We start from the raw sequence: 56,568 nt of genomic DNA on the forward strand, positions 1-56,568 counted from the left end.
GACGGGAGTTGAACGACGGCAGCAACGGAGCGGCCAGTCCCCACAGACCATCAGGAACCAGCCGCTGCGAAAGATCGACACCCACAAGCAGCAATGATGCCCCAGTTCACCACGTGAGACATCCTCTTAACCCCGGAAAATATTCCACCCCCTTCCGTTTTCGCATTGAGGGCCATCAGGGCCAAGGGTAATTCGGACTGGGATGGCTGCGGGAAGGGGTGGCCTCAAGATATATTTGACCTACCGTCATGCGTGACGGCGGGTTGGCCCGTAGTCTCGCCTCGATGTCATCCACCTGTTTGGTGTCTGTGCTATCGGGTCCCTTTTGTTGGCACATAATTCGATAGTAGGCTTGGGAGAAATCACTGCACCGCTTCTGCCAGAAGATTTCAATCAGGTCCGCCCTGTTTGCAGTCAGCATCTTGTCGTTGAACTTCGGAAGCACTCTTCCTGGCATTCCCGCGAGACTCGCCTGGAGCGCTCCACTTACCAGCTCAACGAACTTTCCCCTCGCTTCGAATCCCAGGTGACTAAAGGTGTTACCCGCTTGGTTTATGGCATTCATGTAAGCTGTGACCTGTTCCGTGTTGTTAGGCAGCGTTGATGCTTTCCTGCTAATCGCTTCAAGCGTTAGCTGGCGCCCATACGCCAGTTCGGATTCCAGCCTCTTCCACGCTTCGGTGAGAAGCAGCGATACATCCTTCTTCAGGCTGTCTCTGACGTCGTCCAAGAGCTTGGACCAAGCATTGCCTCGTGCTGCGTAAAGCTCCTCATAGACTCTACTTCTGAGTTGGTTGTTGCTGATTATGATCGCGGCTATCGACACCAAGCTCTTGGCGATCGAGGCGCCGATGTTGACTAGAGGAGCAACCATGACTGGCAGCGAAGAACCAACAAGTCCGATCGCGAACTTCGCTATTCCGACGGCAAGATCGACCCCATACAATATGATGTTAGCGGTATTGCCAGCGTAAATCGCTTCCTTCAGGTTGATCGCGCTGCCCACCTCTGAGGAGATGGCTGACCCCATAGTGCCGGCGGCGGCCTTCACGTCTCCCTTCAAGGCGGCTTCCACGCCTCCCTTTATGGAATCGAAGAAAAGCCCTGAGTGCTGATAGGACCGTGCGAACTTGGCAAGGAATCCCGCTTCGCCGAAAACTTCCTTCAGGAAGGGCGTGTAGGCCTGGCTGGGATTACCCAGAGCTTCTTTGAGATCGTCGGTGACTTCTGCACCGTTGAGGATTTTATCGAACTCCTGGCGCGCGAGATTCGCTATCTCCCGGTCGGACATCCCCACGAGTCCATCTGACGGTTTCGGCTGATCCTGAGGCCCTCCGGCCAACTGATTGACGACCTGTCGCGCCACCTGGAGCTGTTCGTTGTTCAGGCCCTTCTGGTCGAGCCTGGATAGCATCTGCTGTCGCTGCTCTTCGGTGATGACAGCCTCATCGGCACGCACCAAACCGCCGTTGGAAACCAACAAAGCGCCGCCTGCCCTCGGGCTGGCACCCGCAGATGAGGACCCGTCGAGGGCGTTAGCTGCCGGGAGTCCGGATACTCCCAGCATCGCGAGACACATTGTGATGGTTGCGGTAGGCTTCGCCGCCTTGCAGACGTACTTCATGAGAACTCATCTCGCTGAGTGGGAAGCGTGGGTGGTTCGGCTCCCTGCTCACGGAACCGAGGCTCCGAGACCATCCCGCCGCCGACGCGAGAAATGGAATATGCAGGACCGGAGTTATGACCCACAGGTGGATCCTGGCAAGTGGGCACGCATTCCGGAAGCTCTCCTCCTGAGACGTCGAACGACATCTCATGAGGAGAGGCAGGGTGTTGTTTGGTCGCAAGGCTCCTGGTGAGCCTCTTTGGTCCTGGTACTGGCAGGTCATCAGGGTGTGTACGGCTTTGATGGTCAGGCCGATGCGACTGGTTGGGCGGTGGGCTCGTCGTGGCCATGAGCGGGCTTCGAGGAGGGTGCAGGGCGCATTCGCCGGGGGCTCGGGGGCAGGCGTGATCGCGGTTGTACCGCTGGCAGTGGGTGGGGTGTTCGTGGTGTCCGTAGTAGAGGTGCGGGCGGTGGTGCCGGCACCCTGGTGGGCGCGGTTCGCGAGGGCGAGGATCTGGCAGGTGGGGAAGGCGTTGGGTGATGCCGTGGGCGCGGGCCGCGGTCAGATCGTGCGTGCGCCCGGAAGTGGCTGGCGAGAAGCGCAGGGGGTACCGTCCGGGGCGGCGATGACGAAGTCCCCTTCTCTCATGCCTGCTAGAACCTCACGCAGATCTGACACTGACGAGGCCAGGACCTCGACAGTCTCGTCCACGTCGCAGGCAGGCAGGTCTACGTGGAACAGGCTGCTGGGTTGCGGGAGTTGACGAACAGTCGGGATGTGCCTGCCGACGTGGCCACCCTGGCCCGGTACGCGGCTGTGTATACACGGCAGAGCCGTTGTGACGTGAAGTGTGTAGACGGTGGAGCTTGGCGTACTGGCTCATTCGCCGCGGTGCTGCTGTGCAGCGGCATCCCCATAGGGGTCTCCGGCAGGAGGCGTGTTCAAAGGATGCGTACAGGCACAGGTCAGAGCGCGCTGCACGTCGAGGCGATGCGGTGGAGGTCCGTGCAACTCGGACAGTGGTCCATGGATAACCGCCTCCTCCCGGCCGGGTGCATGCTTACAGTCGCGGGGATCTCGGAAATCGAACCACCGAGTCCGCCTGGCTTCGCGACACGTCAAAGTTAACAAGGTCATCAGCGAACGCCAGGGGTATAAAGTCCCGTCATCTGGGACCAAAGCCCCCAAGGAGGAAACACCGTTGGGGACGCACCGGGTGTCGTACGCGGAGTCCAGGACGGAGGTGAGGAAGCGGCCGGCGGCGCTGACGGAGGCCGGCGCGATCGGCTCGGTGTCGCCGTGGACCGTCACGCCGTTGATGGCCGGCCGAGCTCGCCCCGTACGCGATGACCGGCGTCGGCCGGATCTTCGAGGACCTGCGCGCAGGCGTCCTGGACGCCGACGACGAAGTGGCCGTCCTCCACACCCCCGACGGCCGGCCGCTGTCCGAGGCGCTGGTGAATCTGCGGACCGCCTACCAGCGCTGTGCCGCCGCCGGGCGGATCGGCGACGCCGACGCGCTCACCCTCGAAGGGCTCGCCCGCGCGCTGCCGTACACCCGCAGGTCGCGGGCCGCGCTCGGCCGCGCGGCCTACGCAGCCGGCGAGGACACCGCGGCGGCCTTCGACCGGGTGGACGGCTGGCGCCGCACCAACGCCTACGACCTCAAACGAGAGTACGCCGAGGACGCCCTGGTCCTGGTCGCCGCCGGCCTGCCGACCGCCCCGGACGCTGGGCCGTGGATCGAGGAGCCGTGCATACGAGCTTCGTCCGGTTCTGGCAGGCGACGTTCCGCCCGGACAAGCAGGGCCTGGACGGGGGTTCCGTTCCTCGCCGTCCTCCAGCACCAGCAGCTCTACGACCCCGCCTTCCCGGACCGCTGGCGCGCGCGGGTGCTGGCCGGTGTCGCCGGCCGGGCGGGCACTGCGGCGGATCCGGAGCGGGCCGCGCTTCGCATCGCCGCCGCCGAAGGCGTGGGCGTCGCCGGCATGTCCCGCCGTCAGCTGGCGTTCTGGCCCACCCCGCAGGAGATCCGGGAGTTGGCGCCGGACGAGATGCTGGTGCGGCTCATGGTCCGCTCGGCCCGCCTGGACGGAGGCTGGTCGCTGTGGCCGGCCAGCCGCGCCGAGGCCGCCGACCTACTGGACGAGCGGCGGCCACCGCCGAGGCGGTGGCCGCCGCGTTCGCCCTCAACACTGCCGCCGAGGCCGCCGATCCCCGGCACAGCACCGCGCACCTGGTGGCCGAGTGCATCGGCCGCCACTTCGCCACCGCCTGGGGGCTGGCGCCGGACGCCGGCCGGCAGGTGCTGGAGGCGACGGCCCGCGACCGGGCGTTTCGCGACTTCGCCGGTGCCGTCGAAGTCGCCCGCACCTTCTACCTCGGCACCCGCGCCGCCGCGACGGGCTCGCCGCCCGCAACCGGCTCCTGCTCGGCGGCCAGCGAGAGCCAGCGGACCTGACGGATCACCAGCGGGACGACGGCGGCCAGGGCAATCAGCAGAGCGCCGAAGGCCAGGGTGGAGCGGACCCCGAAGGTGTGGGAGGCCAGGCCCGCGAGGAGGTAGCCGAACGGGACCGGCAGGATCTGGCCGAGCGTCGAGTAGGACATGGTCCGGCTCAGCCAGTCCGACGGCACGCGCTCCTGGAGCAGCCCGGACCACACGGTCATGCTGATCGCCAGCCCGGTGCCGGCCGCCGCGGTCGCGGCGACCAGCAGCGGCAGCGGGGCGGCCAGCGCCATCGCGGCCAGCGGCAGCGCCATCGCCCCGGTGCCCAGGTACACCACCCGCCCGACCAGGCGGGGCTTCCACAGCAGCGCGACGCCGGCACCGGCCACCAGCCCGGCGGTGAATCCGGAGACGACCACGCCCCACGGGCCCGCGCCGCCCAGGAACTGGGCCCCGTAGACCGGGCCGAGCAACTGGTAGCCGGCCAGCCACACCGGCACGACAGCGCGGACTGGCAGACCATCACCCACAGCCAACGCCGTGAGCGGAAGTCCTCCCAGCCCTCGCGCAGGTCCGCGGTGAACCGGGCCCTCACCTTCACCGTGCCGGGCGCCAGCTCGATCCGTGCGAAGAGCACCGTGGACGCGGCGAAGGTCGGCGCGTCCCAGCGGATCACCCAGGTCGAACCGATTGCCGCGACCAGGACGCCGCCGAGCGCGGGACCGGCGACCTTCACCGTGTTCTGCCCGATCTTCAGCAGTGAGTTCGCCGCGTGCCGCATCTCGGCCGGGACCACTTCCACCACGATGCCGCCGGCCGCCGGGGGGAAGAACGCCGACGCAGCCCCGCAGGCCGCCGACATCGCGACCAGGTGCCAGACCCGGGCGGTGCCGGTCTACAGCAGCACCACCGCCAAGCCCTCGGCGACACGGTCGAGTGGGGCGTTCCGCCGCGCCGGAGACCCGCCAGGGTCCAGGGCGACCAGGAAACTCTTCGTCTCACCTCGTCTCACACAGCTCTCACAAACGAGAGCGCACGGGAGCACGCGAGAGCCTCTGACCTGGATATTCGCTGTCGCCACGTACCACAGCGGACCAGGTGGACATTACATAGGCTAGGAGCATGACCTACGAAATTCCGGTGACGCAAGCGCGGGCAGAGCTCGCGGATCTGATCAACCGCGTCGTCTACGGCGGTGAACGGGTCGTCGTCACGCGCCACGGCAAGCCCCTGGCCGCGCTGGTGTCCGCCGCTGACCTGCAACGACTCGAAGAACTCGGGCAGCGTGCGGCGGGCGCGGAGGAGCCGCAGGTAATCCGTACGGTCTCCGCGCTGCGGCCGCTGTCGTCCGCTGAAGGCGAACGGCAGCGGTTCGGTATCGCGGCGGAACACCGCGACCCGGCCGCCGGGGATCGGCGGCCGGGTCGCGAGAGCTGACCGTGCGGTGGTGCGGGAGGGTCAGGAGGTGAGCTGCCAGAGCGCGTTGGCGATGGCGTCGGTGTTGTTGTCCAGCGCAGTGTCGTCGATGTTCTGGGACGTGTCGCAGGCGGCGTGGTAGCAGGCGTCGAACGCCTGGCCCGCGGTGCCGCCCCACTTCTGCGCCTGGTCGGGGGTCTTGATGTAGTCGGCTCCGGAGAAGAGCCCGCCGACCGGGACGCCGGCGTCCTTGAAGGGGGCGTGGTCGGAGCGGCCGTCGCCCTCGGTCTCGATCTCGGTGGGGATGTTCTTGGTCGCGAACCAGTCCTTGAAGACCTTCTCCAGGCGGGCGTCGTCGTCATAGACGAAGTAGCCGGGGTTCGGTGAACCGATCATGTCGAAGTTCAGGTACGAGTCGACCTTCGACGTGTCGGTGCCGAGGGTGTCGAGGTAGTGCTGGGAGCCGACCATGCCGTACTCCTCGGCGCCCCACCAGGCGAACCGCAGATGCTTGGCGGGCTTGAGGCCCTCCCGGGAGACGGCGAGCGCGACCTCCAGGATGCCCGCGGAGCCGGAGCCGTTGTCGTTGATGCCGGGGCCGCGGCCGACCGAGTCGAGGTGGGCGCCGGCCATGACCGTCTGGTCCTCGCTGCCGCCCGGCCAGTCGGCGAGGAGGTTGTAGCCCTTGGCGCCGCCGTAGCTGAACTCCTGGAGCTCGGTGGTGAAGCCGGCCGCGTCCAGCTTGCCCTTGATGTAGTCGACGGACGCCTTGTAGCCGGGCTTGCCGTGGGCGCGGTTGCCGCCGTTGGCGTCGGCTATGGACTGGAGCTGGGCGAGGTCCGCCTTGACGGCGGAGACCGGGATGTCCGGGGCGGCGAGCGGTGTGCGGGCCGTCGCCTGGGTGGCTGCCGCGGTGCTCAGCAGGGCGGCGACGGCGGTGCAGGCGCCGGCGGCCAGGAGGGTGCGGCGAGCGCGGGGTGAGCGGGTCACGGTAGGGCTCCGATACTGGTGTGGGGGGTGGTGCGGAGCTGACTTTGTGCTGTCTTGACGCGTGCATGAGAATTGCGAGGGCTCTGCGTCACGTCAAGAGCGCATATCGGACAGGCGTGTTCGTGGAGCGGGCGCTGTCGCTTTTGGGGTGTTGCTGCGGGTTTGCCGGGGTCGTGATGCCGTGGCGTGGTCATCTGTCACGTGTGGAATGCGCCACTGCTCTCCGTGTGCGGCCGGGAGGTTCGCGCCCCGCCCGCACAGTGCCGGATGGCCGCCGCGCCGTCGCGGGTGGTGCGGGATGACTCGTTGCGTCAGGTGCGACAAGGGTGGCGCGGGATTTCCGTCGCGGTAACGCCGACGAAATTTCGCCGAACTAGCCTCCCGTCGCGGAGCTGTTGGCGGTCAGGCGCTGGAGGTTGGTTTGCCCCCTCTTTAAATACTGTGTGGTACATCTATCGATGCAGGTGTGTCAACGCCTGTGACCTGGGCGAATGAGTCCAGGCGGGAAGACTGTGAGGTGGAACGTATGCAACTGACCCCGCATGAACAGGAACGCCTGATGATTCATGTGGCGGCAGACGTGGCCGAGAAGCGTCGGTCCCGCGGGTTGAAGCTGAACCATCCCGAATCCATCGCCCTGCTGACGGCCCACATCCTCGAAGGCGCACGGGACGGCCGTACGGTCGCCGAGCTCATGTCCTCCGGACGCACGGTGCTCAGCCGTGACGACGTCATGGAAGGCGTCCCCGAGATGATCCACGACGTGCAGGTCGAGGCCACGTTCCCCGACGGCACCAAGCTCGTCACCGTTCACGAACCCATCAACTGACCACGGGAGAGCAGAAGATGATCCCGGGACAGATCCTCTACGCCGACGAGCCGGTGCGCCTCAACGAAGGCAGCCCGGTCACGCGCATGACAGTCCTCAACGCCGCCGACCGCCCCGTCCAGGTCGGCTCGCACTACCACTTCGCCGAGGCCAATCCCGGTCTCGAATTCGACCGCGCGGCCGCGCACGGCAAGCGTCTCAACGTCGCCGCCGGCTCCGCCGTGCGCTTCGAGCCGGGCATCCCCACCGAGGTCGAACTTGTCCCCATCAGCGGCAAGCGCATCGTCGTGGGGCTGCGTGGCGAGACCGGAGGTCCCCTCGATGGCTGATCTGACGCGCCAGGAGTACGCCGACCTCTTCGGCCCGACCGCCGGCGACCGCATCCGGCTCGCCGACACCGATGTCGTCATCGAGATCACCGAGGACCGCTCGGGCGGGCCCGGCCGGGCCGGCGACGAAGCCGTCTTCGGCGGCGGCAAGGTGATCCGCGAATCGATGGGCCAATCGCGCACCACCCGTGCCGAGGGCGCCCCCGACACCGTGATCACCGGCGCCGTCGTGCTCGACCACTGGGGCATCGTCAAGGCCGACGTGGGGATCCGCGACGGCCGGATCACCGCCCTGGGCAAGGCCGGCAACCCCGAGACGATGGACGGTGTCCACCCCGACCTCGTCATCGGCCCCGAGACCGAGGTCATCGCCGGCAACGGCAAGATCCTCACCGCCGGTGCCATCGACACCCACGTCCACTTCATCTGCCCCCAGCAGGTGGACGAGGCCCTCGCCTCGGGCGTCACCACACTCGTCGGCGGCGGCACCGGACCGGCCGAGGGCAGCAAGGCCACCACCATCACCCCCGGCGCCTGGCACATCGCCCGGCTCTTCGAGTCGATGGACTCGCTGCCGGTCAACGTGGGCCTGCTCGGCAAGGGCAACACCATGTCGACCGCGTCGATGCGCGACCAGCTGCGGGCCGGCATCCTCGGCTTCAAGATCCACGAGGACTGGGGCGCGACCCCCGCCGTACTCGACGCCTGCCTGGGCATCTGCGAGGAGAGCGGCGCCCAGCTCGCGATCCACACCGACACCCTGAACGAGGCCGGATTCCTCGGCGACACCCTCGCCGCCATAGCCGGCCGCTCCATCCACGCGTTCCACGTCGAGGGCGCCGGCGGCGGCCACGCCCCCGACATGATCGCGATGGTCTCCGAGCCGAACGTGCTGCCCGCGTCGACCAACCCCACGCGGCCGCACACCGTCAACACCGTCGAGGAACACCTCGACATGCTGATGGTCTGCCACCACCTCAACCCCGCCGTCCCGGAGGACCTCGCCTTCGCCGAGTCCCGGATCCGGCCCTCCACCATCGCCGCCGAGGACATCCTGCACGACCTCGGCGCCATCTCGATCATGTCCTCCGACGCCCAGGCCATGGGCCGGATCGGCGAGGTCGTGATGCGTACGTGGCAGACCGCGCACGTGATGAAGCGCCGCCGCGGCACGCTCCCCGGCGACGGCGCCGCGGACAACAACCGGGCCCGCAGGTACGTCGCGAAGTACACCATCAACCCGGCCGTCGCCCAGGGCATCGACCACCTCGTCGGCTCGGTCGAGGACGGCAAGCTGGCCGACCTCGTCCTGTGGGACCCGGCGTTCTTCGGCGTCAAGCCGCTGCTCGTCATCAAGGGCGGTCAGATCGCGTACGCGCAGGTGGGCGACGCCAACGCGTCCATCCCCACCCCGCAGCCGATCCTGCCCCGCCCGATGTTCGGCGCCACCGGCAAGGCCCCGGGCAGCAACTCCGTCAACTTCGTCTCCCAGCAGGCCCTTGAGGACGATCTCCCCGGGCGGCTGCCCCTGGCGAAGTCCTTCGAGGCCATCCGCAGCACCCGGGGTGTCACCAAGGCGGACATGCGCAACAACGACGCGCTGCCGCGGGTCCACGTCGACCCCGACACCTTCACGGTGACCATCGACGGCGACGTGGTCGAACCCGCGCCCGCCGCCGAACTTCCCATGGCCCAGCGGTACTTCCTCTTCTGATGCACCGCCGATGAACAATCCGGAGTACCACCGATGAGCCGCGCAGCGCTGCTCGTCCTCGCCGACGGCCGGTTCCCCGCCGGCGGGCACGCCCACTCGGGCGGCGCCGAACCGGCCGTCACCGCGGGACGCATCAAGGACGCAGCCACCCTGGAGAGCTTCTGCCGCGGGCGGCTGCACACCGCGGGCCTGGTCGCCGCCGGACTGGCCGCCGCGGCCGCCGCCGGCTGCGACCCGCTGCTCCTGGACGACGCCGCCGACGCCCGTACCCCCGTACCGGCGCTGCGGCAGGTGGCCAGACGGCTCGGCCGGCAGATGATGCGGGCCGCCCGCGCCGCCTGGCCGAGCGACGCACTCGACGCGCTCGCCGCGGCTCGTCCGCGCGGCGCCCACCAGCCCGTCGTCCTCGGTCTCGCCGCCCGGTCCGCTGGCCTGACCGCCCTCGACGCCGCGTACGCCGTGGCCTACGAGAACGTCAGCGGCCCGGCCACCGCCGCGGTCCGGCTGCTGAGCCTGGACCCCTTCGACGCCACCGCCGTCCTCGCGCACCTCGCCGCCGACCTCGACCAGGTCGCCGTCCAGGGCACCGAGGCCGCGCTGCGCGTCCCCACCGAGGGAGTCGATGTGCTGCCCGCGGCCTCCGCGCCGCTGCTCGACATCACCGCCGAACAGCACGCCGCCTGGCCGGTACGGCTCTTCGCCTCCTGATCCGCCCGCCGCGCACCCAGCGGCCGCTCTCACCACCGGAGTGACAATGCACCTCGACCACGGCGACTCCTTCCCCGAGCGCCACACCTACAGCGCCGCCGACCCGCACCGCGCCGACGGCAGCCGCCGCGCCCTGCGCATCGGCCTCGGCGGCCCGGTCGGCACCGGCAAGACCGCCACCGTCGCGGCCCTGTGCCGGGCCCTGCGCGACCAGCTGTCCATCGCCGTCGTCACCAACGACATCTACACCCGCGAGGACGCCGAGTTCCTGCTCCGCGAGGCGGTACTGCCCGCCGAGCGGATCGCGGCCGTGGAGACCGGCGCCTGCCCGCACACCGCGATCCGCGACGACATCTCCGCCAACCTCGAAGCCGTCGAGGACCTGGAGGAAGAGGTCGGCCCGCTCGACCTCATCCTGGTCGAGTCCGGCGGCGACAATCTCACCGCGACCTTCTCCAAGGGCCTGGTCGACGCCCAGATCTTCGTCATCGACGTGGCGGGCGGCGACGACATCCCGCGCAAGGGCGGCCCCGGCGTCACCACCGCCGACCTGCTCGTCATCAACAAGACCGACCTCGCGCCCTACGTGGGCGTCGACCTGGCGGGCATGGCGCGCGACGCCAAGGCCCAGCGCGGCGAGCTCCCCGTCGCCTTCACCGCCCTGAAGTCGGAGAACGGCGTCCAGCCGGTCACCGACTGGGTCCGCGAGCGGCTGGCCGACTGGACCGCGGGCCCCGCATGACCCGCGTGCTCCCCGGGCCGGCAGACCCGCAGACCGGCGCCCCCACGGGGGCCGGCCTGCGGGGCACCGCCCGTATCACCGCGCGGGCCGACGGGGACGGCACCACCCGGCTGCCCGTCCTGGACGGCGAAGGGCCCTTCGCGCTGCGCCGTATCCGCTCGCACGGGGACCGGGCCCGGGTCTGCCTGGTGGGCGCCATGAGCGCCCCGCTCGGCGGTGACCGGCTCGGCATCGAGGTCACCGTCGAACCGGGCGCGGCACTGGGCATCACGGCCGCCGCGGCGACCGTCGCGCTGCCCGGCCGGACGCCCGGACACGCCACCTACGACGTACGGCTGACGGTGGCCGACGGCGCGCGGCTCGACTGGCTGCCCGAACCGCTGATCTCCGCCGCGGGCAGCGATCTGCGGATGACCATGACCGTCGAACTGGCCCCGACGGCCCGCCTCGTGCTCCGCGAGGAGCAGGTCCTGGGGCGCAGTGGCGAGCGGCCGGGCACGCTGCGCAGCCGGCTGACGGTCCGCCGGGCCGGCCGCACCCTCCTCGACCAGGAGACCGCCTACGGGCCGGGCGTCCCCGGCTGGGACACCTCGGCCGTGCTGTACGGCCGGCGCGCCGTCGGGCAACTCCTCGTGGTGGAGCCCGAGTTCGACGCCAAGCCCGTCGAGGTGCGGCTGCTGGGGGACGCGGACGAGCAGGGCGGCGCGGGCGCGGGGCAGGCCGTGCTGGCACCGCTCACCGGTCCCGCCGCGCTGGCCACCGCCATCGCCCCGGACGCGCTGCGGCTGCGGCGCCTCCTGGACGAGGCCGCCCAGGGCGTCGCGGCGGGGTGAGGGAGGGCGCCGGCCCGGCGCCCTCGTCCCGTCACACCTCCAGTTCCGCCTCGACCCGGGCGAGGCGGTGCCGGGCCAGCGCGAGGTTGGCGCGCTTGCGGTCCAGCACCAGATAGAGGAACAGACCGCTGCCGTTCTTGCCGGTCACCGGGCGGATCAGGTGGTACTGCGAGGTCAGCGTGATGAGAATGTCCTCGATGGTGCCCTGGAGTTCCAGCATTTCCATGGTGCGCATTTTCGCGCGCACCACATCGGTGTTGCCGGCCGCGGCGATATTGAGATCCAGGGCGTTGTTGTCGCCGAGCGTGGCGAGCGCCATTCCGCTGGTGTAGTCGACCAGGGCGACACCTATGGCGCCTTCGACGGCGGACATCATATCGGTGAGCGCGGTTTCCATCTGAGTCATGGCAGATACGTACCTTTCGGTTTTCCGGGCCTTTCCCGGAGAGTGCGGCAGGCGGGGCGGGGCACCGCCGGGGCGGGGCACGGGGCCGGGGCCGGGTCACTGCCGCGGGACGGCGTCCACCAGCGCGCCGATGCGCGCGGCGGCCCGCCGGGCCTGGTGATGGAGCCTTCCGACGTTGGTGTCGGGGCTCGCCACGGCGGTGAGGACCGCGTACCGGCCGGCCGTATAGGCCGCGACGTACCCGTTCGCACCGCGCGTGAGGGATTCCTCGAACGCCCCCTGGCCGGTCGCCTCGGTGAGGCGTTTGGCCACCCCGATCGCCGCGGCGGTGAGCGCGGCCAGACCGTCCGGTTCGATGTCCCGCAGGTCGTGCGCGATGACCATACCGTCGGCACTGGCCACCATGCCGCCCCGGAGATGGCGTACCTGATCACGCAACGCGTGTAATTCTTCCCGTACCCGGGGTTCGATCGTCATCAGTCTCCTTTTCTCGGCACGTTTTCTGATGACGTGCCTCATGGCCGGGACCCGCGGCGGTTCACAGGTTTTCCTCCAGCGCCGTACGCAGTCGGACAAGGAGGGCAATATCCGGATCGGCGGTCTCGAACAATTCCGGTACCGGTAACTGCCAGGTCGGTGCGGGCCGTTCACCGGAAGCGGCGGGCCGGTCGGCCGGGCGGGCACCGGGGTGCCGCCGGGGCAGGGCCGCCGGCCCCCGGGGCAGGTGGACGAGCCCGGCCGCGGCGAGCCGGCGGATGTCGAGCAGCGTCACGAAGGCCGACAGACCCAGCACGCGGGCGAGTTCGTGCGGGGTGCGCCGGCCGTCGGCGCTCGCCAGCAGCCGGCGTTGCCGGCCGGTGGCGGGGGCACCGCCCGAGCGGGGCGGATCGACGGGGACCACCGGGCAGGTGTCCACCGCCGCCCACGGCTGCAACTGGTCGAGCAGCGCCCGGCGGTGCGCCGTCGCCCGCTGGAGCGCGGCGGCGCTGACGCGGCGTACGACGCCCAGCCAGTGGGCGGTGCCCGGGGTGAAGGACGTGGTCTCCGGCGGCAGCGGCAGCGCGAAGAAGGCGGCGTCCAGGAGGGCGGCGAGATGGCAGAGCTCCAGTTCCCCCTGCGTCAGCCAGCCCTCGCCGACGAGGTACCGGGCCCCTCCGTGGTGCGGACCCGCGGTGGTGCGGGCCGCCTCCCAGCCGTGCGCGGGCACCTTGCCGGACACCCGGAGCCGGGCGTCGAGTCCTGGTGCGGTGCTGCCCTCGACGCAGTAGACCGCGCCGTCGAGGAGGTAGAAGCAGCCGTGCGGGCTGCGCAGGGCGCCGGTGACGTGCTCGGCGGCGCACCGGTCGAGCAGCCCGGCCGACGCGGGCGGGCGGTCGGGTATCGGCAGGCCCATGACTGTTCCTTCACCGTTGGTGCCGTGCGGCGTTGGTGCTGTGCGGCCGGGCGCGGCCGGGGCGGCGGCGGGCTGTGCGGCGGGCATCCGGGGGCGGGCGCCGCCGTCAGCCCGAGACCAGCCCCGCCGCCAGATCGCGCAGCCGCAGCCGGGCGACCGCGAGATTGGCCTGCGCGCGGTCCAGCCAGAGGTAGAGGTAGGTCTGGCTGTCGAAGGCCGTGTCCACGAAGCGGATGAGGTGGTAGCCGCCCGCGGTCGTGATGATGATGTCCTCCAGCGGCGGGCCGGTGGTGCCCGCGGTGTCGAACGTGGCGTTGCGCGCCACGGCCTGGACCACATCGGCGGTGTCCGCGGCGGTGGCTTCGTGATCGGCGTGCGGCGCCCGCCCGGCCGTACCGAGCGTCAGCCCGCTGGTCCAGTCGATCAGGTCGGCACCCAGTACGCCGGGGATTCCCATGGCTTGGGACAAGACCTGGTCGATACCCGGCACGGGGGAGCTCCTTCTCGACGGCGCGGACGGGACTGCGTCGGACGGGCGGGCGCCGGACGGGTCCGGACCGGACCGCGGCGCCGACGGCATCGCCGACGGGCGCTCCCTCGTGGCAGTGAGTGGGAGAGCCTGCACGGAAGGTTAGTGAAGGCATGCAATCCGCACATGCCTTAAGGGCTTGTGCATGGCAATTGACGTGTTCTCGCCCTCTCGGCACCGGGGTTGCCCAGGCGGCACCCGCCGTCGGCCGCCACCGGGGCCACGGCCGGCCGGTGACCGCCCGCGCGGTGGCCCACCACGCGGTATGTGCGGCCATGGCGGCGGCGTGGCGCGCACCGTGACGGTGTGCCGCGCACCGCACCCGGCGGAAACGCGGTGACGGGCCGCGCAGCGACTTCCGGCCGACTTCGTCCGTCGCGGTTGACCCGGGCGTCCGTCGCCGGGAAAGACACCTGGGACGGCCGTCGGCGGCGCGGACACACCGCAGCCGGGCGGCGGCGCGCGCGGACAGCACGGAGCGGCGCCGCTCCTGGGGGAAGAGCGGCGCCGCGGTCCCGAGGGTCTCCCACCGGCCCTGTCGGTGGGAGGGTCAGCCGTTGCCGGGCGTCAGTGGGCGAGCATCGCGGCGATCACCGAGCGCCAGTCCTCGCCCGGCCGCTCGGCCAGGTCGGCGGCGAGCGTGCCGGCGCGGTAGCGGCGTCGGTGCAGCAGCTCGGGCGCACCGGGCGCGGCGTCCGTGGTGTGGCGGATCTCGCTGCCGCTGCCGAGGAGCCGGACCAGTTCGGCCGCGAAGCCGTGCCACTCCACATGGCCGCCGACGGCGTTCACCACCCCGTCCACCGGGCGTTCGGCGCAGTTGGCCAGGGCGCGTGCCAGCGCCGCGGCGTGCACCCACGGCGCCCCGTACCAGCCGAGTTCCGGCGACGGCAGCTCGATCGGCGCACCGGCCAGGGCGGCCTGGAACAGCTCGCCGGTCGCCCCCCAGCGCAGCTGGTCACGGAGCCGGGCGTGCGGCCCCCACACGATGGGTGCGCGCAGCACGCTCGCCCCGCCGCGCCCCTCTGTGCCCGCGGCGTCCAACAGCAGCCGCTCGCAGTCGAGTTTGGCCCGCCCGTACCCGGTGAACGGCTCGGCGGGCGCGGTGTCCTCGGCGACGTCGGCGACCGGCGGCTGCCCGTACGCGTCCACGCTGCTGACGAAGACGAACGTGCCCTGCCGCCAGCCGTCCAGCAGCGCCCGCATCGCCGCCAGGTCCACCTCGGGGGAGGTGAAGGTGCAGGCGGAGTGGATCACCGACTCGGCACCGTCCACCGCCGCCCGCAGGCTGTCCAGGTCACCGAGGTCCCCCTCGGCCACCTCGACGCCGTCCGCCGCGACCAGATGCGCCGACTCCGGCCGGACCAGCGCCCGTACGGGACGGCCGCGCGCCGCCAGCTCGCGCAGGACGAAGGCGCCGACACCGCCGGTCGCCCCGGTGACCAGCACCGTCCCGGGACGGGCCGCCGCGCGCCGGCCGGCTCGGGGGGCGGCGGCCTCGCGTTCCTGGGCACGCGCGTCCAGCAGTGCGGTGAGCGCCCGCGGGGTGCGGTGCTCCATCACGTCGAGGCCGGTCAGCGGGAGACGGAACCGCTCACGCAGCCGCTCGGCCAGCCGGACCGCCAGCAGGGAGTGACCGCCGAGCAGGAAGAAGTCGGCGTCCGGTGCGGGCTCCTCGCCCAGCAGCGCGCCGAACGCCGCCAGGACGGCCGGCGCCCGCGCGCCCAGTGGCACCTCCGCATCCCGCGGGGCCCCCGGCAGCCGCCCGTGGTCCACCGCCCCGTCCGCGGTGCGCGGCATCGCGTCCAGCACCGTCACCGCCGCCGGGACCAGCTCGGGTGCCAGCCGGGAGCGCAGCGCGATCCGCAGCTCCTCCGGGACGGGGACGCCGGCCGGGCCCGGCACCACGTAGACGAGCGGCGGCCGGCCCGCGCGCTCCAGCAGCACGGCCTCGGCCACCTCGGGCCGGGCCAGCAGCAGCGCCTCGGCGGGGTGGACCGGCGCCGGGTCCGGCGCCACCCGCGCGGGGCGGGACAGCGGCCGGGCGGGGTCCGCCGACACCTCCGTCAGCAGCGTGGTGAAGGTGCGCAGCAGCCGATGGGCGGCCTCCTCGTCCAGCCGGGCGCGGTCGTACTGCACCAGGCAGCGCGGGGCGAGCCCGTCCCTGGCCTCCTCGATGTAGAAGCCGAGGTCGAACTTGGCGGTGCCCAGGTCGATGTCGACGGCTTCGCTCTCGGTCCCGGGCAGCCGCAGCGCGACGGGCTCCCGCAGCACGTCGGCGGTGACCGACAGCAGCGGGTTGCCGTCCTGGTCGCGGGCCGCGCCGCCCAGCCGCTCCACGATCAGGTCGAACGGCACATCGCGGTGGAGCTGCGCCTCCAGCAACGCGTCCCGGACCCGTGCCAGCAGTTCGCCGAAGTCCGCGGCGCCGGTCAGCTCGGCGCGTACCGGGAGCGTGTTGACGCAGAGCCCGACCAGGTCGCGCAGCCCGGGGCGGTCGCGGTGGCTGCTGGCGCAGCCGATCACCAGGTCCTCGCGGCCGGTGGCGTCCAGCAGCGTGGCGAACGCCCCGGCGAGCGCGACCATGAAGAGCGTGGCGCGGTGCTGTGCGCCCGTCGCGCGCAGACCGTCCAGGACCGCGGGCGACAGCGGCTCGGCGAGCACCCGGCCCTGCCCGCGCGGTACGGCACCGGCCGGTGCGGACGGCGCGGGCAGCGGCACCGGGCGGGCCCCGGCGAGGCGGGTGAGCCAGTACTCCAGACCGTCTTCGAGCACCGCCACATCCGCCTGCTCGCGGCGGGCGTAGTCGCGGTACCGCGGGGCGGGCCCGTCGGGACCCGCCGGTGCGCCGCCGTCGGCCGCGGCCCGGTAGAGCGCGCCGAGTTCCCGCCCGACGACGTCCAGCGAACCGCCGTCGATCGCGATGTGATGCAGCGTCAGGACGAGGGTGTGATCCTGTGGCGCGTGCCGTACGGCCAGCGCGCGCAGCACCGGTCCGGTGGCCAGGTCGAAGGGGCGGGCGGCGGCCTCGTACAGCTGGCGCCCGACGTCCTCGGCGGCGTCCACCACCTGGACCGGCACCGGGGCGGGGGCGTCGATCTCCTGGTACGGCTCGCCGTCGTGCTGCCCGTACCGGGTGCGCAGCACCTCGTGCCGCTCGGTGAGCGCGGTCAGCGCCCGGCCGAGGGCGTCGATGTCGAGCGGGCCGCGCAGCCGGGCGGCGAACGGCACGTGGTACCGGGCGCCGCCCTGGCCGAGCCGGTCCATCAGCCACATCCGGCGCTGGGCGTACGAGAGCGGTACCGGGCCGGTCACGTCGGCGGCGGACGCGGTGGCGCCGGCATCGGCCGCGGGGGTTTCGGCACGCCGCTTGCGGGCGAGCCGGAGCAGCGCCTCCTGGCGGGCAGCGTCGTCCGGGGCGGTCGTCATCGGTCTGTCTCCAAGGCGGCCGGGGCGTCCGGGCCGTTCAGGACGCCTGCGCGGGCGTCGGTGTGCCGGGCGGTGTCGTGCGGGGCTTCGCCGGGGCCGTCCTCGTCCGCGGCCAGCAGGGCCTGTTCGACGAGTTCCGCCTGTCCGGCGACGGTGGGGGCGGTCATGAACGCGGTGAGGGTCAGGGATACGCCGAGGTCCTCGCGCAGTTCCTCGACGACGCCCAGCGCCAGCAGCGAGTGGCCGCCCAGGGCGAAGAAGTTCGCGTCCGGCCGGGTCACTTCGAGGTCCAGCGCCTGGCTCCACAGCTCGGCCACGGCCTGCTGGATCGGGGACAGGGCGGCCGTCGCGGGCGCGGCATCCGGGCCCGGTGCGGCGGCCGGGGCGTCACCGGCGCCGGACACCGTGCGGTCGGCCAGCGCCCGCCGGTCGATCTTGCCGGTACCGGTCAGCGGCAGTTCCGCCACCACCGGCCAGGCGTTGGGCACCATGTGCGGCGGCAGCTGACTCTCCAGGTGGGCGCGGAGCGTGGCGGCGTCGGGGGCCGCGCCGTCCGCCGGGACGACGAAGGCGATCAGCCGCGCGTCGTCGGGCTGCGGCCGCTGGACGACCACGGCCGCGTTCGCCACCTGCGGATGGGTGCGCAGCACATGCTCGATCTCGCCCGGTTCGATCCGGAAGCCGCGGACCTTGACCTGGTCATCGACCCGGCCGTGGAAGTCCAGGACGCCGTCGGGGCGGGCGGAGACCAGGTCGCCGCTGCCGTAGATCCGCCCGGCGGACGGATGGTCGCGGAAGCGCTCGGCGGTGAGTCCGGGCTGCCCGAGATAGCCGTGGGCGAGCCGGGGCCCGCCGATCCACAGCTCACCACGGGCCCCGGCCGGCACCGGCTCGCCGTCCGCGTCCAGGACGAGCGCGGTCGCCCCGGCGCACGGCCGGCCGATGGGCGGCGGGCCGTCGCAGTCGGCGTCGGTGACACGGTGGGCGGTGGCGAAGGTGGTGGCCTCGGTCGGTCCGTACCCGTTCACCAGCTCCAGCCAGGGGTGGCGGCGGAGCACCGCGCGGGCGTGCCGCGCGGAGAGCGCCTCACCGCCGACGAGCACACTGCGCAGCACGCCGAAGAGCGGCGACTGCCGTGCGACGAGGTGGTGGAAGAGCGCGGCGGTCAGCACGGTCACGGTGGCGCCCAGCCGCTCCGTGTCCCGGGCCAGACCGTCCAGCGAGAGCCGGTCGGCGGTGGAGACCGCCACCGCCGCACCGTTGGCCAGCGGGCCCCACACCTCGAACGTGGCGGCGTCGAAGGTCACCGGCGAGTGGAAGAGCACCCGGTCGCGCGCGGTGAGCGTCACATAGTCGGGCTCGGCGACCAGTTCCGCGACCCCGCGCTGGGTGACGGCCACCGCCTTGGGGCGGCCGGTCGACCCGGACGTGAACATCACATACGCGACGGCGTCGGGGTCGTACGGCGCGAACGGGCCGAAGCGGTCGAAGGGTTCGAGCGGTTGGCCCGGGGCGTCGGGGCCGGCCGTCTCCGCGGAGTCCGGCTTGGCCTCGGGCAGCTCCAGTGCCCGGTCCGCCGGGATACCCGCGGCCTCCAGCAGGGCCGGTTCGCCGACCGTGAGCACGGCGTCGGTGTCGGCGAGCATCGCGTGCAGCCGCGGCCGCGGGTAGAGGGGATCCATCGGCACGTAGTGGCCACCGGCCCACCAGACGGCCAGCTGGGCGATGACGGTACGCGGGGAGTTCGGCAGCAGCAGACCGACGGCGGCCCCGGGGCGTACCCCGCGGGCCCGCAGGGCAGCCGCGAGACGGCCGGCCGCCTCCATCAACGCGTGGTAAGTCAGGGCCGTTTCGGTGTCGAGGACGGCGAGGGCGTGCGGGGTGGCCCGCGCGTGACCGGCCACCAGGCCCAGCGTGCCGGCGGCGGCCGGTCCGGGCGCGGGGCGGGGCGGGAGGGGGCTGGGGCTGGGGCTGGGGGACTGGGACACGGCGGACTCTCTCTCGGACACGGACATCTCACACACCTGCCGAGGCGGTGGCCCGCCGGGCATCCAGCAGCGCGGCGAGGCCGCGCAGATCGGGCTGACGGAGCAGCTCCGGCGCCCGCAGCCGCACCCCGCAGCTCTCCTCCAGGGCCGCGAGCAGCCGGGCCGCGGCGAGCGAGGTGCCGCCGGCGTCCCGGAAGGTGCCGTCCAGGCCGATCTCCGTGCCGCCGCCCAGCACCTCCCCGCAGACCCGCAGCACCAGCTGTTCCGTGGCGGACCGGGGACCCCCGCCCGGCGCGGGCGCGGGCGCCGCGGCCGGGGCGTCGGCGGCCAGCAGCGCGGCCCGGTCGACCTTGCCGTTGGCGTCCAGCGGGAAGTCCGTCACATAACGGACGACGGCCGGTACCGCCTGGGCGGGCAGCCAGTCGCGCACGCTCCGCACCAGCTCCGCGGTGGCGGGCGGCTCCTGTCCCGGGTGCGGCTGTACGAAGGCGATCAGCTCGACGACTCCGTCGCCGGTGGTGCGGGCGGCGACCGCGGCCCGCCGTACCCGCGGGTCGTGCTCGAACGCGGCCTCGACCTCGGCCGGTTCGATCCGTACCCCGCTCACCTTGACCTGGTCGTCCATCCGGCCGAGGAACTCCAGCACTCCGTCGGCCCGCATCCGCACCCGGTCCCCGGTGCGGTAGACCCGGTCGATGCCGGTGCCGGCACCGGGGCCGGTCAGACCGGGCGGCGGGGCCACGAACCGCCGGGCCGTCAGCTCCCGGTCCAGATACCCCAGCGACAGCCCCGCACCGCCGATGCGCAGCTCGCCGGGTGTGCCGCGCGGGACGATCCGCCCCTCGTCGTCGGTGACGCAGACGGCCACCCCGGCCACCGGCGAGCCGATCGGCGGGGGAGTGCCGGTGTCCTCGCGCCCGGCGTCGAGGGCGTGCATGGTGCTCATCACGGTGGCCTCGGCGGGCCCGTACGCGTTGTGCACCCGCGCGGTGACCTCCGGCGCGGGCCAGGTGCGCAGCCGGTCGCCGCCGACCATCAGATGCCGCAGTGCCGGGAGCGCGGGCCAGGGCCGTGCGAAGACCGACTCGGCGAGCGGGGTCGGCAGCACGGCGACCGTCACGCCCGCGCGCCGCCACCAGTCGGTGAGCGCGTCCGGATCCCAGCGGACCTCCTCCGGCGGGACGCTCAGCGCGGCGCCGGAGGTCAGCGCCGTCCACAGCTCCTTGACGTGCGGGTCGAAGGAGACCCCGACCAGCAGGCTGTGGCGGTCACCGGGACCGGAGCCGGTGCGTTCGGCGTAGCCGCGCAGCATCGAGGCGAGCGAGCCGCCGCCGACCGCGACCGCCTTGGGCGTGCCGGTCGAACCGGAGGTCAGCACCGCGTAGAAGGTGCCCTCGGGAACGGCCGGCCGCGCCGCGGCGGCCGGCCGGAACGCGGCGGTCACCTGCGCGGCGGCGTTGGCTCCCGCCGCCGGCAGCGCCAGCGCCTGCCGCTCCCCGGCCCGGTACGCCGCGGGCAGCAGCCCGGGGTCGCCGATCAGGCAGGGCACCCCGAGCCGCTCCGTCACCGTCGCGAGCCGCCGCTCACCGGGGGTCGGCCCCAGCGGCAGATAGACGGCGCCCAGCCGGGCCAGGCCGACCGCCACCGCGACCAGCGCGACGGACCGGTCCAGGCACACCCCGACCAGATCACCGGGGGCCACCCGGCCGCGCAGCGCGTCGGCGACGTGCTCGGCCTGCTGCGCCACCTCGGCGTAGGTCCAGCACAGTTCGCCGTCCTCGACGGCCGGCGCGGCGGGGGTCTCGCGGACCCACCGGTCGAAGTGGCCGAGGACGTCCTCGGGGCGGGCGGGCGCGGCGGCCGGACCGTACGCGATGCTCGGCGCGGGCAGCGAACCGCCCGGCGCTGTCGATGTGTTGCTCATGGATCCTCTGTTCACGGAAGGCGCCGGGGGTGCGGCAGGGGACGGGACGGGGCGGGGCGCGCTCATCCCAGCCCCATGGCGCGCGCGATGATCACTTTCTGGATCTCCGAGGTGCCCTCGATGATCGTCATCATCCGGACGTACCGGTACAGGAACTCCAGCGGATGGCCCCGCACCCAGCCGGTCGCACCGTGCACGTGCAGCGCCCGGTCCACGACGCGGACCGCGGTCTCCGAGGAGGTCAGCTTGGCCAGCGCGGCGTTCTCCGGGGCCTCGGTGCCCGCGTCGACCAGCCGCGCGCAGGCGAGCGTGAGCAGCTTCGCCGCCTCGACCTCCGCGCGGCTGGTGACCAGGTGCTCCTGCACATGCTGGTAGGCGCCGATGCGCTCGCCGAACGCCCGGCGCTCACGGGCGTACTCGATGCCCTGGGCCAGCGCGTACTCGGCGATCCCGTTGCACATCGCGGCCACGACGAGACGTCCCCGGGAGAGGCTGTCGATACCGTTGCCCATCGCGGCGCCGACACCCTCCGCACCGCCGATCACGGCGTCCGCGGCCACCCGCGCACCGTCCAGCAGCAGTTCGAAGAGCGGCTCGCCCGACATCCCGTCATAGCGCTGGCCGATCCGCAGCCCGGGGTTGTCCGCCTCGACGACGAACGCCGTCGCGGCTCCCTCGACGGAGGCGATGACGATCGCGAAGTCGGCGCGGTCGGCGTTGCTGACGAAGGTCTTGCGGCCGTTGAGGAGCCAGCCGCCGCTCGCCTCGTCCCGCACGGCGGTGGTGGTGAGGTGGAACGCGTCCGACCCGGCGTGCGGTTCGGTGAGCGCCAGACAGCGCACCGCCTCACCGCGCACCAGCGGCACCAGATACGCCTCTATCTGCTCCGGTGTGCCGTGCCGCAGCAGCGGGCTGGGACCGTCGGAGCCGGCCAGCGCGTACGGCGCGAGCGGGCAGCCGCTGCGCCCCGCGGCGTGGTGCAGCTGCACCACCGCGCTGAACGGCATACCGGAGCCGCCCAGTTCCTCGGGGTAGTCACCGGCGTAGAAGCCCAGGCGCGCCGAACGGGTGCGGACATAGTCGCGCAGCTCGGTGGGGGGCATATCGGCGGTCTCCGGAAGCTCGGCCGCCAGCGGCACCAGCTCCTTGCGGAGGAACGACTCGAAGGAGTCGACCAGTTCGCGGTGGTCGGCCTCCAGGACCGACGAGGGCGAGGAACCGGACGGCGTACGTGAGGCGGTACCGGTCGTCGTCGCGAGGGGGGTGCTCATGCGGTGGCCTCCTTGACGGCGCGGGCCTGGTCGGCCAGGACGGGGTTCTGGAACAGCACGCGCAGCGGCGGCCGGCTGCCGAGCCGGGGCTCCAGCCAGGCCGCCAGCTGCGCGGCCAGCAGGGAGTGCCCGCCCACCTGGAAGAAGTGCGAGGACGGCGTGAAGCGGTCGTGGCCGAGCACCTCCCGCCAGCCCTCGGCGACGAGCGCGACAGCCGGGTCGGAGCTCTCCGCCGCCGCGTCCTGGACACCGGCCTGCCCGGCCTCCGGAAGATCGGCCGCGGTCCGGGCCAGCGCCACCCGGTGCGGTTTGCCGCCCGCCAGGGTCGGCAGCGCGTCCATCCGTACCCAGCGGACCGGGACGAGCGCGGCGGGAAGCCGCCGGGACAGCTCGGTGTGCAGGGCCAGTTGGTCCGGTTCGGTGGCCGACTCCAGGAAGCCGATCAGCCGCGGCCCGCCGGCCGCCTCGGCGTCGAGGACCACGGCACAGGACCGGCCGCCGAGCACGGCGGACGCCGCCGCCTCGATCTCCTCCAGTTCGATGCGGTACCCGCGCAGTTTGATCTGGTGGTCCCGGCGGCCCAGGAAGCAGACCCGGCCGGCCGTGTCCCGGTAGCCGACGTCTCCGGTGAGGTAGACCCGCTCGCCCCCGAGGGCGTCCACGGTCACGAACCGGGCGGCGGTGGTCTCCTTGTCGCCGAGATAGCCCTCGGCGAGCCCGGCGCCCGCGATGGCCAGTTCACCGACCGCGCCCGCGGGCAGCGGCTGCCGCCCCGCGTCCAGCACATGCACCCGGGTCCCCGCCAGCTCGGTGCCCAGCGGCACCTCGGCACCGTCCGCCAGCTCCGCGCGGGTCACCTCGTGAACGGTGCTGGTGATCGCCGCCTCCGTCACGCCGTACGCGTTCAGCACGGTGGCGTCCGTGACGTCCAGCAGCGCGCGCAGCGCACCGACCGGCAGCCGCTCACCGCCGAGCACCAGCAGCCGGGGTGTGCAGCGCCCGTCGGCCAGCGCCTCGCACAACTCCGCCCGTACGGCGAGGAGATAGCTGGTGGGCAGGTTGGCGACGCTGATCCGGCGCGCGGCCAGCATCGCGATCAGCTCCGTGGCGGTGGGCACCTCCCGCTGCGGCAGGACCAGACAGGCACCGGCCAGCAGCGACGGCAGCACCTCCTCCAGCGCGACGTCGAAGGACGGCTGGGCGAAGAGCAGCACCCGGTCCCGGCCGGTCAGCGCGAACCGCTCGGCGGCCGCCCGCGCGTGCTGGGCCAGCGCCGCCCGGCCGACCACGACCGGCTTGGGCAGACCCGTCGAACCCGAGGTGTGGATGATGTACGCCGCGCCCTCGACGGGTTCGCAGGCCACCGCGTCGGGAAAGCCCGGCCCGTCCAGCAACGCCACCGGCAGCCCCTCGGCGGGCAGCGCGAGCGCGCTCTCGCGGGTGGCGAGCACCAGCGCCGGAGCGAGCCGGCGCAGCAGCGTCTCCAGCCGCGTGGCCGGGTCGTTGGGGGAGAGGGGACAGTGCACGGCGCCGATGCGCAGGCAGGCGAGCAGGGTGACGAGGGAGTGCGTACCGCGCGGCAGCACGGCGGCCACCGGCTGCCCCGCCGTCACTCCGGCGGCCCGCAGCCGGTCCGCCAGCTCCTGGACCGACCGGTCGAGTTCGCCGTACGAGAGCTGCCGGGCGCCGTCCACCACGGCCGGCCGCGCCGGGTCCTGCCGCGCCACCGCGTCCAGGACGGCGGCCGTGCCGTCAGCCGCGGCGGACTCGGTGCCCGCGGTCACCACCGCCTCGGAAACGCTCTCCTCAGTGCCGGTGTCCGGCCCGGCGCCCAGGGCGGCGAGCGGCTCGTCCGGTGTGTCCAGATACGCGCGGAGCACCGCCAGGAAACGCCGCGACAGCAGCCGGACGGTCTCCTCGGCGAACAGGTCCCGGTCGTAGTCCCACACCAGGGTCATCCCCGCGGCGCCCTGCCGCTCCCCGATCACCCGCCGGTCGTCCGGGATCAGCACCAGGTCGAGGTCGAAGCGTGTGGTGCCGGTGTTGAAGCCCTCGTGCAGCGACACCTCCAGCTCCGGTACGCCGATCTCCGGCAGCACCGCGTCATGGGCGCTGAACATGACGCTGAACAGCGGGTTGTCCGCACCGCTGGTGTGCAGACCGAGCGCGCGGGTCAGCTCCTGCACCGGCACCTCCTGGTGCGGCAGCGCCCGGATGAGGGTGTCGGTGACATCGTCGATCGCGGTGCTCGCCGCCGACACCGGGTCCAGCCGCAGCCGCAGCGGGATGGTGTTGACGAACATCCCCACGGTCTCCTCGAACCCCCGCGGCCGGTTGCCGACCGCCGTACCGACGACCAGGTCGGCGCGCCCGCTGTGCCGCCGCAGCACCTCCGAGAACAGCGTGAAGAGGGTGGAGAACGGGGTGTGCCCCTGGTCGCGGCTGTGCGCGCGCAGGCGTTCGGCGAGGTCGGCGCCGATCGCCTGGCGCAGCTGCCCGCCCGCGTGCCTGCGCTGCGCACCGGGCCGGGCCAGACCGGGCAGCGGGAGGTCGAACGCGGCGTCGCGCAGTTCGGCCTCCCAGTGGGCCAGGCTCGCCCGGCGGTCCCGGCCGGCGGTGGCCCGGACATGCTCCTCGTACGAGCGGGCCGCGGGCAGCTCGACCGGTTCGCCGAGCCGCAGTGCCCGGTAGGCGCTGAACACGTCGCGCAGCAGGATCGCGAAGGAGTGCCCGTCGTGGATGAGGTGGTGCTCGACATGCACGATCCGGTGGTGCCGCGCGCCGAGGCGGGCCAGCCGCCAGCGCAGCAGCGGCGCCTCATAGGTGTCGAGGGGAGTCTCGGCCTCGGTGCGCAGCAGGTCCTGGAAGGCGGCCTCGGGGTCGGCCTCCTGCGAGAGGTCGACGGTGCTCAGGCGCGGGATACATCGTTCGCGTACCCGCTGCCCGGGTATCTCGCCGGACGCGGCGACGAGTTCGAGCCGCAGGCCGGCGTGGCGGGCGAGGGCGGCCGTCAGCGCGGCGCGCAGGGCGTCCTCGTCCAGTGGGCCCCAGAGGTCGAGGGTGGCCGTGAAGTTGTAGGCACGGCTGCCGGGCAGCATCTGCTCGTGCAGCCAGACGATTTGCTGTGATGGGGAGAGCTCGAACATGGGCATCCTTCGGTGGTGGATGTGTGGAGCTGCCCGCCTGCTGCCGTCGGTCGGACGGCGGGCGGCGGGGAGTGCGGGGGAGGGGCGGTGGCCCCGTGGGTGGCGGTCAGCCGGTCGCCGCGGCGGCGCCGAGCCGGTCCCGCAGCGCCCGGGTCAGACCGGCGAAGGCGTCCTCGGCACGGGCGTCGGACACGGCGTCCCGGTCCCAGGCCATCCGGACGAGCAGTTCGGTCCCGTACGAGACGGAGACCGCGAACGGCGCCTGGAGCGGCCGGCCGTCGACATGGACCTCGCGTCCGGCGGCGTCGCCCAGGACGAGGGGCGGGCGCCGGTGCAGATCCTCGAAGGTCAGCAGACCGTCCAGCGCACCGGACCAGGCGGCACCGGCGGTCCGGGCCGCGCGCACCACCTCGTCGAACGGGGTGTCGGCGTGGTCGAGATCGTCCCACCAGGCGTCGGCCCCGGCGCCGGGGAGCGCCGGGTGGACGACGGTGTTGAGGAAGCAGCCCAGTACGGGCGGTGCGGCGGCGGGCCGGCCGCCCCAGGGGTAGCCGAGCAGCGGGACCCGGTCCGCCCCGTACGGGTCCGTTCCGTGCAGGGCGCGCGCGACGCCGGCGCAGGCGTCGAGCAGTACGGGGAAGACCATGGCCCGGCCGTCGTGCGCACCGGCCGGCAGCCGGACCTGGGCGGCGCCCGTCGGCCGCGGCGGCTGCGCGCCGGACCCGTCGGCGCCCGGCCGCTGTGCCGCCTGCCGTACCGCGTCCTGCGCCGCCGCGTCGTCCGGGCGGGCCGCGGCCAGCCGCTGCGCCCAGTACGCGAGGGAGCGCGGTGTCGAGGCCCGTTCCTCGGCCTCCAGCTGCTGGTGGACCGCCTCCCGGTACCCGGCCGCCTCCTCGGTGACGAGCGCGGCCGGGGCGTCGCCGGGGCCGCGCCGGTCGCGGTAGGCGGCGCCGAGCTCCGCGCTGAGCCGGCCGAGCGACTGCTCGTCGCAGGCCACATGGTCCAGGGCGAGGGCGAGGAGCTCGGTGGGCTCCCCGGCCGCCGGGTCGTCGGCGAGGAAGCAGCGCAGCGGCGGTCCCTCGGCCGGCCACGCCGCCAGCGCCCGGCGCAGCGCGTCCGCGCCGCTCTCACCGGGGCGCGGCAGCACCCGGCTCACCTGGGCCTCCGGCGCGGCCAGGCGCTGTACGGGCGTGCCGCGCAGCACTCCCGGCCGGGCGCGCAGCGCGGGGTGGACGGCGGCCAGATACCCGGCGGCGGCCCGTAGCCGGTCCAGGTCGACGGCGGCGCGGGGGAAGGCGAAGAACAGCGGGACGACATCGGGCCGGCCGCCGGGTGCCAGCCGCCGGGCGAGCAGGAACCGCCGCTGTGCGCCGGTGACCGGCAGCAGGTCGGCGGGCTCGCCCGCACCTTCGGCCGCGCGTCGGTAACGGGCGCGGTACTGGGCCGTGACGGAGGCGGCCACGGGGGCCGTGCGGGTGTCGGTGCCGATGCCGGGGTGGTGGTGGGAGTGCACGATGACCTCTCTCGCGTCGTCGTTGACGCGGGGGTTCCGGCGGATGTTCCCGCGGGGTGCGGAGGGAGCCGGCGGGGTACGGGATCAGGTGGTGACGGACGGCGGGCGGGCTGCCCCGTCCGCGGCGTCGGGGTCCGGCCCGGCGGGGGGAGCGGGGTCCGGGTCCGGCAGATCACGCATCCGCCGCAGCGGCGAGAGCAGCAGCGGCAGCGGTACGAGGAGGAATCCGGCCGCGCACACCCACACCGCGGCGCGCGGCCCGGCCGCCCCGGCGATGGCGCCGCCGGCCAGCGCGCCGAGCGGCATGGTGCCCCACACCATGAACCGCAGCGTGGCGTTCATCCGGCCCAGCAGCGCGTCCGGGCACAGAAGTTGGCGGAAGCTCACCTGGGCGACGTTGTAGACGACCGCGCCGAAGAAGACCGCCGCGGAGGCGACGGCGAACCAGATGGCGGCGGCGCCGCGGCCGGCCAGCGGCCACAGCAGCGCGAACGGTCCGGACACCACGGTGGCGAGCCAGATGACCCGGGCCTGTCCCACCATCCGGGCGATCGGTCCCGCGCACAGCGCCCCGGTCAGGCCGCCGACGGCCGAGGCCGACAGCATCAGGCCCAGCACACCGGGCGGCAGACCGAGTTCCCGCACCAGGAAGACGGTCTGGACGGACACCAGCATCGCGGAGAAGAAGTTCGCCACCCCGGTCGAGACGGCGATCACGCGCAGGAGGGGATGGCGCAGCACGAAGGCCAGGCCCTCCTTGATCTGCGCGCCCAGCGATACGCCCGGGACGGCCTCGGGCCGCGGCTCGCGGGTGCGGATCCCGCGCAGGCACACCGCCGATACGAGATAGCTGACCGCGTTGGCGACGATGGCGGCCGGGGCACCCAGAAGCTGCACCAGGGCGCCGCCGAGCCCGGGGCCCGCCACCTGCGCGGCCGAACGCGCCGTCTCCAGCGCCCCGTTGCCGGACACCAGATGCTCCCGGGGCAGCACCCGCGGCAGATAGCTCTGGTGCGCGACGTCGAAGAAGACGGTCGCGACGCCGGTGACGAGGGCGACCACATAAAGCTGAATCATCGTCAAAACGCCGCAGGCGGCGGCCAGCGGCACACTGCCCATCGCCACCGCCCGGACCAGGTCCGTACGGATCAGCAGCGGCAGCCGTCGCATCCGGTCGACCCAGGCCCCGGCGGGCAGCCCGATGAGGAGGAACGCGGCGGTCTCGGCGGCGGTGAGCAGGCCGACCTGGAAGGCGGGGGCGTGCAGTCCGATGACGGCGACCAACGGCAGTGCCACCAGGGTCACTTGGGTGCCGATCTGGCTTACCGCCGCTCCGGACAGCAGCCACCGGAAGTCGCGGTGTCGTAGGAGACCGCCGCGGGCTGTGGGCCGACTGGCGGCTGGGGAGGAGGTCACATGGGCAGACATTTGGTGATGTAGAGGGCCCGGTCAAAACGGCAGACCTCTTTCCGGACAGCTTGCACCGCATTCCGGACGCTCCAGAATGGTTTTGTGATGAACGGTCCGTTCTCGGCGGGCAAACGGCACTTGACGGCATGCGGCCCGGTGGCGTCCGTGAGGTGACGGGTCGTCGTGTTTTCGTTCATCGAGCGAATGTCTTGTTCTCGTTCTCCGCCGTATAAGGACTTTGTCAGCGCTGGTGACTTGAGGTGCGGAGTGTGTTAAAGCCGCGGCTGCCGTACCGGGATTCGCGCCGCGGGCCGTGGCGGGCTCCTGTCCCGAAGCCCAAGAAATCGCCCCCCGGCAGCGGTTGGGAATCGCGGGAGAAACAATCCGGGACTTTGGTCCCGGGCCGCAGGGCGTTGGTCCTCTATTGCCCCGGCCCGCCTTGTGAAAGCGTTCTGCGCTGGCTGATCATTGTTTTCGGGGGCACGCGCCGGAATGCGGCGCGGCAAAACGCCGCTGCGGGAGAGGGGTTGAGGTGACCGCGTCCGTGCTGATCGTCGACGATCAGGTCCTCATCAGATCGGGACTGCGGCAACTGGTGGGCACCTCGCCCGCGTTCGAGGTCGTGGCCGAGGCCGGCGACGGTGCCGAGGCGGTCGCGCAGGCCAGGGCGCACCGGCCCGACGTGGTGCTGATGGACGTCCGGATGCCGCGGGTGGACGGCGTCGCCGCCACCGCGCAGCTGATGCGCTTCGCGGCTCCGCCGAAGGTGCTCGTCCTGACCGGCTTCGACGTCGACGACCGGGTGCTGGACGCGCTGGAGGCCGGGGCCTGCGGTTTTCTGTTCAAGGACCTCACGCCGTGGCAACTGGAGACGGCCATGCGCACGGTGCTCGCCGGCGGCCGGGTGGTCGCCCCCGCGGTACTGGACAGCCTGGTGCGCCGGGCCACCGGCCCCGCCCGGGGCGGGGCCGTACCCGACGGGCTCGGCCGGCTCAGCGACAGCGAGCGCCGGGTGCTCGCGCTGATCGGGGCCGGGCTGACCAACGCCCAGATCGCCCGCCGGCTGCATCTGGCGCAGGCGAGCGTGAAGACCTATGTCTCCCGCACACTCGCGAAACTCGGCCTGGACAACCGCACCCAGGCGGCCATTCTCGCGTACGAAGCGGGCCTGGCGGGGACCGAATGCGGGTGGGACAGGGACGCGGTCTGAATCCCTCGACGGGAAAAGCCGGCCGCCCGCCGGGACGGAAATGCCGTGCACGCACAGGAGAAAAGTCATCTCTCGGTGACACCGGACCCGCCTTTGCCGGACGGAGGGCTGAGCGCGCCTCCCCCGGCATGGGCGGCGAGTCCCATGAAAGAGCCCATGAAGAAGAAGTTGAATTCTGTCCGAAAAGGCGGACGGGGCCGGCCGTCCGCGCCCGGCCGTGGCCCCTTGCGTCCGTCCCGGCCGCGCGACTGGCGCCTGACGACCCGTATGACCGTCGTCCTCGCACTCCCCGTAGCGCTCACTCTCGGCCTCGCGGTGCCCCGCGTCACCCACTCCCTGGACCGCGCCGAGCGGCTCGCCGGGGCCGAGACCACGGTCCGCCTGGTGCTCTCCGCCACCCGGCTCGCACACGCGCTCCAGAACGAACGCGATCTCGCCGCGCGCACACCCGGCCGGACCACCGACGACGTACGCACCCACCGCGCCACGACGGACCGGGCGCTGGCCGATTTCCGGACCCGCGCCGACCCCGCCGCGAGCGCGGCACGGGCCGTGGCCGGCTCCCGGCTGACCGCGCGGCTGTCCGCGGCCGAACGCGCCCTGGGCACCCTCGCGGAGCTGCGCGCGACGGCGTTCACCGCGGCCGCCGGCCCGGTCGCCACGCAGACCGCCTACGACGACCTCGTCGCCCCGCTGCTGGCGCTGGGCACCGAGGCCGGCCACGGTGACGACCCCGCGGCCACCGCGGGCTGGGCGCTGCACGCGCTCTCCACGGGCACGGCGGCGCTCTCCAGCGAGCGGGCGCTGCTCAACGCCGCCCTCGCCGCCGGCCGTCTCGGCGCCGCGGAGGCCGCCGCCGTCCTCGCCGCACAAGGGGTGCAGGAGCGGGCGATGCGCGAGTTCCGCGCCGCGGCGGCGCCCGCGGACGTGGCGCTCCTGGAGAAGCCGGCGGCGAGTACGGCCGCGGCGCGGACGATGGCGGGCCGGGCCGTGGCCGCGGCCCAGCGCTCGCCCCGCGGCGCCGAGTTGCCGCTGCGGGCCCCGGAGTGGCACCGCACCGCAGGCCAGGCCCTGGACCAGCTGCACACCGTGGAGACCTCGGTGGCCCGGCGGATGCTGGCGGCCCTCGCCACCGAGCGGACCGCCGCCCGACGCGACGCCGTCGTCGACGCCGCGCTCGTCGCCACCGCACTCGGCCTCGCGGGCCTGATCGCCCTGGTGGTCGCCCACTCCCTGGTACGGCGGCTGCGCCGACTGCGGCGGGCCGCGCTGCAAGCCGCCGAGCAGCAGCTCCCCACGCTGGTGGCGACCCTCTCCGCCCAGGGGCCGGGGAAGGTGGAACTGACGACGGCCCCGATCGACCTCGGGACGCGGGACGAGATCGGCGACGTCTCCCGGGCGTTCGACGCGGTGTTCCGGGAAGCCGTCCGGCAGACGGCCGAGCAGGCAGCGCTGCGCACCGGCGTGCGCACCATGCTGGCGTCGCTGTCCCGGCGCAGCCAGGGCCTGGTCTACCGGCAGCTCGACGCCATCTCCGAACTGGAGCGCGCCGAGGAGGACCCGGCGAAACTGGCCGCGCTCTTCCGCGTCGACCATCTGGCCACCCGGATGCGGCGGCACGGCGAGAACCTCCTCGTCCTGGCGGGCGAGCGCCCGGGGCGGGTGCACTGCGCCCCGGCCCCGCTGCTGGACGTCGTACGGGCCGCCGCGGCCGAGGTGGAGTACTACACCCGGATCCGGACCGGCGAGCTGCCGGACCTGTGGCTGGTGGCGCCGGCCGTGCACGACCTGAGCCATCTGCTGGCCGAGCTGCTGGAGAACGCCACCCAGTACTCGGGGCCGGGCGAGCCGGTCGAGGTGACGGCGGGTCCGGCCCCGGCCGGCGGCCTCGTCCTGGAGATCGCCGACCGGGGCGTCGGCCTGCCCGCGCCGAAGGCGGCCGCGCTCAACGCCCGGCTGGCGGATCCGCCGTCGGCCGATGTGGCGACCACGCGCCAGATGGGCCTGTACGTGGTCAGCCACCTGGCGGGCCGGCACGGGATCCGCGTCCGGCTGCGCTGTACCGGCGGGGGCTGCACGGCCGTGGTGGAACTCCCCGCCACGCTGTTCGCGGAGCCCGGACCGGTGGCGTCCGGAGACACCGCCCACCGGCCGGACCTGCGGGCCGGGCGCGGCGGCGCGGCCCCGGCCCCGGAGCCCGCACCGCCGCCCCGCGCCACCCCACCGCCCGCGGCGGCCACCTTCCCGGCACCCGGCGGCGCGCTCCCGCGCCGGGCCGCCCGCACGACGCCGCCCGACACCCCGCCGGCGGCGTACGACGCGCCCACCACGGGGACGGCCTCCCGCGCACCGCAGCCGCGACCGTCGCCCGACGAACTGCGCCGCCGGGTCGACGGATTCCACGGCGGAGCGCGGCGCGGCCGCCGGGCGCCCGGCACGCCCCCCGACGACCGGACCACGGGCCACGGCGACGGCCGGCCCGGTGGCCGCAGCGGTACGCCCACCGGCGGTGCACGCGGTACGCGCCGCCGGGCACGGGAGCCCGACGGCGGCGGGGACGGGGACGGGAATGCGGCCAGGGCCGGGGAGCCGGACCGGGGCGGATCCCCGGACCGGGACCGACGCGAGGAGGGATGACGCCGATGAACGAGGCACCCACCACGGACGACAGGGCTCCGGCGGGGCACCACCCGGGCACCGCACCGGCCGGGACGGCCGCCCCGAAGTCCATCGCCACCGATGTGAACTGGCTGGTCAAGGAGTTCGCCGAGGTCACGGCCGGGGTACGGCACGCCCTCGCGGTCTCGGCGGACGGGCTGGTGCTCGCCGCCTCCGCCGGACTGGACCGGGACGCCGCCGAACGGCTGTCCGCGGTGGCGGCCGGGCTGACCTCCCTCACCAGGGGCCTGGCCGGAATCTGCGAGACCGGCTGGGTCAACCAGACCGTCATCGACATGGAAGGCGGCTTCCTCTGTCTGATGACGGTCTCGGACGGCTCCGCCCTCGCCGTACTGACCGAGCCCGGGTGCGATATCGGATACGTCGCCTACGAAACCGCCCGCCTGGTCACCCGGGTCGGCGAGTTCCTCACCCCGGAGGTACGGGCGGGCCTCCGCCGGATGATGCTGACCTGACCACCACCGCAGCCTCGCCGGGGTGCACCGGGAGTTCCCCCAACTCCCCGGGTGGGTCCGGCGGCAGGCGGGGCGGGGCACGCCTGCCCTCGTGGCCCAAGGAAACCCCGGAGCATATGCACGTACCACGAATCACCGCCTGCCTGCGCCGGACCCTCGGCCCGCGGGGACGCCGCAGGCTCCCCGGAGTCCCCCAACACCCCTGGCCCGCCGGCCTGTCCGGGATCTGCGGAGCGGGCGGAGCCGCGCGCCGGCGCCGGACCTGCGACCTCGGTATCGCGCTGCTCGTCGCGCTCGCCGCGTACACACAGACCCGTGAGGTGTGGAGCACCGGTCCGGTGGACCGGCCGGGCGCGTCCGCGGCCGTCGCGGTGGCGGCCGCGGCGACCCTGGTGCTGCGCCGCCGGCTCCCCGAGGTGTGCCTGGCCGCCGGGCTCGCCGCCGGCTTCGTCTCCGACATCCGCACGCCGCTGATGGCCGCCGCCTACGCGGTCGCCTGCTACGGCGGCCGGGCGCGCTTCGCGATGGTGGCGGTGGCCGCCGGGATGTATCCGGTCACCCGGCAGGGCGTGGGCACGGCCGATACCGGTGGCGCGGACCTCTGCTACGGCGTGGTGCTGGACCTTCTGCTGCCGGCCGTGCTCGGCGGCCTGGTACGGCATCAGCGCCGCCGCTACGACGTCCTGGACGAACGGTTCGCGCGGCTGGAGGGCGCGGTGGACAACGCGGTCCGGTTCGCGCTGCTGGAGGAGCGCACCCGGCTGGCCTTCGCCGTCCACGACCACGTCGGACACCAGGCCACCTTCCTGGTGCTGCGGGCCGGGGCGCTCCAGCGGACGCCGGACCTGCCGCCTGGCGCCCGGGAGGCCGCCGCCGCGGTCCAGGAGTCCGCCCAGCAGGTGATGACCGAGCTACGGCAGCTGCTGGAGGTACTGCGCGACGGGGACGGCCGGCGGGATTCCCCCGTCGGCCCCACCCCGTGCGCGGAGTTCCTGACCGGGCTGGTCCGCAACATGACCGCGGTCGGCATGGAGGCGGCGTTCCGGGTGCACGGCACACCGCTCACCCTGCCGCCCGCGTCGGAGCGACTGCTGTACCGCATCTGCAAGGAAGCCCTCACCAATGTCGTCAAGCACGCTCCGGGCGCGGCGGTCGCCGTCGATCTCTCGTACGCACCGGAGCAGGTGACCCTCGTCATCCGCAACGGTCCGGCGGCCGGTCCGGCGCCGCTGCGTACCTCCGGCCGGATGGGCCTGCGGGGACTGCGGCTGGGGGTCGCCGAGGCGGGTGGGCATCTGGTGGCCGGGCCCCGGCGGGACGGCGGCTTCCGGCTGACGGTGGTGCTGCCGGTGACCGGCGAAGAGCGCCCCGGCGGGTGGCCCGGGAAGGGGACCGGCCGGTGACCGGGGAAGCGCGCGGGCGCACGGTGCCCCTCCGGGTGGCGATCGTGGATGACCAGGCCATCATCCGGCTGGGGCTGCGAAGGCTGATCGAGACCTCGGCCGAGTTCGAGGTGGTCGCCGAGGCCGCGGACGGGGCCGAGGCGCCGGCCCAGGTAGCCGCCCACCGCCCGGAGCTGGTCCTGATGGATCTGCACATGCCCCGCACCGACGGCGTCGAGGCCACCCGCCGGCTGCTGCGGCTGCCCGCGCCGCCGCACGTACTGATCCTCGGCGACTGCCCCACCGACGACCGGGTGCTGGCCGCGCTCGCCGCCGGTGCCGGCGGCTTCCTGCTGAAGGACCTCTGCCCCGACGAGCTCTTCGCGGCCCTGCGCACGGTGGCCGCGGGCGGCCGGGTGATCGCCCCGGGCGTGCTGGCCGGGCTGGTGCGCCGGGCCGCCGACCGTACGCCGATCCGCGTCAACGGGACGAACGAGAAGCTGGCCGCGCTCAGCCAGGGCGAACGCCGGGTGCTCGCCCTGGTGGGCACGGGCATGACCAATGCCCGGATCGCCGAGGAGCTCCAGCTGTCCGGAGCGAGCGTGAAGACCTGTGTCTCCCGCACCCTCGCCACCCTCGGCCTGGACAACCGCACCCAGGCGGCGATCATCGCCCACGAGGCCGGGCTCACCGCCGGACGGCCGGGCGGCGTCCGGCCCGCCTGAGCACCGTGCACCCGGAGCCCGCCAGCCCAACGGGCGGTCTCCTCCCCGGTGTTCGGGCGGCCGGTGGCGCGGGTGGTTCAGGGGGCCCAACGGTCCAGCGCCCGCCGGGTGGCCGGACCGTAGACCCCGGGCGGATCGCCCGCTACCCCGTCCCAGCGCTGGAACGTGGTCACGGCGGCGGCCGTGTCGGCGTCGAAGGTGCCATAGCGGTAGCCGTGGTAGAGCCCGATGCGGTAGAGCTTCCGCTGCATCTCGGTCACCGCCGCGCCACGGTCACCACGGCGCAGCGACGCCGGACCGGAGCCACCGGGACGCGGCGTGGCGGCCGGCGTGGCGGATGTCCTCGGGGAGGCGGGCCGCCCGGCCCCGCCCGCCTCCGCGGCGGACGCGGCGGACGAGGCGGCAGCGCGGGAGGAAGGGACCCGCTCCGGCTCCTGGCCGGCCGGTGCGCGGCTCGCGTCCGTAACGGGTCCGCTCCTGGCGGGAGTCTGCGGACGGGTGCCCGGCCCGGAGCCGTGCGGCGTGGCAGCGGGGGAGGGGGAGGTCTCGTCGTCGGCCGCCGCGGCGCCGTCACTGTCCGGCAGGCTCACCAGTACCTCCGGGCTCACCCGCCCAGTGCCGACGAAGGCGATCCCGGCGGCGGCGAGCAGTGCCGCACCGCCCGCGGCCACCGGCAGCCACCGTCCGCGCCGGCCGCGGCGGCGGTGCGACGCCGGTCCGGGCAGGGAGAGGTCGAGCCGGTGCACCGTGGCGGCACCGGAGTGCGCGGGCGCCCCGTCGGACTCCGGCCGCTCTGCTGGCAGTTGGTTCAACGCGCTCTCCGGTCGACTGGTACGGCGACGGCACCCATGCGGTGCCCGCGGGCCCGAACGCCCCGGCGACCTGCCGGGGCGGGGGAGCCCCCCGGCCGTCCCGCGGACACGGGGGTACGGAACAGCCGGGGGATTTCAGGGGGCGGCGGCACCCTCGCACCGCCGCCCGGACTCATCGGCCGGAGCCGCCGGCCGACTTGCGCCGGCGGGTGAAGAGCACCGCGCCGCCGCCCGCGAGCAGCAGGACCGCCGCCACGCCCGCCATCACCGGGGTCGCGGCGCTGCTGCCGGTCGCCGCCAGATCGCCTTCCCCGGCACCGGAGTCACCGGTCGCGCCCGCCCCGGGAGACGCGGCGGGGGTGGCCGCGGTGCCCGCGTCCTTCTTGCCCGCGGTCTCGCAGTCCAGCAGGCCCTTGAACTCCTTGGTCACACCGCCGGGCAGCGCCACCTTGATGTCGTAGGCCGTGTCCTCCGCCACCGGCACGGTGACCGTCGAGGACCCGCCGGCCCGGACGGTGTGCTCCTTGCCCGCCACCGTGAAGGTGTAGTCCGCGTCCCCCTTGTTGGCGGCCGTGATGTCCACCCCGCCCTTGGCGCAGTTCTTCCGTGCCCCGACGGACGGTACGGCCGTCTTCTCGCCGGCCTTCGCCCAGGTCGCGACGGCCTCGGCGGTGACCGCACCGGCGCTGGAGCCGGCCAGGATCATCGTCTGGCTGCCCTTGTTGTGGCCGACGCCGGTGAACACCCGGCCGACCGGGACCGAGGTGGTCGCCTCGGCCTTGACCGTCGCACTGCCCGCCGCGGTGCCCGCCGGGACGTCGACGTACAACCGGGAGCCGTTGACCGCGGTGGTGACGGGCTTGCCGGCCGAGTCCACCACGGAGACCTTGCGGCTTTGGGCCTCGGCGTCCACCGCGACCGCGACCTTGTCGGCGCTGGTGGCGACCGTGAGCGGGCCGAGCCGCTCCCCGCTCTTGCCGGCCAGGTCCTCGGCGGTCAACGCGAGGGAGGGCCGGGGCTCTTCGACGGTCCTGGCGCTGCGCTGGAGGTATCCGGCGAGCTTCTCGGCAACCGGGTCCTTGGCCCGTGCGTCCACATGGTCGGAGAACCGCCAGATCGCGGCCTGGGTGCCCGCGGCGGCCTGCTCCTTGGTGAGCGTGCCGACCCCGGCGGCGCTGCCGAGCCGGCCGAGGTCCGTCACCTGCGGATAGGAGTTCTGGAGGATCCAGCGGATCTTGCCCGCGTCGGGGTTGTCGTGGAGCGAGCTCTCCTTCCAGGGCGTCTCCTGGTAAGTGGCCCTGGGCTGGGTCGGGTTGAAGATGTCGATGCAGTACGTCCGAAGAGTGCCGCCGCCGTCCACGGCCAGGTCGAAGAGCCCGGCGGCCATCTCCCGCGTCCCGTGGCCGTCGTGCAGGGTCACGCGTCCGGACACCGAGAGGCCGCCGAGCGTCGCCGTGGCGCCGTGCGCACCGGCCGGATCGTCCTGCGGATCGGCCGCTGCCGGGGTGGACATGACGAGCGCACTCGCCGCAAGAGCCGCCGCCGTCACGGCGGCGTACAGACGAGCCGTCCCTCGTCTGCGTTCACAGAACATGGTGTATTCCTCGCGATGGGGGTGGAATGACCGGCTGAACAGCGGCCGGACACCATCCAAGCGCGACGGATCACACCCACGGCGGCCAAAGGTTGATCGGTCGGTCATCGAAAGGAGGGAATCACCGCACCAGGTCGTCCGCGGTAACGGACTTCCCGCTGAGCAGCCCGGCCGCACGGTAGGCATCCTGCTGCTTCATCAACTGGCCGGTATCGGGCCTCAGCTGCGGATCCCACTGGTACGGCGGGGTGTTGCGCAGCACGTCGACGCGCTGTCCGGTCGCCTCCGCCAGGATGGCGAGGTTCCGCTCCGACGTCCGCCCCGCGCCCTGGAGTTCGGCGGCACCCTTGCGCAGCGCGGTGAGGAACTTGCGCGCGGCCGGCTTGCCGGTGAACGCGGGGGAGAAGACCACCCCGGTCGCGGTGGTGCCCTTGGGCGGTACGGCCAGCGGCACCGCTACCCCGGCCTCCTCCATCGCCGTGGTGAAGGGCGCGGGCGCCAGCGCGGCGGCCACCCCGCCGTCGGCGAGCGCGGTGCGCATATCGGGGATCGAGACGTTGACCACCGTCACGTCCTTGAGCGTCAGCCCCGACGCCCGCAGGGTGGCGGCCAGCTGATAGCCGCCGGCCGCGCCCGCGCCGCCCGCCACCGCGATCCGGCGCCCGCGCAGCCCGGCGGGGCCCGCCATCTTCTCGGCGGCCACCAGCCGTTTGGACACCTCCAGCGCGGTGGGCGAGGGCCGGTCACCGGTCGAGGCGCCCATGGACGCGGTGACCTTCACCCCCAGACCCTGGGACACCCCGTTGAACAGACCGGCGGAGAAGCCGGCCACCACCGCCTCCACCTTTCCCGAGGCGGCCAGCGGCACCGCGTCCTGACCCGCCCGCACCTTCCGCAACTCGACCTTGATGCCCTGCGCCGCGAAGTAGCCCTTGGCCGCGGCGACATACAGCGGTGCGAAGAGGGTGGACGGCACATGGGCGACCCGCACCGTGGACCCGTCGGCCCCGCCCGGCCCGCCACCGCCCGTACAGGCGGCGAGCAGGCTGAGGGCGGGCAGCAGGGCGAGCAGGGCAGCGCGGCGGTGACGCATGGGAGACCTTCCGGGACCGGCGGGGACAACGGCACGAGGGGCGACAGGAGAGGCGAAGGCGGCGGGAGCCGGGGGCCGGGCGGAGCCGGACCGGGGGATCACCCGCGCTCCCCGGCACGGCCACGGCGCCCCGGCCCCGGCCACCGCCCGCCGTCGGACCGCCACGGCATGGCCAGGCGTCCGGCCAGCGCCACGGCGGCGGAGAAGAGCGCGCCCAGCACGGCGACCGCGACCAGCCCCACATACATCCGGTCGGGCTGGAAGAGCGTCCAGGAGTTCCAGATCAGATAGCCCAGACCGCTGTCGGACGCCACGAACTCGACGGCCACCACGACCATGACGCCGAGCCCGGCGGCCGTACGCAGCCCGGTCAGCACCCCCGGGAGAGCGCCCGGCAGCAGCACGAACCGCAGCAGCCGCAGACCCGACGCGCCGTACGAGCGGGCGGACTCCAGCAGCCGTGGATCGATCTGCCGCACCCCCGCCGCGGTGTTGATCTGGAGGACGAAGAAGACGGTGATGGCGACCGACAGCACCTTGGGTGTCTCGGTCAGCCCGAAGATCAGGAGCAGCAGCGGCAGCGTGGCGATCTTCGGGACGGCGTACAGCGCCGAGAAGAGCGGGCCGAACGCGGCGTCCGCGGTGCGCGAGACACCCATCACGAACCCGGCCAGTGCGCCGGTCACGGACCCCAGCGCATAGCCGGGCAGCAGCCGCCGCAGAGTGGCGGCGGTATGCGTGCCCAGCTCGCCGGAGGAGGCCAGCTCGCCCAGCCGGGCGGCGATGCGGGACGGCGGCGGGAACAGCAGGGTGTCGATCGCGCCCGCTCGGGCGGCCAGCTGCCAGGCCAGCAGCAGCCCGGCCGGGACCGCCAGGCCGAGCGCGGTATGGCGCCAGGCGGTGCGCCGGACCCGGACGGCGACGGCGCGCGCGGCCCGGCGGTCCCGGTCGGGCGCGTCCGCGGGGGCGCTCACCGGGCGTGCACCGTGAGCTGGCCGCGCAGTTCGTCCCAGACCCGGGCGCGCAGCCGGCCGAACTCCGGGCTGTCCTGGATACCGGGATCGCGCGGCCGGGGGAACGGCACCGCGAACTCATCGGTCAGCCGGCCCGGACGCGCGGACATCACCAGCACCCGGTCGCCCAGCAGGATCGCCTCGTCGATCGAGTGGGTCACCAGCACCACGGTGGTGCGCTCCTCCTGCCACAGGGTCAGCAGCTGTTCCTGCATCAGCCGCCTGGTCTGCGGATCCAGTGCGCCGAGCGGCTCGTCCATCAGGAGCACCGGGCTGCCGGTCGTGAACGCGCGTGCCAGCGCGAGCCGTTGGCGCATCCCGCCGGAGAGCTGGTCGGGATAGCTGTCCGCGAACTCGGCGAGGTCCATCCGCCGCAGCCACTCGTCCGCGGCCTGTTCGGCCCGGCGCCGGCGCACGCCCGCCATCCGCAGGCCGAACGCCGCGTTGCTCCGCACCGTCAGCCAGGGCAGTACGGCGAAGTCCTGGAAGACGAACGACACCGACGGGACCGGGGGCCGCCCCGGACGCCGCTCGACCCGGCCCGACGAAGGGTGCTCCAGCCCGCCGAGTATCCGCAGCAGCGTGGACTTTCCGCACCCCGAAGGGCCGACCACGCAGACGAACTCTCCTTCCCGCACGGTCAGGGACACCCCGTCCAGGGCCCGGATCACCCGGCCGTCACCGGAGAGGAAGAACTTGCCGAGGTCCTCGGCCGACAGCATGGGGACGGTCATGGCCGGACGTTACCCGGGACGCGGACCGGGGACACCGCCTGCCGCGGATTGCCCGGGACCGGACCCGTCCCCTGCCCCGGCCCTCCACCGCACCCGTTTCCGCTACGCGGTCACCACCTTCCCGCCGCCTCCCGGCAACCGCGTGAACACCACGGATTGGTAAAGAAACAGTGGTCAAACCTATTCAGGAAGGTACAGGAAGAGACAGGATCCCCCCTGTAGCTCTGTGATCACCGCCGCCGCGGGCGGCGCACCATGCAGGGGGAACAACCACGTGAGAAGAACAGCAGCGCTCGGTGCCGCCGGCACCCTGGTGACGGGCACGCTCCTCGTCGGCGCGATAGCCGCCCCGTCCGCCAGCGCGGGCGAGCGTCACCAGAGCGGATCGCCCGAGGCCCGCGGCGTGGTGACCGCCGCCGCGCGCGCCGCCAAGGCGGGGATCGACTGGCAGACCTGCCCCGCGGACTGGGGTGTGAGCGCCCCGGTCCAGTGCGGCTACGTCACCGTCCCGGTCGACTACGCCAAGCCCGACGGACGCACGATCAAGATCGCCGTTGACCGGGCCGTGAACACCGGCGGCAAGGCGGAGCGCCAGGGCTCCCTCATCTACAACCCCGGCGGCCCCGGCGGTTCCGGCCTGCGGTTCCCGACCCGCATCACCAACAAGAGCGCGCTGTGGGCCAAGACCGCCCGCGCCTACGACTACGTCGGCTTCGACCCGCGCGGCGTCGGCCACTCCGCGCCGATCTCCTGCACCGATCCGCAGGAGTTCGTCAAGGCCCCCAAGGCCGACCCGGTGCCGGACAGCGAGGCGGACAAGCGCGCCCAGCGCAAGCTCGCCAAGGAGTACGCCGACGGCTGCAAGCAGCGCAGCGGTGACCTGCTGCCGTACATGACGACGCTGAACACCGTCCGCGACCTGGACGTCATCCGCGCCGCGCTCGGCGAGAAGAAGCTCAACTACCTGGGCGTCTCCTACGGCACCTACCTGGGCGCCGTCTACGCCACGCTCTTCCCGGACCACGTCCGCCGGATGCTCGTGGACAGCGTCGTCAACCCCGCCCGCGAGAAGGTCTGGTACCAGGCCAACCTCGACCAGGACGTCGCCTTCGAGACGCGCTGGGGCGACTGGAAGAAGTGGGTCGCCAAGAACGACGCGGCCTACCACATCGGCGACACGCCGCAGAAGGTCCAGGCACAGTGGGAGAAGCTGCGCGCGACCGCCAAGAAGAACCCGATCGGCGGCGTCGTCGGCCCCGCCGAGCTGACCGGTTTCTTCCAGAACGCGCCGTACTACGACTCGATGTGGACCTCGGTCGCCGAGGTCTGGAGCGCGTACCTCTCCGGCAACGAGAAGCCGCTGGTGCAGAACGCCGGGCCGGACCTCAAGGACATCGCGGGCAACATCAGCTCGGAGAACAGCAACGCCGTCTACACGGCCGTCGAGTGCACCGACACCAAGTGGCCCACCAACTGGAACACCTGGAACCGAGACAACACCCGGGTGCACGCCAAGGCCCCGTTCATGACCTGGGCGAACGCCTGGATGAACCTGCCCTGCGCCACCTGGTCGGTCAAGCAGCAGCGGCCGGTCGACGTCAAGTCCGGCAAGGGCCTGCCCAGTGTCCTGATCGTGCAGAGCACCCGTGACGCGGCCACTCCCTACGAAGGCGCCGTCGAACTGCACAAGCGCCTCAAGGGCTCTCGCCTGATCACCGAGCGGGACGCCGGTTCGCACGGTGTCACCGGCCAGGTCAACCCCTGCATCAACGACCGGGTCGACGCGTACTTCCTGCACGGTACGACCGACCCGAAGGACGTGACGTGCGCCCCGCACGCCACGCCGCAGCCCCGTACGCCGGCGGCCACGGCCGCTGCCAAGGGTGCCGCCACGGCCGCCGCCGACCTGCCGGCCGTCCACTGACAGGCGCCACCGCACCTCAGCCATGAGGGCACACACGGGCGGCCGGGAACTCTCCCGGCCGCCCGTTCCGTGTCGGCGGACGGCGGCACCGGAGCCGGCCGCCGGTCCGGCCGGACCGCGCGCACACCGGCTCCGCGCCGCCGCTACGGAAGGGTGAAGAAGACCATCGGGTTGTGATCGCTGTCGCCCCGGACCGGCTCGTCCAGTCCCACCTCGCCCTTGGTCACCGCGAGCTGCCGCGTCACCTCCGGAGCCCTGGCGGTCGACGGGGTGAAGAACTCGATGCCCCGCTCGGCCAGCCACCTCAGGATGACCGATCCTTCGCTGAACGGCTTCGGCCGCGCTCCGTGGAAGACGTCGTGGACGCTGGTGGGCGTGCCGGCCGGGACGGCGGCGAAGAGATTCTCGATGTACCAGCGGGCGAAACGCGCCCCGTGGTCCGCGTCGATGAAGAGGTAGTCCGTCGTCGCGGGGACTTCGGCCAGGTGGTCCCGGACGTCCCCCTTGGTGAACGTCCAGCGCTCCGCGGCGAGTTCGCCGGGAACATTGCGCACCACGGTGTCCACGATGTCGAACGAGTACAGATGGCCCGTCCCGTTGTCGCGCAGCGCGCTCAGGAGCCACTGGGTGGACCAGCCGTGGAACGTCCCGACCTCCACCACGGTCTCCGGCCGCAGATCACGCAGCAGCAGATAGGTCACCTCCGCCTCGAAATCGTCGAGCTGAGCCTTCATCGACTTCCCGCGATCCCGGAGCAACTGCCGCTGCGCGTCCCGTACCTTCCGCAGGTCTTCCGCGTACTTCACATACAGGGTGCGCACATATTCGACGGTTATCGCCGCCATGGTGGATATCTCCTTCAAGATCACGGAAAAGAGGGGGGACGGGAATTCTTCTCACGGCCGGGGAGGGGGCCGGCCCGCGGCCGTGACCGCCGGCGCGAGCGCCACAGCGACGGTCAGCGGCAGCTCTTCCGCGCCCAACTCCCGTTCCGCGCAGAGCTGTTCCGTCCTTCCCGGCCGTCGTTCCTCCGCCCCACTGGGGAGAAGGCTAGATCCGGCGGGCCCTCGACGGCGTCGCGCTCAGGAGCCATCCCTGGACGTAGCTCTCAGGTATGACCGGGGCTGTCCCGGAACGCAGCTGAGCCTGCGTGACCGCACCCAGGCCGCGGTCTTCGCGTACGAGGCCGGCCCGGTCGTCGCGGGGGCTGCGCCGCCGGGGCCGCCGTACCGCGAGAGCGGAACCCGGGGCGGTCCGGCCCCCGCCGTACGGCGCACGTGGGTCCGGGACCGGCTCCCGCCCGCCGCCCCGTCCGGCGAGCGGCCCCGTGCCAGGCCCGTACGGGCGACCTCACGGCGTGGCCGCTTGCCCGCCGCCGTGCCGCGGGGTGGCCTGGGCCCGCACGCGATCCCACCGAGCGATTCCCCAGGAGGCACCCATGCCCGTGAGCCGCCGACGCCGATGCGCCCGCGTCGCGGCGACCGCCGCCGCGGCCGTGCTGACCGCGCTGGCCGTCGCCCCGACCGCCCCGGCCCGCGCCGCCACCCTCTCGTCCGAGGGGCTCTTCCTCACCGTGTCCGGTTCGGGCGGCGCCTGGATCCGTGGCGTGCTGCTGGAGTGCCCGGACACCCGGCACGTCCATCCACACGGCACGGCCGCCTGCGACGCGCTGACCTGGGCACGCGGCGACCTGAACGCGCTGCGCGGCGACCCGCACGCCTGCACCAAGGAGAGCGACCCGGTCACCGTCACCGCGTCCGGCGAGTGGCGCGGCGGCCCGGTGGAATGGCACAGGACATTCGCCAGCCGCTGCACGATGGACGCGGCCACCGGACCGGTCTTCCGCTTCTGAGCACGGCGCCGGCCCCACGCCACCGGGGCGGTCCCGGCCGCGGACGGTGCCACCCGCGGACCGTGCCGACGCCGCGCGGACCAGGTGGCGCGCGGGCCAGGTGCCGTCCCGGGGGCGCGCCGCGCGGTCAGGCTTTCCGCGCCGCCAGCACCCCCACCGTCACCAGCGCCAGCACCGCCCAGAAGATCCAGAGCCAGCCGTTGACACCGAACGCCGCCGTGTAGGCGGTCGCCACCACCAGCCCGCCCACCGTGCACACGGCCATCGTCTTCGCAGATCCGGGCATACCCGCAACCTCCTCGGGGCGGCCGGGCGCCACACGCCACGGGCCGCGGCCATGGGACCATCGTCCCCGGCCGCGGCCCGTACCGCTAGCTGCCGTACCGCCCCGGCGTCACTGCCCCCGGGCGTTCAGCGAGGCGAGATACGCGTTGTAGTCCGCCAGATCCTTGTCGCCGTTGCGCTCGGCGGCCCGGTCCGAGCGCTGCGACTGGCGCTCCTCGGACTTGTACCACTGGAAGACCAGCGCGATCAGCACCACCACCGACGGGATCTCGCTGAACGCCCAGGCGATACCGCCGGCCGCCGACTGATCGGTCAGTGCGTCGATGCCCAGCGAGGCCGGCGGGTTCGTGTACGTGTCGACCATGGGCTCCGTCGCCATCATCAGCGCGATACCGAAGAACGCGTGGAACGGCATCCCCGCGAACAGCTCCAGCATCCGCATCACATAGCCCGGCCGGTGCGGCCCCGGGTCGACGCCCATGATCGGCCAGAAGAACACCAGACCGACCGCGAGGAAGTGCACCATCATCGCGATGTGCCCGGCCCTGGACCCCATCAGGAAGTCGAAGAGCGGCGAGAAGTACAGCGCGTACAGGCTCGCGATGAACAGCGGGATGGTGAACGCCGGGTGCGTGATGATCCGCATGTACCGGCTGTGCAGCAGCGCCACCAGCAGTTCGCGCGGCCCCTTGCGGCCGCGCCCGGCGGCCGGCAGGGCGCGCAGCGCCAGCGTCACCGGTCCGCCGAGGAGCAGCAGGATCGGCGACAGCATGCTGATCACCATGTGCTGCACCATGTGCACGCTGAACATGACCATGCCGTAGTCGTTGAGCTTGGTGCACATCACCAGCGCCACCGTCACCACGCCCAGGACCCAGGCGACGATACGGCTCACCGGCCAGGCGTCACCCCGCCGCCGCAGCCGCAGCACCGCCCAGCCGTACAGCACCAGCCCCAGCAGGCAGCCGACGACGAAGAAGGCGTCACCGCCGAACTCCATCCCCCGCCCCAGGGTGAACGGCGGCAGATCCATGTTCATGCCGTGTCCGCCGTGATCCATCCGCTCGCTCCTGATTCGTACCGATGCGCCGCGACCAGACTAGAACCGCCCCCGGCGGATCCTTCGGCCGGGGGCGGTTCGTAGCGCGTCGGACTGAAGCGCTGCCGTCACAGCACGCACTCCACCTCGTCGTAGCGCTCCATGGGCACCGTCTTGAGCGTCTCCACCGCGTCGGCCAGCGGGACCAGCGTGATGTCCGTGCCGCGCAGCGCGGTCATCCTGCCGAAGTCGCCGCGGTGCGCGGCCTCGACGGCGTGCCAGCCGAAGCGGGTGGCGAGCACCCGGTCGTAGGCGGTCGGCGTCCCGCCGCGCTGGACGTGGCCGAGGATGACCGGGCGGGCCTCCTTGCCCAGGCGCCGCTCCAGCTCCAGGGAGAGCTGCCGGGCGACACCGGCGAACTGCTCGTGGCCGTACACGTCCGTGCCGCCGGCGTCGAAGGACATCGTCCCCGCGCGCGGCTTGGCGCCCTCGGCGACCACCACGATCGCGAACTTCTTGCCGGCCGAGAACCGTTCACCGACCCGCCGGGTCAGCTCCTCGATGTCGAACGGCCGCTCCGGTACCACGATCGCGTGCGCGCCGGCCGCCATCCCGGAATGCAGCGCGATCCAGCCGGTGTGCCGCCCCATCACCTCGACGATCATCACCCGCTGGTGCGACTCCGCGGTGGTCTTGAGACGGTCGAGCGCCTCGGTGGCGACGCCCACCGCGGTGTCGAAGCCGAACGTCACGTCCGTGACCGCGATGTCGTTGTCGATGGTCTTGGGCACGCCGACGATCGGCAGCCCGGCGTCCGACAGCAGCCGCGCCGCCTTCAGGGTGCCCTCCCCGCCGATCGGGATGATCGCGTCCAGGCCCAGCTCCGCGACATGGCTGCGGGCCCGCTCGACGCCGTCCCGCAGATGGGCGGGCTGCACCCGGGACGACCCGAGGATGGTGCCACCGCGCGCCAGGATGCCGCCGACGGCATCGAGGTCGAGTTTGCGGTAGTCGCACTCCAGCAGGCCCTTCCAGCCGTCGTGGAAGCCGATCACCTCATCGCCGTGATCGACGGTGGCGCGGTGGACGACGGACCGGATGACGGCGTTCAGACCGGGGCAGTCGCCGCCGGAGGTGAGGACACCCATACGCATGCTCGTAAAACCTCTGCAACTCAACCGGAGGCCCGGACCCCGTCGTCCGGTTGGATCCCGCTCACCCTACAAGCGAGCCGCCGCCGGGCACACGTACGCCCGCAGTGCGGGACTGCGGGCGTACGAAACCGTCCGGGATACGGACGAAAATCTGGACTCGGCGTTACGCGGGCTGCGTTGCCGCGGCGATCCGCTCCTGGCGCAGCGCCTCGTACCACCGGTCGTCGGCCGGCGGCAGCGCGTTCACGTCCAGCGCCAGCTTGATCAGCAGATCCGCGATATGCGGATTGCGGGCCATCACCGGGCCGTGCATGTACGTACCGAAGACGGTGTCGTTCCACGCGCCCTCGTAGCCGTCGCCGACGCCGTTGCCGTTGCCGAACCGCACCTTGGCGAACGGCCGGGCGGTCTGCCCCAGATGCGTCACACCCTGGTGGTTCTCGAAGCCGGTCAGCGGCGGCAGCCCCAACTGCGGGTCGATGTCGGCCAGCACATCGCCGACGCACCGCCCGCCCTCGCCGCGGGTGCTCACCACGTCCAGCAGCCCCAGGCCCTCTTCCCGCTCCCCGAGGTCGTTGATGAACTCGCGGCCCAGGATCTGGTACCCGGCGCACACCGAGAAGACGATCGCGCCGTTGGAGACCGCGCGGTTCAGCCCGCCGTCGCGGCGCAGCCGCTCGGCCGCCAGCCGCTGCGGCCGGTCCTCGCCGCCGCCGATCAGATAGATGTCACCCGAGGTGGGGATCTGCTGGTCGGACCGTACGTCCACGCGCTGCACGTCCAGGCCGCGCTGGCGGGCCCGCCGCTCCACCACCAGGGCATTGCCCTGGTCGCCGTAGGTGCTCAGCAGATCCGGGTAGATCCACACCAGCCGCAGGCTGTTGTCGCTCATTCTGGCTCGTCCTCGCATCGCGGTCAGTTCCCCACCCGTCGTCGCAGGTCCTGGAAGGCTGTGTAGTTGGCAATGACCTCGATCCGGCCGGGCGGCGCCATCCGCACCGCTTCGTCGACGTTCTCGCAGACGTGGAAGTCCAGCCCGGCGACCTCCAGCCGCACCGCCAGGTCGAGCTTGCGGTCGCCGATCACGAAGATCGGGTGCCCGGCGAGCCGGGTGTAGTCGACGTCCCACAGCCACGAGGTGTCGGTGCCGTCCGCGCCGCGGGCGTTCACGGACAGGATCACCGGGGTCGGCGGCGGGTCGATCAGTGAGAACGTCTCCAGCCAGCCGGCCGGGTTCTTCGCCAGCAGCAGCCGCAGCTCCCGCTCCATGAAGGTGACCACGTCGTAGCGGCCGGCCACGGCCTGGACCGCGTACATCCGCTCCAGGGCGACCTGCGGCGGCACCCCGAAGGCGGCCGCGACCGCGGCCGACGTCGTGGCGTTCGCCTTGTTGGCCCGGCCCGGCAGTTGCAGCCGGATCGGCCACGCGCTGCCGTTCGGGTCCAGCACATGGTCGCCGGAGAGCGCCCAGCTCGGCGTCGGACGGCGGAAGCCGCACTCGCCGCAGAACCAGTCGTCGCCCGGCCGCTGCATCACACCGCCGCACGACGGGCAGGACCAGGCGTCGTCCTTCCACTCCTGCCCGGCCGCGACCCAGACCACGTTCGCGGACGACGAGGCCGCCCACACGATCAGCGGGTCGTCCGCGTTGGCGATGATCAACGCCTTCGAACCGGCCAGACCCTCGCGCCAGTGCTCGGCCAGCATGCGGGTCTCCGCGGCGCGGTCGAGCTGGTCACGCGAGAGGTTCAGCAGCGCTATGGCCTTCGGCGTCACATCCCTCGCGACGCCGGAAAGGTACTTCTCGTCCACCTCGATGACGCCGTAACGGGCGTCCGAACCACCGGCCAGCGCGGAGGTGATACCCGCCGGCATGTTGGCGCCGAGCGCGTTGGAGACCACCGGGCCACTGGCCCGGAGCGCCTCCGCGATCAGTCGCGTGGTGGTCGTCTTCCCGTTGGTCGCCGACACCAGGATGACGTCCAAGTGCCGTGCCAGCCGCGCCAGCAGGTCGGGGTCGAGCTTGAGTGCCACCCGGCCACCGATCACCGATCCGCTGCCGCGGCCCGCCGCGCGCGATACCGCCGCCGCAGCCTTGCCCGCCGTCACGGCCAGCTTGGCCCGCGGCGACAGCGGCTCCGTGTTGCCTGCCATCGTCCTTGATCCTCCTTGCATCCGCGCCCTCCTGCCCAGTGGGCTGCCGGTGGAGCGCTTCCTCCGCAGCCGATGACCGGCCGGAGGCTTCGGTCGGGGATCAGCCTATCGAGATCCGACGGCGGCCCCGCACCCCGCCACCCGTGCGACGACATCCGGCCGCGCCCGGAACGTACCCTTGACGCCATGCCTTCCCGCACGATCCCCGGTACCACCGGCCGCCCGCGACCCCTGCGACTGCTGGGCGATCCGGCCCTGACCGAGCCCTGCCGGGAGGTCACCGCCTTCGACGACGGGCTGGCCCGGCTGATCGAGGACATGTACGCGACAATGTACGCCGCCCGCGGTGTCGGCCTCGCGGCCAATCAGATCGGCGTCCCGCTGCGGGTGTTCGTCTACGACTGCCCCGACGACGAGGACCGCCGCCACCTCGGGCATCTCGTGAACCCCCGGCTCGTCGAGGCCGACGGCCCGGTCTTCCGCGGACCGGAGGGCTGCCTCTCGCTCCCCGGCATCGAGGCCGGCACCCCGCGCCACGACCACGCCGTGGTGGAGGGCGTCAGTGTGACCGGCGAACCGCGGACCGTGACCGGCACCGGGTTCTTCGCCCGCTGTCTCCAGCACGAGTGCGACCACCTCGACGGCGGTCTGTACGTCGATCACCTCACCGGGCTGCGCCGCCGCCGGGCGCTGCGCGCGGCGGCCCGTGCCCCGTGGGCGGCGCGGGCGGGAGCCTCCGGCCCCGGCTGCTGAGCGTCCGGCCGCTCCGTCCGGCTCAGAAGCCGGGGCCGTCCGCCCGGTCCGCGGCGACGGCCAGCCGGCCCCACAGCAGCTCGGTCAGATGCCGCACCAACTGCTCCCGGGAGCAGGGACGTTCCCGCAGCCACCAGTCGCCGGCCGCGTGCATCATGCCGACGATGCCGTGCCCCCACACCCGGGCCATCTCCTCGCCGGCCGGCCCCAGGTCGAGCCGTTCGCCGATCACCTTGGCCAGTTCCTCGCCGAGCCTGCGCAGCAGCGGGGCGGAGTGCCGCCCCACGTCGAAGCCGGTCTCCGCCGGGTTCTCCTCGTCGGCCGGGTGCATCAGGAACCGGTACACCTGAGGTCGGGCCTCGATCGCGGCGAGATAGGTGTCGAGGGTCGCCTCGACGCGGTCGCGGCGCGGTACGGGGGAGTCCAGCGCGGCCCGCAGTCCGTCCAGCAGCGCGTCCGTGTGCCGCACGGCGAGCGCGCGGTAGAGCCCGCCCTTGTCGCCGAAGTGCCGGTAGAGGATCGGCTTGGTGATACCGGCCTCGGCGGCGATCGCGTTCATCGACGCTCCCGGGCCGTCGCGCAGCACGATCCGGTCCGCGGCCTCCAGGAGCTCCCGCCGTCGCCGCTCGGTCGCGGCCTGCTGGCGGCCGCTGTGCTGTGTGCTTTCCATGGTCGTGCTCCCCACCCTTGTGAATCCGTGGCGCTCGCGCAACGTAACACCCGAACTGCGCGGCGAAGTCGAGGCCCGGGGGAGTTGACATCCCTTACTGGCCGGTAACAGACTCCTGTTACCGCAAGTAACGCAATGCTGGAGGGGACATGGCCGAGTTCACCATGGAGCTCAACGACGAACAGCGGGAGGTCCGCGACTGGATTCACGGCTTCGCCGCGGAGGTCATGCGCCCCGCCGCCGCCGAATGGGACGAGCGCGAGGAGACTCCCTGGCCCGTCATCCAGGAAGCCGCCAAGATCGGTCTGTACTCCCTCGACTTCTACGCCCAGCAGTTCTTCGACCCCACGGGCCTCGGCATCCCCATGACCATGGAGGAGCTCTTCTGGGGCGACGCCGGCATCGGCCTGTCCATCGTGGGCACCGGACTCGCCGCCGTCGGTGTGCTCGCCAACGGCACCGAGGAGCAGATCGGCACCTGGGTGCCCCAGATGTACGGCGACGCCGGCGACGTCAAGGTCGCCGCCTTCTGCTCCTCGGAGCCGGACGCCGGCTCGGACGTCTCCGCGATGCGCACCCGCGCGGTGTACGACGAGGCCAAGGACGAATGGGTGCTCAACGGCACCAAGACCTGGGCCACCAACGGCGGTATCGCCAACGTCCATGTCGTCGTCGCGGTCGTGGACCCCGAGGCCGGTTCCAGGGGTCACGCCTCCTTCATCGTTCCCCCGGGCACCCCCGGTCTCTCCCAGGGGCAGAAGTTCAAGAAGCACGGCATCCGCGCCTCGCACACCGCCGAGGTCGTCCTGGAGAACGTCCGGATACCCGGCCACTGCCTGCTCGGCGGCAAGGAGAAGCTGGACGAGCGCCTGGCGCGGGCCCGCGAGCGCGCCAGGAACGGCGGCACCGGGGCGTCCGGGGGCGTGAAGAACGCGGCCATGGCCACCTTCGAGGCGTCCCGTCCGGCCGTCGGTGCCATGGCCGTGGGCACCGCCCGCGCCGCGTACGAAGAGGCCCTGGAGTACGCGAAGACCCGCTCCCAGTTCGGCCGGCCGATCATCGACAACCAGGGCGTCGCCTTCCAGCTCGCCGATATGCGTACCCAGATCGACGCCGCCCGCCTGCTGGTCTGGCGGGCCTCCTGGATGGCGACCAACGGCAAGCCCTTCACCTCCGCCGAGGGCTCGATGTCGAAGCTCTACGCCAGCGAGGTCGCCAAGAAGGTCACCGCGCAGGCCGTCCAGATCCTCGGCGGCAACGGCTTCACGCGCGAGTACCCGGTCGAGCGGATGCACCGCGACGCGGCGATCTACACCATCTTCGAAGGCACGAGTGAGATCCAGCGGCTGGTCATCGCCCGCACCCTGTCGGGGATGCCGATCCGGTAGCGGAAACCGGGGCGGGCCGCCCGGACCTGGTTCGTTGCGGTGGTGCGCTCGCCCTCATGGGGCAGCTGTGCTGCGGGGCCGTGCAGTTGGGCGCGGAAGCCGAGAGAACCGAGAAAGCTGAGAGAACCGAGAAGGCTGAGAGGGTCGAGCTGGTCAGTGGCAGCGCGACCGGGGGCCGTTCGGACGCGGCCGCGCCCCATGGCTCGGGGCTCGCGTCCGGGCGGCGGGCGGACGGGGTGGCGAGGGGTGTGCCCGGACCTGGCCCGGAGCGCGTCCGCCCGCTGTTCGGGTGCCGTCCGGGTGCGGTCTTCGGGTAATTCGATATATGTCCGGTGATATCAGGCATTGTCTGCCGGGTGATGCCGAGATCCCGGGCGCATCCGGAGGTGACGGGCGCCGCCCTGCCCAAGAACGGTGCACGCGCCGGCTGCCCCGCGAGGGCGGGCTGACCCGTGCCGGCGCCCGTCCTCACCCCCGCCGCCCTCGACCGCGCCGCGGGCCGGGTCGTCATCCCGGTGGCGGAGGCCGAGGCGTGGGCCGGTGTCACCGCCGGATGGGAACGCACCGCCCCCGCCGCCTCCGCCGCCCGCAGGCTGCTGACCGTCACCGTCGACGAGCTGGTCACCGAGGCGCTCCGCGGCGTTCCCGTCCACGGCACCCGGCCCGCCGTCGAGGTCCGCCTCCCCGGCCGCCTCGCCCGCGTCCTCCCCGACTGGGCGCACCGCACCCGCGCCGATCTCTCCCACCGGCCCAGCACCCAGCTCACCGTCGCCGCCGAGATCCTCCGCCGGTGGGGCTGGCAGCAGAAACCGCACCGCCTCCGCGACCTGCGCGGACGGCGCTGCGTCTGCGGTGCGATCTGCACGGCGGTCGACGGACTCGGCGTTGGCACAGAACACACCGCGCACGAGGCGGCCCGGTACGTCCTGGCGGAACTGCGGCGGCGGGGCTGGCCCGGACTGATCGGCGATTGGAATCAGGTGCCGGGCCGCAGGGCGGAGGAAGCGATTCAGCTCGTCGAAACCGCCGCCGCGAACGCCGCGGCGGCGGGCCGCTGACTTACGAAGACGGCAATGCGCCGACGCGGGAAAAGGAAAGCGTTGACGCGGACGAGCGAAGTGCCGCCGCGGGCAGGAAATGCGGACTCGGATTCGGTCAGCCGCTGCTGCTGACCCAGCCCCGCTGCGCCTGCGTTCCCGCGGGGCAGTACACGAATACCTCGCGGAACGAGCTGTAGGGCCCTGTGGTGTTGACGCTGCCGTTGGAGCAGGCGACGTTGGCCCACCATGTCGTCGGTTCGGTCACCCCGCACTGCACGTGGTAGTAGGACTGCGAGCCGTTGTCGCCGATGTATTCGTTCACGCAATTGAGGGACGCGGTCCCCGGAGTGCTGGCCTGAGCGGCCGGTGCCGCCCCGAGGAGCGCTCCGGCGAGAGCGACGCCGGCCGCGAGACCGCTGAATATCTTCCGACGCATGGGTCACCATTCCGTTCATTCATGGTGCGGGTTCATTTATGGTGCAGGATCGCAATCAAGCAGCACATTCAGCCGTGCACTGCATTCGGTTGTGCAGCGCATTCAATCGTGCAGTCCGAATGAATATGGCGACGATCATGGCATGGCGGTGACGCCGCGGGGAGTGGTGTTTCCGCCATGCGGAGAGCGCGGTGGCGGCTTGTTCGCGAGGTCGTCGCCTTCTCCGCTCCGGTACCGGGCGCCTGGTCAACGGATGGGAGAATTCCGGGATTTGTGCAGCAAATCCCGGGACGATCGAGCGCTCGGCGAATCCTGTTGACGACATCGTTGCGCCGGATATCGGCCAATTCGGAAATCGGCCGGTCCGGAGGTGGGTGGCGGGAAACGCGGCGCGGCCGGTCCGCCCGCTCAGGGCCGCGCTCCCGCGGTCAGGGCGGTCGCGGTGGCGGCGGCGAACCCGTCCGGGTTGTCCAGCATCATGTTGTGGCCGCAATCGGGCAGCGGTACCACCGCGACGCCCGCTTCGGTGAGTTCACCGGTGCCGGGCAGCGGGCCGTCGGCGGCCGGGAAGAGAAACGTACGCGGGATGTCCAGGTCCCGCAGCAGGGTGCGCATGACCGGTGAGCTGCCGCGGACCAGATGCACCGCACTGCGGTACAGCGCCTCCCGACCGGCCAGGCGCATGGTGGCCCACCACAGGGCGCCGGCCGACGCCCGGATCTCCTCCCGGCCGCCGGTCAGGAATTCCGCCTCCGTGTACGAGGCGATACCGCGGCTTCCCGGTGCGCCCCGGGCGGGTTCGAGCGGGTCGAGATTGGCGTCCGCCAGCACCAGCCGCGACACCAGCCGCGGATGCCGGGCGGCGAGGACGAGGGCCACCGACCCGCCCATGCTGTGCGCGATGACCTCCGCGCCGGCGACATCCGCCGCGTCGAGGGCGGCGGCCAGCGCGTCCGCGTGCGACTCCAGGGTGTAGTCGAACGCCGTGGGCCGGTCGCTGAGGCCGAAACCGAGCAGATCGACCAGCAGGGAGCGCCGTCCGGCCAGCAGCGGATGAACGGCCGTCTCGCCGAAGTAGGCGAACGAGGCGGCGCCCAGACCGTGCAGATACACCCGGGCGGGCCAGTCATCCGCGCGGCCGGGCAGCTCGATCCAACGTATGCGGTCGCCTCGCGGCGTCACGGCGGCACTGCGCACGGACTTCGCTCCTGGTCTGCGGTGTCTGGCGGACGGGGGTGGGCCGCGAAGGAGTCCCGCGGACGGGGGAGAGGCTATCCGGTCCGCGTGGGCACGTACCGAACCGCCGTCGGGGGAGCTCGCGCGCCCTGCCGCCTTCTTGACGGGCAGGCCACCGCACCCTACTTTCCTTCCGTAAAGCAAAACCAAGTTTCCGCAATTCGGAATTGTTTCCGGCCCCTCGGCCGGGACCCCGCCCCTGACCGGCCGACGCAGGAGTACGCGATGCCCCGGATGACAGCCGCCCGCGCCGCAGTGGAGATCCTCAAGCGTGAGGGCGTGACCCACGCCTTCGGAGTGCCGGGCGCGGCGATCAACCCCTTCTACGCGGCGCTGAAGGGCGCGGGCGGCATCGATCACACGCTCGCCCGCCATGTCGAGGGCGCCTCGCACATGGCCGAGGGCTACACCCGGGCCGCCCCCGGCAACATCGGCGTCTGCATCGGTACGTCGGGCCCCGCCGGTACCGACATGATCACCGGCCTCTACTCCGCGATCGGCGACTCGATCCCGATCCTGTGCATCACCGGCCAGGCGCCGACCGCGGTGCTGCACAAGGAGGACTTCCAGGCCGTCGACATCGCCGCGATCGCCGGCCCGGTCACCAAGGCCGCGACCACGGTACCGGCGGCCGCGCAGGTCCCCGGCGTCTTCCAGCAGGCGTTCCATCTGATGCGCTCCGGCCGCCCCGGACCGGTCCTCATCGACCTGCCGATCGACGTCCAGTCGACCGAGATCGAGTTCGACCCCGAGACGTACGAGCCGCTCCCGCCGTACCGGCCGGCTGCGACCCGCGCCCAGGCCGAGAAGGCCGTCGCGCTGCTCAACGCGGCGCGGCGGCCGCTGATCGTCGCCGGCGGTGGCGTCATCAACGCCGACGCCACCGAGCTGCTGGCCGAGTTCGCCGAGCTGACCGGCACCCCGGTCGTCCCCACCCTGATGGGCTGGGGTGCCCTCGCCGACGACCACGAGCTGAACGCCGGCATGGTCGGTCTCCAGACCTCGCACCGCTACGGCAACGCGACCTTCCTGGAGTCCGACTTCGTTCTCGGCATCGGCAACCGCTGGGCCAACCGGCACACCGGCGACCTGGGTCTCTACACCCGCGGCCGCACCTTCGTCCATGTCGACATCGAGCCCACCCAGATCGGCAGGATCTTCGCCCCGGACTACGGCATCGCCTCGGACGCCAAGGCCGCGCTGGCGCTCTTCGTCGAGGTGGCGAGGGAACTCGACGCCGCCGGTCAGCTGCCGGACCGCAGCGCCTGGGCCGCCGCCGCCCAGGAGCGCAGGGCCGCGCTGCAACGCCGTACGCACTTCGACGAGGTGCCGATCAAACCGCAGCGCGTGTACGAGGAGATGAACAAGGCGTTCGGCCCGGACACCCGGTACGTGACCGCCATCGGCCTCTCCCAGATCGCCGGAGCGCAGCTGCTGCACGTCTACCGGCCGCGCCACTGGATCAACTGCGGCCAGGCCGGCCCGCTGGGCTGGACGGTCCCGGCCGCGCTCGGCGTCGCCACCGCCGACCCGGCGGCCCCGGTCGTCGCCCTCTCCGGGGACTACGACTTCCAGTTCCTGCTCGAAGAGCTGGCCGTCGGCGCCCAGCACAAGATCCCCTACGTCCATGTCCTGGTGAACAACGCCTACCTGGGGCTGATCCGCCAGGCGCAGCGCAGTCTCGACATCGACTTCCAGGTCAACCTGGAGTTCGAGAACATCAACGCACCCGAGCTGGGCGTCTACGGTGTCGATCACGTCAGGGTCGCCGAGGGGCTGGGCTGCAAGGCGATCCGGGTGACCGCGCCCGAGCGGCTGCGGACGGCCTTCGAGGAGGCCAGGAGGCTCGCCGCCGAGTTCCGCGTCCCGGTGATCGTCGAGGTGATGCTGGAGCGGGTCACCAACATCGCGATGAGTGCCGGCGATATCGGCAGCGTCGACGAGTTCGAGGAGATCGCCACCGAGCCGGGGCACGCGCCCACCGCGATCAAACCGCTCAAGGTCTGAGGCCGGGCGACCCCGGAGTGCGCCGCGCGGAGGGGCGCGGCACGCGTGCCGGGGGACAGGCGTGCCGGACGGGACGGCGACGCCGGGCGGCGTGAGCACCGTCACGCTCTCCGCGGGGAACGTCCACCTTTCGTTCACCGTTCAAGTGAGTGCGGGTGTCGAGGGCACTGTGTCCCCGGGCCTCACCCTCCGCCTGTGGGGACGATCGTTCGGCTGAAGCCCCACAGCGCTTTCGCCGAGAGGCGACCACCCTCGGCACCCGCACCCCAAGCCGCCCCGGCCAGCTCCCCCCCGTCTGGCCGGGGCTTCC

At 72.9% G+C, this 56,568-nt stretch carries 48 protein-coding genes and 2 pseudogenes; 20 read left to right on the forward strand and 30 right to left on the reverse strand.

Translation table 11 applies throughout. The annotated features are described in order from the left end of the window. Window positions 1-175: 175 nt before the first annotated feature. On the reverse strand, window positions 176-1,624 hold the full coding sequence (locus tag ACLJWH_RS27340; RefSeq protein ID WP_411144420.1) for a hypothetical protein: 1,449 nt from the start codon (window positions 1,622-1,624) through the stop codon (window positions 176-178). A gap of 1,359 nt (window positions 1,625-2,983) precedes the next feature. Between ACLJWH_RS27340 and ACLJWH_RS27345 the strand changes: the two are divergent. Next, window positions 2,984-3,115 (forward strand): annotated as a pseudogene (locus ACLJWH_RS27345) (TfuA-like protein); the annotation flags it as partial. Between the two features lie 599 nt (window positions 3,116-3,714). Beyond that, a complete protein-coding gene (locus ACLJWH_RS27350; RefSeq protein ID WP_411144614.1) occupies window positions 3,715-4,068 on the forward strand; it encodes a hypothetical protein in 354 nt (117 codons plus the stop codon). Here the strand turns inward: ACLJWH_RS27350 and ACLJWH_RS27355 are convergent. Together ACLJWH_RS27355 and ACLJWH_RS27360 are read right to left on the reverse strand one after the other, a co-directional pair. Next, entirely contained in the window at window positions 3,984-4,592 is a 609-nt protein-coding gene (locus ACLJWH_RS27355) for a hypothetical protein (protein ID WP_411144615.1), read from the reverse strand. The genes ACLJWH_RS27350 and ACLJWH_RS27355 overlap by 85 nt on opposite strands. 38 nt (window positions 4,593-4,630) lie before the next feature. Further along, window positions 4,631-4,918: pseudogene (locus ACLJWH_RS27360) on the reverse strand (MFS transporter); the annotation flags it as partial. A 260-nt stretch (window positions 4,919-5,178) separates the two neighbouring features. Here ACLJWH_RS27360 and ACLJWH_RS27365 point away from each other — a divergent pair. Further along, complete coding sequence (locus tag ACLJWH_RS27365) at window positions 5,179-5,493, forward strand: type II toxin-antitoxin system Phd/YefM family antitoxin (RefSeq protein ID WP_411144421.1); 315 nt, start codon at window positions 5,179-5,181, stop codon at window positions 5,491-5,493. Window positions 5,494-5,514: 21 nt separating this feature from the next. Here the strand turns inward: ACLJWH_RS27365 and ACLJWH_RS27370 are convergent, their stop codons facing one another. Further along, complete coding sequence (locus ACLJWH_RS27370) at window positions 5,515-6,462, reverse strand: M28 family metallopeptidase (RefSeq protein ID WP_411144422.1); 948 nt, start codon at window positions 6,460-6,462, stop codon at window positions 5,515-5,517. 526 nt (window positions 6,463-6,988) lie between these two features. On the opposite strand from ACLJWH_RS27370, the gene ACLJWH_RS27375 reads away from it, so the two are divergent. From ACLJWH_RS27375 to ACLJWH_RS27400, 6 genes are read left to right on the forward strand one after another with little or no spacing between them, the layout of a single operon-like run. Continuing rightward, a complete protein-coding gene (locus tag ACLJWH_RS27375; RefSeq protein WP_094790881.1) occupies window positions 6,989-7,291 on the forward strand; it encodes an urease subunit gamma in 303 nt (100 codons plus the stop codon). A gap of 17 nt (window positions 7,292-7,308) precedes the next feature. After that, the gene (locus tag ACLJWH_RS27380) at window positions 7,309-7,620 is read left to right on the forward strand and encodes an urease subunit beta (RefSeq protein WP_411144423.1); all 312 of its coding nucleotides are present in this window, start codon (window positions 7,309-7,311) and stop codon (window positions 7,618-7,620) included. Next, window positions 7,613-9,334 carry an urease subunit alpha gene (locus ACLJWH_RS27385; RefSeq protein ID WP_411144424.1) on the forward strand — a complete coding sequence of 574 codons (1,722 nt, stop codon included), beginning with the start codon at window positions 7,613-7,615 and terminating at the stop codon, window positions 9,332-9,334. The genes ACLJWH_RS27380 and ACLJWH_RS27385 overlap by 8 nt, the downstream gene beginning before the upstream one ends. Window positions 9,335-9,367: 33 nt before the next feature. Beyond that, on the forward strand, window positions 9,368-10,042 hold the full coding sequence (locus ACLJWH_RS27390) for an urease accessory protein UreF (RefSeq protein WP_411144425.1): 675 nt from the start codon (window positions 9,368-9,370) through the stop codon (window positions 10,040-10,042). Window positions 10,043-10,088: 46 nt separating this feature from the next. Further along, entirely contained in the window at window positions 10,089-10,784 is a 696-nt protein-coding gene (gene ureG, locus ACLJWH_RS27395) for an urease accessory protein UreG (protein WP_411144426.1), read from the forward strand. Continuing rightward, entirely contained in the window at window positions 10,781-11,617 is an 837-nt protein-coding gene (locus ACLJWH_RS27400; protein ID WP_411144427.1) for an urease accessory protein UreD, read from the forward strand. Before ureG ends, ACLJWH_RS27400 begins: the two co-directional genes overlap by 4 nt. 31 nt (window positions 11,618-11,648) lie before the next feature. Here ACLJWH_RS27400 and ACLJWH_RS27405 read toward each other — a convergent pair whose 3' ends face one another. The 12 genes from ACLJWH_RS27405 to ACLJWH_RS27460 all read right to left on the reverse strand — a co-directional run bounded on the left by ACLJWH_RS27405 (window position 11,649) and on the right by ACLJWH_RS27460 (window position 28,820). After that, window positions 11,649-12,023: a hypothetical protein gene (locus ACLJWH_RS27405; protein WP_411144428.1), complete on the reverse strand. Its 375-nt coding sequence runs from the start codon at window positions 12,021-12,023 to the stop codon at window positions 11,649-11,651. Between the two features lie 96 nt (window positions 12,024-12,119). Then, the gene (locus ACLJWH_RS27410; protein ID WP_411144429.1) at window positions 12,120-12,500 is read right to left on the reverse strand and encodes a roadblock/LC7 domain-containing protein; all 381 of its coding nucleotides are present in this window, start codon (window positions 12,498-12,500) and stop codon (window positions 12,120-12,122) included. Window positions 12,501-12,561: 61 nt separating this feature from the next. Further along, window positions 12,562-13,416 carry a hypothetical protein gene (locus ACLJWH_RS27415; RefSeq protein ID WP_411144430.1) on the reverse strand — a complete coding sequence of 285 codons (855 nt, stop codon included), beginning with the start codon at window positions 13,414-13,416 and terminating at the stop codon, window positions 12,562-12,564. A gap of 106 nt (window positions 13,417-13,522) precedes the next feature. Beyond that, window positions 13,523-13,906 carry a hypothetical protein gene (locus tag ACLJWH_RS27420; RefSeq protein WP_411144431.1) on the reverse strand — a complete coding sequence of 128 codons (384 nt, stop codon included), beginning with the start codon at window positions 13,904-13,906 and terminating at the stop codon, window positions 13,523-13,525. A 606-nt stretch (window positions 13,907-14,512) separates the two neighbouring features. Next, window positions 14,513-17,371: a condensation domain-containing protein gene (locus ACLJWH_RS27425; protein ID WP_411144432.1), complete on the reverse strand. Its 2,859-nt coding sequence runs from the start codon at window positions 17,369-17,371 to the stop codon at window positions 14,513-14,515. Then, window positions 17,368-19,359, reverse strand: coding sequence for a non-ribosomal peptide synthetase (locus tag ACLJWH_RS27430; RefSeq protein WP_411144433.1), 1,992 nt, complete (start codon window positions 19,357-19,359; stop codon window positions 17,368-17,370). Before ACLJWH_RS27430 ends, ACLJWH_RS27425 begins: the two co-directional genes overlap by 4 nt. 28 nt (window positions 19,360-19,387) lie before the next feature. After that, window positions 19,388-21,283, reverse strand: coding sequence for an amino acid adenylation domain-containing protein (locus tag ACLJWH_RS27435; RefSeq protein ID WP_411144434.1), 1,896 nt, complete (start codon window positions 21,281-21,283; stop codon window positions 19,388-19,390). Window positions 21,284-21,345: 62 nt separating this feature from the next. Then, the gene (locus ACLJWH_RS27440; RefSeq protein WP_411144435.1) at window positions 21,346-22,554 is read right to left on the reverse strand and encodes an acyl-CoA dehydrogenase family protein; all 1,209 of its coding nucleotides are present in this window, start codon (window positions 22,552-22,554) and stop codon (window positions 21,346-21,348) included. Further along, window positions 22,551-25,700 (reverse strand): non-ribosomal peptide synthetase, encoded by a 3,150-nt coding sequence (locus ACLJWH_RS27445; RefSeq protein WP_411144436.1) that lies wholly within the window; start codon window positions 25,698-25,700, stop codon window positions 22,551-22,553. The genes ACLJWH_RS27440 and ACLJWH_RS27445 overlap by 4 nt, the downstream gene beginning before the upstream one ends. Window positions 25,701-25,806: 106 nt before the next feature. Continuing rightward, window positions 25,807-27,213, reverse strand: coding sequence for a non-ribosomal peptide synthetase (locus ACLJWH_RS27450; protein WP_411144437.1), 1,407 nt, complete (start codon window positions 27,211-27,213; stop codon window positions 25,807-25,809). A gap of 84 nt (window positions 27,214-27,297) precedes the next feature. Beyond that, the gene (locus tag ACLJWH_RS27455; RefSeq protein WP_411144438.1) at window positions 27,298-28,641 is read right to left on the reverse strand and encodes an MFS transporter; all 1,344 of its coding nucleotides are present in this window, start codon (window positions 28,639-28,641) and stop codon (window positions 27,298-27,300) included. After that, on the reverse strand, window positions 28,626-28,820 hold the full coding sequence (locus ACLJWH_RS27460; RefSeq protein ID WP_411144439.1) for a hypothetical protein: 195 nt from the start codon (window positions 28,818-28,820) through the stop codon (window positions 28,626-28,628). Before ACLJWH_RS27460 ends, ACLJWH_RS27455 begins: the two co-directional genes overlap by 16 nt. A 335-nt stretch (window positions 28,821-29,155) precedes the next feature. Here ACLJWH_RS27460 and ACLJWH_RS27465 point away from each other — a divergent pair, with 335 nt between their 5' ends. From ACLJWH_RS27465 to ACLJWH_RS27485, 5 genes are all read left to right on the forward strand, one after another. Then, window positions 29,156-29,833 carry a response regulator gene (locus tag ACLJWH_RS27465; protein ID WP_411144440.1) on the forward strand — a complete coding sequence of 226 codons (678 nt, stop codon included), beginning with the start codon at window positions 29,156-29,158 and terminating at the stop codon, window positions 29,831-29,833. Between the two features lie 225 nt (window positions 29,834-30,058). Beyond that, window positions 30,059-32,470 (forward strand): nitrate- and nitrite sensing domain-containing protein, encoded by a 2,412-nt coding sequence (locus ACLJWH_RS27470; protein ID WP_411144441.1) that lies wholly within the window; start codon window positions 30,059-30,061, stop codon window positions 32,468-32,470. A 5-nt stretch (window positions 32,471-32,475) separates the two neighbouring features. Next, on the forward strand, window positions 32,476-32,967 hold the full coding sequence (locus tag ACLJWH_RS27475) for a roadblock/LC7 domain-containing protein (RefSeq protein ID WP_411144442.1): 492 nt from the start codon (window positions 32,476-32,478) through the stop codon (window positions 32,965-32,967). A gap of 116 nt (window positions 32,968-33,083) precedes the next feature. Further along, complete coding sequence (locus ACLJWH_RS27480; protein WP_411144443.1) at window positions 33,084-34,370, forward strand: sensor histidine kinase; 1,287 nt, start codon at window positions 33,084-33,086, stop codon at window positions 34,368-34,370. Window positions 34,371-34,405: 35 nt separating this feature from the next. Next, complete coding sequence (locus tag ACLJWH_RS27485; RefSeq protein ID WP_411144444.1) at window positions 34,406-35,074, forward strand: response regulator; 669 nt, start codon at window positions 34,406-34,408, stop codon at window positions 35,072-35,074. A 77-nt stretch (window positions 35,075-35,151) separates the two neighbouring features. Here the strand turns inward: ACLJWH_RS27485 and ACLJWH_RS27490 are convergent, their stop codons facing one another. The 5 genes from ACLJWH_RS27490 to ACLJWH_RS27510 all read right to left on the reverse strand — a co-directional run bounded on the left by ACLJWH_RS27490 (window position 35,152) and on the right by ACLJWH_RS27510 (window position 40,320). Next, the gene (locus tag ACLJWH_RS27490; RefSeq protein ID WP_411144445.1) at window positions 35,152-35,886 is read right to left on the reverse strand and encodes a peptidoglycan-binding domain-containing protein; all 735 of its coding nucleotides are present in this window, start codon (window positions 35,884-35,886) and stop codon (window positions 35,152-35,154) included. A 172-nt stretch (window positions 35,887-36,058) separates the two neighbouring features. Then, window positions 36,059-37,480, reverse strand: a complete 1,422-nt coding sequence (locus ACLJWH_RS27495) for a Cys-Gln thioester bond-forming surface protein (RefSeq protein WP_411144446.1) — start codon at window positions 37,478-37,480, stop codon at window positions 36,059-36,061. Window positions 37,481-37,601: 121 nt separating this feature from the next. Further along, on the reverse strand, window positions 37,602-38,573 hold the full coding sequence (locus ACLJWH_RS27500) for an ABC transporter substrate-binding protein (protein WP_411144447.1): 972 nt from the start codon (window positions 38,571-38,573) through the stop codon (window positions 37,602-37,604). 98 nt (window positions 38,574-38,671) lie between these two features. Then, window positions 38,672-39,547 (reverse strand): ABC transporter permease, encoded by an 876-nt coding sequence (locus ACLJWH_RS27505; protein WP_411144448.1) that lies wholly within the window; start codon window positions 39,545-39,547, stop codon window positions 38,672-38,674. Further along, the gene (locus tag ACLJWH_RS27510) at window positions 39,544-40,320 is read right to left on the reverse strand and encodes an ABC transporter ATP-binding protein (protein ID WP_411144449.1); all 777 of its coding nucleotides are present in this window, start codon (window positions 40,318-40,320) and stop codon (window positions 39,544-39,546) included. The genes ACLJWH_RS27505 and ACLJWH_RS27510 overlap by 4 nt, the downstream gene beginning before the upstream one ends. 274 nt (window positions 40,321-40,594) lie before the next feature. Here ACLJWH_RS27510 and ACLJWH_RS27515 point away from each other — a divergent pair, with 274 nt between their 5' ends. After that, complete coding sequence (locus ACLJWH_RS27515) at window positions 40,595-42,244, forward strand: alpha/beta hydrolase (protein ID WP_411144450.1); 1,650 nt, start codon at window positions 40,595-40,597, stop codon at window positions 42,242-42,244. Window positions 42,245-42,387: 143 nt separating this feature from the next. Here the strand turns inward: ACLJWH_RS27515 and ACLJWH_RS27520 are convergent, their stop codons facing one another. After that, window positions 42,388-43,089 carry a class I SAM-dependent methyltransferase gene (locus ACLJWH_RS27520; protein WP_411144451.1) on the reverse strand — a complete coding sequence of 234 codons (702 nt, stop codon included), beginning with the start codon at window positions 43,087-43,089 and terminating at the stop codon, window positions 42,388-42,390. A 593-nt stretch (window positions 43,090-43,682) separates the two neighbouring features. Between ACLJWH_RS27520 and ACLJWH_RS27525 the strand changes: the two genes are divergently transcribed. Next, complete coding sequence (locus ACLJWH_RS27525) at window positions 43,683-44,096, forward strand: SSI family serine proteinase inhibitor (protein WP_411144452.1); 414 nt, start codon at window positions 43,683-43,685, stop codon at window positions 44,094-44,096. 127 nt (window positions 44,097-44,223) lie between these two features. Here ACLJWH_RS27525 and ACLJWH_RS27530 read toward each other — a convergent pair whose 3' ends face one another. The 5 genes from ACLJWH_RS27530 to ACLJWH_RS27550 all read right to left on the reverse strand — a co-directional run bounded on the left by ACLJWH_RS27530 (window position 44,224) and on the right by ACLJWH_RS27550 (window position 48,728). Continuing rightward, on the reverse strand, window positions 44,224-44,382 hold the full coding sequence (locus ACLJWH_RS27530) for a hypothetical protein (protein WP_411144453.1): 159 nt from the start codon (window positions 44,380-44,382) through the stop codon (window positions 44,224-44,226). Between the two features lie 108 nt (window positions 44,383-44,490). After that, the gene (locus tag ACLJWH_RS27535; RefSeq protein ID WP_411144454.1) at window positions 44,491-45,441 is read right to left on the reverse strand and encodes a cytochrome c oxidase assembly protein; all 951 of its coding nucleotides are present in this window, start codon (window positions 45,439-45,441) and stop codon (window positions 44,491-44,493) included. A 107-nt stretch (window positions 45,442-45,548) separates the two neighbouring features. Further along, the gene (locus tag ACLJWH_RS27540) at window positions 45,549-46,574 is read right to left on the reverse strand and encodes a 6-phosphofructokinase (RefSeq protein ID WP_411144455.1); all 1,026 of its coding nucleotides are present in this window, start codon (window positions 46,572-46,574) and stop codon (window positions 45,549-45,551) included. Between the two features lie 163 nt (window positions 46,575-46,737). Further along, window positions 46,738-47,466, reverse strand: coding sequence for a type 1 glutamine amidotransferase (locus ACLJWH_RS27545; RefSeq protein WP_411144456.1), 729 nt, complete (start codon window positions 47,464-47,466; stop codon window positions 46,738-46,740). 23 nt (window positions 47,467-47,489) lie between these two features. Next, the gene (locus ACLJWH_RS27550; RefSeq protein WP_411144457.1) at window positions 47,490-48,728 is read right to left on the reverse strand and encodes a MurT ligase domain-containing protein; all 1,239 of its coding nucleotides are present in this window, start codon (window positions 48,726-48,728) and stop codon (window positions 47,490-47,492) included. 186 nt (window positions 48,729-48,914) lie between these two features. Between ACLJWH_RS27550 and def the strand changes: the two genes are divergently transcribed. After that, entirely contained in the window at window positions 48,915-49,481 is a 567-nt protein-coding gene (gene def / locus ACLJWH_RS27555) for a peptide deformylase (RefSeq protein WP_411144458.1), read from the forward strand. 22 nt (window positions 49,482-49,503) lie between these two features. On the opposite strand, the gene ACLJWH_RS27560 is transcribed toward def, so the two are convergent. After that, window positions 49,504-50,151 carry a TetR family transcriptional regulator gene (locus ACLJWH_RS27560; protein ID WP_411144459.1) on the reverse strand — a complete coding sequence of 216 codons (648 nt, stop codon included), beginning with the start codon at window positions 50,149-50,151 and terminating at the stop codon, window positions 49,504-49,506. A 149-nt stretch (window positions 50,152-50,300) separates the two neighbouring features. On the opposite strand from ACLJWH_RS27560, the gene ACLJWH_RS27565 reads away from it, so the two are divergent. Together ACLJWH_RS27565 and ACLJWH_RS27570 are read left to right on the forward strand one after the other, a co-directional pair. Then, the gene (locus ACLJWH_RS27565) at window positions 50,301-51,539 is read left to right on the forward strand and encodes an acyl-CoA dehydrogenase family protein (RefSeq protein WP_411144460.1); all 1,239 of its coding nucleotides are present in this window, start codon (window positions 50,301-50,303) and stop codon (window positions 51,537-51,539) included. A 452-nt stretch (window positions 51,540-51,991) separates the two neighbouring features. Then, the gene (locus ACLJWH_RS27570; protein ID WP_411144461.1) at window positions 51,992-52,597 is read left to right on the forward strand and encodes a hypothetical protein; all 606 of its coding nucleotides are present in this window, start codon (window positions 51,992-51,994) and stop codon (window positions 52,595-52,597) included. Window positions 52,598-52,694: 97 nt separating this feature from the next. Here ACLJWH_RS27570 and ACLJWH_RS27575 read toward each other — a convergent pair whose 3' ends face one another. Further along, window positions 52,695-53,015, reverse strand: coding sequence for a hypothetical protein (locus tag ACLJWH_RS27575; RefSeq protein ID WP_411144462.1), 321 nt, complete (start codon window positions 53,013-53,015; stop codon window positions 52,695-52,697). A gap of 408 nt (window positions 53,016-53,423) precedes the next feature. Continuing rightward, the gene (locus tag ACLJWH_RS27580) at window positions 53,424-54,212 is read right to left on the reverse strand and encodes an alpha/beta fold hydrolase (RefSeq protein WP_411144463.1); all 789 of its coding nucleotides are present in this window, start codon (window positions 54,210-54,212) and stop codon (window positions 53,424-53,426) included. A gap of 264 nt (window positions 54,213-54,476) precedes the next feature. On the opposite strand from ACLJWH_RS27580, the gene gcl reads away from it, so the two are divergent. Then, window positions 54,477-56,258 carry a glyoxylate carboligase gene (gcl, locus tag ACLJWH_RS27585; RefSeq protein WP_411144464.1) on the forward strand — a complete coding sequence of 594 codons (1,782 nt, stop codon included), beginning with the start codon at window positions 54,477-54,479 and terminating at the stop codon, window positions 56,256-56,258. Window positions 56,259-56,568: the final 310 nt, after the last annotated feature.

Source organism: Streptomyces sp. x-80, assembly GCF_046549095.1.
Taxonomy (GTDB): domain Bacteria; phylum Actinomycetota; class Actinomycetes; order Streptomycetales; family Streptomycetaceae; genus Streptomyces; species Streptomyces celluloflavus.

What these genes read in the sequence shown, in the direction of transcription:
- ACLJWH_RS27510 (WP_411144449.1), bottom strand. Translation starts at nt 40,320, where the DNA reads ATGACCGTCCCCATGCTGTCGGCCGAGGACCTCGGCAAGTTCTTCCTC.
- ACLJWH_RS27445 (WP_411144436.1), bottom strand. Translation starts at nt 25,700, where the DNA reads ATGTTCGAGCTCTCCCCATCACAGCAAATCGTCTGGCTGCACGAGCAG.
- ACLJWH_RS27460 (WP_411144439.1), bottom strand. Translation starts at nt 28,820, where the DNA reads ATGAACGAAAACACGACGACCCGTCACCTCACGGACGCCACCGGGCCG.
- ACLJWH_RS27425 (WP_411144432.1), bottom strand. Translation starts at nt 17,371, where the DNA reads ATGACGACCGCCCCGGACGACGCTGCCCGCCAGGAGGCGCTGCTCCGG.
- ACLJWH_RS27520 (WP_411144451.1), bottom strand. Translation starts at nt 43,089, where the DNA reads ATGGCGGCGATAACCGTCGAATATGTGCGCACCCTGTATGTGAAGTAC.
- ACLJWH_RS27400 (WP_411144427.1), top strand. Translation starts at nt 10,781, where the DNA reads ATGACCCGCGTGCTCCCCGGGCCGGCAGACCCGCAGACCGGCGCCCCC.
- ACLJWH_RS27380 (WP_411144423.1), top strand. Translation starts at nt 7,309, where the DNA reads ATGATCCCGGGACAGATCCTCTACGCCGACGAGCCGGTGCGCCTCAAC.
- ACLJWH_RS27535 (WP_411144454.1), bottom strand. Translation starts at nt 45,441, where the DNA reads ATGGATCACGGCGGACACGGCATGAACATGGATCTGCCGCCGTTCACC.
- ACLJWH_RS27405 (WP_411144428.1), bottom strand. Translation starts at nt 12,023, where the DNA reads ATGACTCAGATGGAAACCGCGCTCACCGATATGATGTCCGCCGTCGAA.
- ACLJWH_RS27525 (WP_411144452.1), top strand. Translation starts at nt 43,683, where the DNA reads ATGCCCGTGAGCCGCCGACGCCGATGCGCCCGCGTCGCGGCGACCGCC.
- ACLJWH_RS27375 (WP_094790881.1), top strand. Translation starts at nt 6,989, where the DNA reads ATGCAACTGACCCCGCATGAACAGGAACGCCTGATGATTCATGTGGCG.
- ACLJWH_RS27545 (WP_411144456.1), bottom strand. Translation starts at nt 47,466, where the DNA reads ATGAGCGACAACAGCCTGCGGCTGGTGTGGATCTACCCGGATCTGCTG.
- ACLJWH_RS27495 (WP_411144446.1), bottom strand. Translation starts at nt 37,480, where the DNA reads ATGTTCTGTGAACGCAGACGAGGGACGGCTCGTCTGTACGCCGCCGTG.
- ACLJWH_RS27500 (WP_411144447.1), bottom strand. Translation starts at nt 38,573, where the DNA reads ATGCGTCACCGCCGCGCTGCCCTGCTCGCCCTGCTGCCCGCCCTCAGC.
- gcl (WP_411144464.1), top strand. Translation starts at nt 54,477, where the DNA reads ATGCCCCGGATGACAGCCGCCCGCGCCGCAGTGGAGATCCTCAAGCGT.
- ACLJWH_RS27480 (WP_411144443.1), top strand. Translation starts at nt 33,084, where the DNA reads ATGCACGTACCACGAATCACCGCCTGCCTGCGCCGGACCCTCGGCCCG.
- ACLJWH_RS27390 (WP_411144425.1), top strand. Translation starts at nt 9,368, where the DNA reads ATGAGCCGCGCAGCGCTGCTCGTCCTCGCCGACGGCCGGTTCCCCGCC.
- ACLJWH_RS27415 (WP_411144430.1), bottom strand. Translation starts at nt 13,416, where the DNA reads ATGGGCCTGCCGATACCCGACCGCCCGCCCGCGTCGGCCGGGCTGCTC.
- ACLJWH_RS27475 (WP_411144442.1), top strand. Translation starts at nt 32,476, where the DNA reads ATGAACGAGGCACCCACCACGGACGACAGGGCTCCGGCGGGGCACCAC.
- def (WP_411144458.1), top strand. Translation starts at nt 48,915, where the DNA reads ATGCCTTCCCGCACGATCCCCGGTACCACCGGCCGCCCGCGACCCCTG.
- ACLJWH_RS27440 (WP_411144435.1), bottom strand. Translation starts at nt 22,554, where the DNA reads ATGAGCACCCCCCTCGCGACGACGACCGGTACCGCCTCACGTACGCCG.
- ureG (WP_411144426.1), top strand. Translation starts at nt 10,089, where the DNA reads ATGCACCTCGACCACGGCGACTCCTTCCCCGAGCGCCACACCTACAGC.
- ACLJWH_RS27365 (WP_411144421.1), top strand. Translation starts at nt 5,179, where the DNA reads ATGACCTACGAAATTCCGGTGACGCAAGCGCGGGCAGAGCTCGCGGAT.
- ACLJWH_RS27540 (WP_411144455.1), bottom strand. Translation starts at nt 46,574, where the DNA reads ATGCGTATGGGTGTCCTCACCTCCGGCGGCGACTGCCCCGGTCTGAAC.
- ACLJWH_RS27550 (WP_411144457.1), bottom strand. Translation starts at nt 48,728, where the DNA reads ATGGCAGGCAACACGGAGCCGCTGTCGCCGCGGGCCAAGCTGGCCGTG.
- ACLJWH_RS27560 (WP_411144459.1), bottom strand. Translation starts at nt 50,151, where the DNA reads ATGGAAAGCACACAGCACAGCGGCCGCCAGCAGGCCGCGACCGAGCGG.
- ACLJWH_RS27530 (WP_411144453.1), bottom strand. Translation starts at nt 44,382, where the DNA reads ATGCCCGGATCTGCGAAGACGATGGCCGTGTGCACGGTGGGCGGGCTG.
- ACLJWH_RS27385 (WP_411144424.1), top strand. Translation starts at nt 7,613, where the DNA reads ATGGCTGATCTGACGCGCCAGGAGTACGCCGACCTCTTCGGCCCGACC.
- ACLJWH_RS27455 (WP_411144438.1), bottom strand. Translation starts at nt 28,641, where the DNA reads ATGTCTGCCCATGTGACCTCCTCCCCAGCCGCCAGTCGGCCCACAGCC.
- ACLJWH_RS27565 (WP_411144460.1), top strand. Translation starts at nt 50,301, where the DNA reads ATGGCCGAGTTCACCATGGAGCTCAACGACGAACAGCGGGAGGTCCGC.
- ACLJWH_RS27410 (WP_411144429.1), bottom strand. Translation starts at nt 12,500, where the DNA reads ATGACGATCGAACCCCGGGTACGGGAAGAATTACACGCGTTGCGTGAT.
- ACLJWH_RS27435 (WP_411144434.1), bottom strand. Translation starts at nt 21,283, where the DNA reads ATGAGCAACACATCGACAGCGCCGGGCGGTTCGCTGCCCGCGCCGAGC.
- ACLJWH_RS27340 (WP_411144420.1), bottom strand. Translation starts at nt 1,624, where the DNA reads ATGAAGTACGTCTGCAAGGCGGCGAAGCCTACCGCAACCATCACAATG.
- ACLJWH_RS27575 (WP_411144462.1), bottom strand. Translation starts at nt 53,015, where the DNA reads ATGCGTCGGAAGATATTCAGCGGTCTCGCGGCCGGCGTCGCTCTCGCC.